This window comes from Helicobacter pylori SA221C, assembly GCF_000476855.1.
Lineage (GTDB): Bacteria > Campylobacterota > Campylobacteria > Campylobacterales > Helicobacteraceae > Helicobacter > Helicobacter pylori_DK.
In genome coordinates this window covers 1-57,671 of sequence record NZ_CBPT010000007.1, presented here as the reverse complement: position 1 = coordinate 57,671, position 57,671 = coordinate 1, and the positions used below count along the sequence as shown (strand labels likewise).

The window sequence follows — 57,671 nt, the reverse complement described above, 5'->3', positions numbered from 1 at the left end:
ATAACACTCAAGCATCGCACGATAAATTTTAGCCATCGTTGCATCAGGGCAGTTTTTCAGGGCATTTTCTCTCAAACGCACGATTTCAGCGATGCTTTTTTGGTGTTTTTGGCATAATTCTAGCAATTCTTTAGCACTTGAAAAATCATAGGCAATGCTTTCATTCCCGCCCTCTTCAGACAAGTTGTCTAATTCTTTTTCAGTATAAACAAACCCTCCACCGACAGAATAGTAAGTCTCTTCCTTTAAAATCTCATTTTTAGTGTTAAAAGCTTTTAGAATGAGAGCGTTTTGGTGTCTGGCTAAAGGTTTGTTGTCAAAAATCAAATCTTTAGGATAATCAAAAGGAATGCAATGCTGGTTAGCGAGTTTTAAAACTTTGTTTTCAAACACCTCATGCAATAAGGCTTTTTTGGTTGTTACCTCTAATTCGTTAGCATAAATGCCATGCAAGCCAATTAAAACCGCCTCATCGCTCAAATGCCCTTTACCGGTCAAGGCTAATGAGCCATGCAAGGTGATTTGAACGCGTTCAACCTGCTCTAAAATGCCTTTTAACAACCCGCAAAATCTCGCTCCCGCTTCCATAGGCCCTATAGTGTGTGAAGAGCTAGGCCCCACGCCGATTTTAAAAATGGATAAAATAGAAAAACTAGCCATTAAAATAGTCCTAAAAACACGCTCAAAGCCGTCAAGCTCCCAAAGACAAACACAAAAATATCCACTTTGAAGTTTCTAAAACGCTTCAAACTAGAAACGCTATAAAAAGCTATCATGGGCATCACAAACAGAATGAGCGCGATAATGGGGCCGCCTAAATTTTCAATAAAATCCAAGATATTGGGGTTAATATAAGCCACCAGCGTGATAGTCAGCCATAAAAAAATCGTTACGCTAATACTCAAGGTTTTAGAAGCTTTTTCCAATTTTAAACTTTGGATAATAATGCCTTCTAAACCTTCCTTAGCCCCATAATAATGCCCAAAAAAAGATGAAAAAATTGCTAAAAAAGCCACCACAGGCCCCGCATAGTTGATTAAAGGGTTGTTTAAAGTGTTAGCCAAATAGCTTAAAATGGGGATATTTTGTTCCCTTGCTTTCACAAAATCATCAGCATTCAAGCACATGACGCACGAAAACACAAAAAACATCACAAACCCTAAAAGCATCAGCGATGTCCCTAATTCAATTTGATTGAGTTTATACTCTTTGAAAGCGCCGTATTCTTTTCCCACGTTTTGAGTGAAGGTTGAAATAATGGGGCTATGGTCGAATGAAAACACAAGCACCGGTAAGGTTAGCCAAATCGCTAACACAAATTCTTTGAAACTCGGCACCACAAAAAGATTACCACCTTGCCAATAAGGGATAAGATATAAAGAAAAAAGCAATAAAATCAAGCATAAAGGATACACTAAAGCGTTACAAATGCGCGTAACAATCGTAGCGTTAAAAACCATCACCAACATCATTAAAGAGACTAATACCACAGCCAGTAAGCCCCGATGAAAAGGCACTAAATGCAACTGGTTAGTGAAAAAATGATCAAACACATTAGTGATACCCACCCCATAAACCAAACAAATAGGATAAATCGCCAAGAAATAAAGCAAAGTGATAAGAAAACCCCATTGAGTGCCAAAATGAGAGCGAACGACCATGGTAATGTCTTCTTGATCTTTAGATCCTATGAAATAAGCTAAAGCCCTATGCCCTAGATAAGTTAAAGGGAAGATAATCGCGCTCATCACCACAATAGCCCATACCCCATGCCCACCGGCTCTAATAGGCAAAAATAAAATCCCAGCCCCCACCGCCGTGCCAAATAAGGACACCATCCAACGCAAATCAAACAAATTGAGTTTTTTAGGATCTCTTAGAACCGCTTTTTCTTGTGCCATGCTATTAAACCGCCCTTGTATCGTGTTAAAGAGCTCTCATTGTAGCATAAAGCTTTTTATGATTGGGGTTTTTTGAGATTAAGGGGTGGTTTTTAGCGCGCATTTATTTTCTAAAATCCACGATTTAACCCGCACAAGCTATAATAACGCTTAAAAAAAGATTAATAAAGGATTGTATAAATGTCAAACACAACTTGGTCGCCCGCTTCATGGCATTCTTTTAAGATAGAGCAACACCCCACTTACAAAGACAAGCAAGAATTAGAAAGGGTCAAAAAAGAATTGCACTCCTACCCTCCTTTAGTGTTTGCTGGCGAAGCGAGGAACTTGCAAGAGCGTTTAGCCCAAGTCATTGACAATAAGGCGTTTTTGTTGCAAGGGGGCGATTGCGCAGAGTCGTTTTCTCAATTTAGTGCTAACCGGATTAGAGACATGTTTAAAGTGGTGATGCAAATGGCGATTGTCTTAACTTTTGCTGGCTCTATACCGATCGTGAAAGTGGGGCGCATTGCCGGGCAATTTGCCAAGCCTCGCTCTAATGCGACTGAAATACTGGATGATGAAGAAGTGCTAAGCTATAGGGGGGATATTATCAATGGGATTTCCAAAAAAGAAAGAGAGCCAAAGCCTGAAAGAATGCTTAAAGCCTACCATCAAAGCGTAGCGACTTTAAACCTTATCAGAGCTTTTGCCCAAGGCGGGTTAGCCAATTTGGAACAAGTGCATCGTTTCAATTTGGATTTTGTCAAAAACAACGATTTTGGGCAAAAATACCAGCAAATCGCTGACCGGATCACGCAAGCTTTAGGGTTTATGCGAGCGTGCGGGGTGGAGATAGAAAAAACGCCTATTCTTAGGGAAGTGGAATTTTACACCAGCCACGAAGCGTTACTGCTCCATTATGAAGAGCCTTTGGTGCGTAAGGATAGTTTGACTAACCAGTTTTATGATTGCTCCGCACACATGTTGTGGATTGGCGAAAGGACAAGAGATCCTAAGGGCGCGCATGTGGAGTTTTTAAGGGGGGTTTGTAACCCTATTGGCGTGAAAATTGGGCCTAATGCGAGCGTGAGCGAAGTGTTAGAATTGTGCGATGTTTTAAACCCGCGCAACATTAAGGGGCGTTTGAATTTGATCGTGCGCATGGGTTCTAAGATGATTAAAGAGCGTTTGCCTAAACTTTTACAAGGGGTGTTGGAAGAAAAACGCCACATTTTATGGAGCATTGATCCCATGCATGGCAACACGGTTAAAACCAGCTTGGGGGTTAAAACAAGGGCTTTTGATAGCGTGTTAGATGAAGTGAAAAGTTTTTTTGAAATCCATAGGGCTGAAGGGAGTTTGGCTTCAGGGGTTCATTTGGAAATGACAGGTGAGAATGTTACAGAATGTATCGGTGGCTCGCAAGCGATCACCGAAGAGGGTTTGAGCTGCCATTACTACACGCAATGCGATCCAAGACTAAACGCCACCCAAGCCCTAGAACTCGCTTTCTTAATCGCTGACATGCTCAAAAAACAACGATCTTGATTGAAATCAAGATAATAAGAGGCTTTAGTCAAGCGATCGTTTCTTGTAATGCGTTCTATAGGGGGATTTAGTTGGGGGTTGTAGGGGGGGGAGTTATTTCAAAATACCCCAGTTATCCCCTTAAGAGAATGAGTTTTGTGTAAAATAAAGTTTTAAAAATTAAAGGATAATAAGGTTAAATAAGGTTTTGAGTGCCGACATTTGATGAAAACAGAGCCAAATATTAATCTATCTTTAACTCTTTTACTTTATAATTATCATTAGCATTTTAATATTCAAAGGAGCTTGAAATGAGAATTTCTCTTTTAGCTGTAATTTTAGCGTTATTGTTTGTGGCTTGCCACGAAACTAAAAAACAAATCTTACAAAACGAAGCCGATAGCACCCCTTCAGAAAAAACCATTTGGCAACCTGAACAAAAATAAAAAATTGTAAAAATACTCAAAAGCATTTTTTAAAATAAACACAATCAAAAAGCTAACGAGTGGCGGTTTCTTGTGATGCGATCTTAGGGTTGTAGGGGAATGATTTCAAAACACCCCCTATCCCTTATGAGTTTTATTATAAAACTAAAACAAAATTTAAAACAACAAGTTTTTAAAAGTGAGAGAATGGCTAAAAAATCTCAAATTAAAACGGGCGAAAGTTAGAAAGTTAAACTACAAACTCTCTAAAACTTTTTGAGCATGGCCTTTCGCTTTGACATTGTAGAAGCATTTTTCTAAAACGCCTTGCGTGTTGATAATGAAAGTGGAGCGGATAATCCCCAAATGCTCTTTCCCATAAAGCATGCGTTTGCCATAAGCTTTGTAAAGATTGGCGGCTTTTTTATCTTCATCGCAGAGCAAAATCACATTCAAAGAGCATTGGCTGATAAATTTTTGATGCGATTGCGCGTTATCAGGGCTTACGCCTACGACAACAGCGTTTTTCTTTTCAAATTCACTAAACAGAGCACTAAAGTCTTTGGCTTCTAAGGTGCATCCGGGGGTGTTGTCTTTAGGGTAGAAATACAGCACCACTTTTTTATGGAGCAAATCTTTTAAAGAAATCTCTACGCCATCGCTGTTTTTCAACCTGAAATCAGGGGCTAATTGCCCTACTTCTAATTTTTCCATTCTTGTCCTTTAATAGAGAATGATAGCGACTTTTTGAGGCCCATGCACCCCAAAAACGGTTTTTAATTCAATGTCGGCTGTCCGGCTAGGCCCGCCAATAAGGAGCATGTTCGTGGGTAATGCACCGTTTTGGCCTTGATTTTTTAAAGCTTGCACGCCTTCGCTTAAATTGCGCACAATGGATTCTTTTTTCAATAAGATGATGCAATTAAGGGTGATGAGTGAAAGCAATCGCGGGCTTGCATGCGAAGAAACCGCCCCAATCATGCCCAAGCTTGAAATCCCACAAACCCCATGCAATAAAGCCGTATCAATCTCAAACAACTCTTCACGCATCGCTTCAATTTCTTTATCATAGGGCTGTAAAGTGAAATCCTTAAACGCTTCAAAATTCAAATTTAAATCTGTAGAGTGTAAGACTTTTTTGCTTTGAAAATTTTCTAAAGCTTTTAAGATTGCTTGCTCTAAATTTTCTTTAGCACTTTCAATGACTTCAGCTTTATTCAACACCTGGAAATGCTTGTATTCTTCCACCAAGTCTTCAAACTCCACTTTAATGATATTTCTATAAACAGGGTTTGCTCCCTGAATGGCGTGTTTGGCTCTGGCTTCTTTAATGCGCTTTAAAATAAGCTCTTTACTCATAAATCACCCCTTCTAAGTGTTGGACTTTGGCATGCAAGCTCGTGTCCATATTGGGTAAGGTCCTAACACTCGCCCACTCTTTGACTAAAGGCAGTATGGGGGCTAAAAGCTTGCCTAAAGGCGAGAAAAATTGAGCTATTTTCAATTGGAAACGCCACTTAGCCCCATCGCTTGCCATTTTGGCAAACATTTTCATAGAGAATTTTTCCATCCCGCTGTGTTGGGTGCTTTTAGCCCCCTTGACCACGCCTCTGCCCTCGCCCACTTTATCTGATCGTAAATCCCTAATGAGTTCGGCTAAAGGGATTTCTACGGGGCAAACTTCAGTGCAACGCCCGCAAAGACTGCACAAATTAGGGATATGCCCGTAATTATTCAAGCCAAAGAGTTGGGGGGATACCACCACGCCTATAGGGCCAGGATAAGTGGAAAGATAAGCATGCCCACCGATTTTATCATACACAGGGCAGTGGTTCAAACAAGTCCCGCAACGGATGCATGAAAGAGCGCGGTAATACTTTTCATCAGCCAAAATATTAGAGCGGTTGTTGTCTAATAAAATGATGTGGGCTTCTTTAGGGCCGTCTAAATCGCCCTCTTTTCTGGGGCCTGTGATAATGTTTTGATAGCAAGTGATAGGCACACCCACAGCACTTGGGGCGAGCAAATTGTTTAAAATCGCCGCATCATCAAAGCTTTCTACTAATTTTTCAATCCCACAAATTGCGACATGCACATCGCATGCGGTGGTGCTCATTCTCCCATTACCCTCATTTTCCACTAACCAGATCGCTCCTTCGTTAGCGATAGCAAAATTAACCCCACTAATCCCCATTTTAAAGCTTTCAAATTCTTTGCGCATGTGTTTTCTGGCGATCGCATTAAGCTTTTCAGGCTCTTCTTCATAAGCGGCGTTGAGTTTTTCTTCAAAAATCTTACCGATTTGCTTGCGGTTTTTATGGATGGCTGGCACGACAATATGCACAGGGTGTTCATTAATGAGCTGGATAATCAATTCGCCCAAATCCGTTTCTTGCGCTTGAATGCCCTTTTCTTTCAAGTAATGGTTCAAGCCAATTTCTTCGCTCGCCATGGATTTTTGCTTTAAAATGCGCTTGATATTCTTTTCTTTAGTGAGGTTGTAAATGATTTCATTAGCTTCATCGCCGTCTTTAGCGTAATGGATTTTAAAGCCGTTTTGAGTGGCGTTTTTTTCAAACAATTCCAAATATTCATCAAGCCTGGATAGAATTTTAAGCTTGACTTCTTTGCCTAATTCCCTTAAATTTTCCCATTCGCTGTAACGATTTTTAATCAGATTCTTACGATTAGCCCTTAAGGTATCCATTGCAGAACGCAAATTTTCCCTTAATTGCATATCGCCTAATTGGTCGGTGATGATTTCTTCGTATTCTTGGTCGCTATGATATTTTTCCATGATCATTCCTTAAAACAATTCTTTAATGTTAAAGCCCAAGCCTTGAGGCTAAAAAGTCATAAAAATGCATGGGTTTTGTCAAAGAGCCCATTTTTTGCATAGCGGTGCTGATATTCATCAAACACCCCGCATCCGCTGAAACAATCACATCCACATGACGGCTCTCTATGTCTTTAATCTTTTCTTTGACCATAACCGCTGAAATTTCAGGCTCTTTAACCGAAAAAGTCCCCCCAAACCCGCAGCATTCTTCTTCTTTTTCCAATTCAATGAGTTCCACATTTTTAAGCTGTCTGATGAGATTTTTCGCCGAGTCAATCACTTTAGCCACCCTTAAGGCATGGCAATTAGAATGCCATGTGATTTTAAGGGGTTCGCCCTTATCTTCATACTTGACTTGCAATTTCTTATCCAAAAATTCGCTCAATTCATACACCCTAGAGCAAAAATCTTTAACCATGTTGAATTCCGCATGCCCTTCAAACAATTCCAAATAATCATGCCGCATCATTCCTGTGCATGAACCGCTAGGCAAAATAATAGGGTAGTCGTTATTGGAATAAAGTTTGATATTGTATAAAACGACTTTTTTTGTTTCTTCATAATACCCTGAGTTGTAGCTTGGCTGGCCGCAACATGTCTGGTCTTTTTTAAAAACCACTTCCAAATTTTCCTTACGGAGTAATTTGATAGCGTTAAGCGATGCGTTGCTGTATATGGCTGCTCCTAGACAAGTAGCAAAGAAATTGACTTTCAAAGAAGGCTCCTTAAATTCCAAATTAAGAGTTTCAAACACAATATAATACTCAAAATTGGTAAGAAATTGGTAAGATTGTAACCACAAGTTGATAAACCCACTCGCTCAAACATTGTTACTAAAATAAACCACAAACCCATTAAATTTGACTTAATATTAAATGCTACTTAAAATTAGTTTTTTCTTTTAAGTAAGATAAAAAAATACTTTTAATTATTCAAGGAAAATTTATGGAATTTTATCAAGTCTATGACCCATTAGGCCATATTTGGCTGAGCGCTTTAGTCGCACTTTCGCCTATTGCGCTCTTTTTTATTTCTCTTATTGTCTTTAAACTTAAAGGGTATAGCGCTGGGTTTTTAAGCTTAGTGCTTTCAATCATTATTGCGTTATTTGTGTATAAAATGCCTGCTCAAATGGTGAGCGCGAGTTTTTTCTATGGCTTTCTTTATGGCTTGTGGCCAATCGCTTGGATTGTGATCGCTGCGATTTTTCTTTACAACCTTTCAGTGAAATCCGGGTATTTTGAGATTTTAAAAGAAAGCATTTTAACCCTAACGCCGGATCACCGCATTTTAGTGATTTTGATTGGCTTTTGTTTTGGCTCGTTTTTAGAAGGAGCGATCGGCTTTGGAGGCCCGGTAGCGATCACAGCGGCGATTTTAGTCGGCCTTGGGCTAAACCCCTTATACGCTGCTGGATTGTGCCTGATCGCTAACACCGCTCCTGTAGCTTTTGGCGCGGTGGGTATCCCTATTACGGCAATGGCTAGCGTGGTGGGTATCCCTGAATTAGAGATTTCTCAAATGGTGGGCAGGGTGTTACCCATTTTTTCCATTGGTATTCCTTTTTTCATCGTGTTTTTAATGGATGGTTTTAGAGGGATTAGAGAGACTTTTCCTGCAGTGGCTGTTACCGGGTTTAGTTTCGCTATCGCGCAATTTTTAAGCTCTAATTATCTAGGGCCGCAACTCCCGGATATTATTTCAGCTTTGGTGTCATTGATCGCTACCACTTTGTTTTTAAAATTCTGGCAGCCCAAGCGCATTTTTACCAGCAATGGCAAAGAGCCCGCAATCAGCACAGAAAAACACCATATTTGTAAGGTGATTGTAGCGTGGATGCCTTTTGTATTGCTCACTATTACGATTATCATATGGACGCAACCCTGGTTTAAAGCGCTCTTTAAAGAAGGCGGGGCTTTGGCGTTTTCTAGCTTTGCGTTTGAATTTGATTCTATCAGTCAAAAGGTTTTTAAAACCGTTCCCATTGTTACTGAAGCGACCAATTTTCCTGTCGTGTTCAAATTCCCTTTGATTTTAACGACAGGCACTTCCATTTTTGTAGCCGCTCTTTTAAGCGTGTTTTTGTTGCGCGTGAAAATCAGCGATGCGATAGGGGTGTTTGGGGCCACTTTAAAAGAAATGCGTTTACCGATTTTAACCATTGGCGTGGTTTTAGCGTTTGCGTATGTGGCTAATTATAGTGGCATGAGCGCCACGCTCGCTTTAGCGTTAGCGGATACTGGGCATGTTTTCACTTTCTTTTCGCCTGTTGTAGGCTGGCTTGGGGTGTTTTTAACCGGAAGCGATACGAGTTCTAATCTTTTATTTGGCTCTTTGCAAATGCTCATCGCTACACAGCTTGGCTTGCCTGAAGTGCTTTTCTTAGCGGCAAACACTTCAGGGGGTGTTGTGGGTAAAATGATAAGCCCTCAAAGTATCGCTATCGCTTGCGCAGCGGTGGGGTTAGTGGGGAAAGAGAGCGAATTGTTCAGATTTACGGTAAAATACTCCATCGCTTTAGCGATCATTATGGGGATTGTCTTCACTCTTATTGCTTATGTCTTCCCCTTTATTATTCCAATTACTCCTACTTAATGGAGGGGGTTTAGGGGAGTAAGAGAATATTTTTTAAAGGGATTTTTAGTGTCAGAATTTCATCAAGTTTATGACCCTTTGGGTAATATTTGGTTGAGCGCTCTTGTAGCCTTATTGCCGATTTTGTTATTTTTCTTATCCTTAATGGTTTTTAAACTCAAAGGTTATGCAGCGGCCTTTTTGAGCGTGGCCTTATCAGCCATTATTGCGGTTTTAGTGTATAAAATGTCTGTTAGCATGGTGGGTTCAAGCTTTCTTTATGGCTTCCTCTATGGCTTATGGCCGATCGCTTGGATTATTATTGCGGCGATTTTTTTATACAAACTCAGCGTTAAATCCGGCTATTTTGAAATTTTAAAAGAAAGCGTCCAGTCCATCACTTTAGATCACAGGATTTTAGTGATTTTGATTGGCTTTTGTTTTGGATCGTTTTTAGAAGGAGCGATCGGCTTTGGAGGGCCTATTGCTATAACAGCAGCGATTTTAGTGGGCTTAGGGTTAAGCCCTTTATATTCTGCCGGATTGTGCCTAATCGCTAACACCGCTCCTGTAGCTTTTGGTGCGGTGGGTATCCCTATAAGCGCGATGGCGAGCGCAGTAGGGGTGCCAGCGATTCTAATTTCAGCCATGACGGGTAAAATCCTCTTTTTTGTGAGCTTGTTAGTGCCGTTTTTCATTGTGTTTTTAATGGATGGCTTTAAGGGGATTAAAGAAACTTTTCCGGCCGTTTTTATTGCGGCTTTTTCTTTCGCTGGCGCGCAATTTTTAAGCTCTAATTATTTGGGGCCAGAATTGCCGGGTATTATTTCAGCCCTTGTTTCACTGGTTGCAACGGCGCTCTTTTTGAAATTTTGGCAGCCTAAAGTCATTTTTAGAAGCGACGGCAAAGCGGCTTCATTCACTAAGAGTAACCATCATATCTGTAAGATTTATGTCGCTTGGTCTCCTTTTGTGATTTTGGTTTTAGTGATTGTGCTATGGATACAGCCTTTTTTTAAGGCTTTATTTGAAAAAGACGGCTTGTTAGCTTTTTCTAATTTTTATTTTGAATTCAATAACATCAGTAACCACATCTTTAAAAGCCCGCCTTTTGTAGAAGCCAATCAAAGCGTGAGTTTTCCGGTGGTGTTTAAATTTCTCTTAATCAACACGGTTGGCACTTCCATTTTTTTGGCCGCTCTTGTTAGCATGCTCGTTTTAAGGGTGCGAGTGAGCGATGCAGTGAGCGTTTTTGGCGAGACTTTAAAAGAAATGCGTTACCCCATTCTCACCATTGGTTTAGTCTTAAGCTTTGCCTATGTGTCTAATTACAGCGGGATTTCTTCCACTCTAGCCTTAGCGCTCACCCATACGGGTCTGGCTTTCACCTTTTTCTCGCCCTTGATCGGATGGGTAGGCGTGTTTTTAACCGGAAGCGATACGAGTTCCAATCTTTTATTTGGCTCTTTACAGCAACTCACCGCCCAACGATTGCACCTCCCTGAGGTTTTAACCCTAACGGCTAATACCGTGGGTGGCACTTTGGGCAAAATGATAAGCCCTCAAAGCATCGCTATCGCTTGCGCGGCGGTGGGGTTAGCCGGGAAAGAGAGCGATTTGTTCAAATTCACGGTTAAATACTCCCTTATTTTTGTAGCGATCATGGGAGTCGTGATCAGCACGATTGCGTATTTGATCCCTGAAGTGGTGCCTGCGATAAAGTAGGGCCATTTTAGATTTGGCAGGGTTTAACCCCCAAATAAATTTTTTTGTTTTAAAAAATGCAAGATTTTAAGCGTCATAGAGCTTATGGGTAAGGTTTCTAAGTCTTTAAGGCTATAAAAACGAACAGGGTTTTTTAGATCCTTTATTACAGCTGAATAGAGGTTTAAATTGAGTTTGAATTTGGTGTGGCTGTGTTTGATCGCCCCTAAAAAAGGGAGCTTGTATTCTAAATTTTCTTTGAGACTAGGGAAATGGTGCATCCCAAAATAGAGTTTTTGCTCTATTTTTTCTAAAGCGATTTGGTTATTTTGGATCACAACGCCCAAGTAACGCTCTTCTTGAATGATCTCTTGTTTTTTCTTAAGCGTGTGTTTTTCTGGGTTATTTTTACCTAAACAATAAGGGTTTAAAGGGCAAATCGCGCATTTGGGTTTAGGGGAGCAGATTAAAGCCCCTAGATCAATTAGGGCTTGGTTATGATTAAAGCTTTCATTAAGATTGAGAAAGCCATTCGCTTTAATTTGTAAGTCTTTAGCCGTGATATTAGGATCCAAACCAAAAAGCCTTAAAAGCACTCGTTTAATATTCGCATCCACGCATGCGCTCTTTTCTCTAAAGCCAAAACATAAAATCGCATTAGCCGTGTATGCACCAATCCCAGGGAGTTTCAATAGGCTTTGATAGTCATTGGGTAGCTGTGAGTTATGTTCTTTCACGCAAATTTCAGCGCTTTTTTTTAAATTTTTAGCCCTTGAATAATAGCCAAGCCCTCGCCAGAGCAATAAAACCTCCTCTAATTGAGCGTCCGCTAAGTCTTTTAAAGTGGGGAAAGCTTCTAAAAAGGGAGAATAAAAACGCTCAACCACCGTGTTGATTTGGGTTTGTTGGCTCATCACTTCGCTGATATAGACTTCATAAGGAGCGTTAATGCCCTTTAAATTCCTAAAAGGTAAATCCTTTCGCCCACATTCTTCATACCATTTTAAAAGGGCGTTGTGTAAATTTTCCAGCTACAACCACCTAAAAGCGATGAATTTGACCCAAGGCACACACACGCTTAAAAACACGATCAAATACACTATACCAAAAATAAACCCCCATTTCCAAAAATCCTTGCTTGGAATATACCCGCTCCCGTAATAAATGGTGGATGGGCCTGTGCCATAGGGCGTTAAAATCCCCATAATCCCTAAAGAAAGTATTAAAAACAAGCTCAATTCTTGCAAATTGACCCCTTGAAGGTGCGAACCAATCCCTACAAAAAGCGCGAATAACGCGCTCACATGAGCGGTGATGCTTGCAAAAAAATAATGCGACAGATAAAAGAGGGCTACAATAAACAATACCGCTATTAACGGATCCAAGTGAGCATGCTCTAAAAAATTTTTAGCCGCATTGCCTATAAAATTTAAAAACCCTACATTTTTAAGCCCGCCAGCCATCGTGAGCAGCGATCCAAGTAGTAAAAAAATATTGAACGCGCTCTTGTTTTTAATGATGTCTTCATAGCTTACAATCTTGCAAAAAGCCATTAAAACCATGACAATCAAAGCCGTCGCGCTCGCATGCAAGCCTAAAGGTTTGCCAAAAATCCAACCCAATAAAGCCAATAAAGTGAGGCTGAGCATTAAAATTTCTTTTAAAGAAAACCTCCCCATGCCCTCTAATTCCTTTTTGGCCCACAAACTCACTTCCTTTGAGCCTTTTAAGGTGGGTTTGCAGGTTTTATACGCTAATAAAGGCGCAAGCAAGATCAAAACCACCCCACAGGGCAAGAACGCTAAAAACCACGAAAACCATGAGATTTCATTCACCCCCATTTTGGTAGCGATCTCCATTGCTAGGGGGTTAGGAGCGAGCGCGGTTAAAAACATGGACGAAGTGATGCAAGTTGAAGCCAAAGCGACCCACATCAAATACGCACCGATTTTGTCAGGGTTATTATTGGGAGTAGATCCCATTAAAGGCGGGATAGAAGAAACGATGGGATAGAGTATACCCCCACTTCTAGCGGAATTGCTAGGGATAAAGGGGGCTAGACATAATTCGCTCAAACCAATCGCATAGCCTAAACCTAAAGGGGTTTGCCCTAAAAACCTAATCAATAAAAGAGCGATCCGTTTCCCTAACAAGCTTTTTTCATACCCTAAACCCAAAATAAAAGCGACAAACACAAGCCACACCGTTTTATTCGCATACCCGCTCAAACCCCACGAAATAGCTTTATTAGCGCTCGCTACTTCATCGCTCGCTCCAATTTTTAACGCCACGCACAACACTAACGCGCTCAGCGCTATCAAACCTGATGGCACCGGCTCTAAAACTAGCCCTATAATCATGCCCATGAAAATACAAAAATAAAGCCATGCGTTAGGGCTTAACCCATCCGGTGCGCCTAAAAAATACAATAGCGTTGCGATAAAAAAAGGGGCAAGAATGGTGAGGATTTGTTTAGTCATGTTTAACCTTTAGCCAAAGATAGTAGCAATTTGGCTTAAAAATGCCATTCAAATGGGATTAAGTTATTACAATATTACAGAAAAAGATTAAAAATTAAGCTTTTTGAAAAAGATAAAATTTTATAATTATGTTTATCTTTGTTGAATTTACTACAAATAGGAGTATTGCATGCAAGAAAATGTGCCTTTGAGTTATGATTATTCTATTAGCAAATTGTTTCTTTATGCGATGGTTGGCTTTGGGATAATAGGCATGTTGATAGGGATCGTGTTAGCCTTTGAATTGTCTTTCCCTAACTTGAATTACATCGCAGGGGAGTATGGTATTTTTGGCCGCTTGCGCCCCTTACACACGAATGCGGTGATCTATGGTTTCACTCTTGGGGGGATTTGGGCGAGTTGGTATTATATCGGTCAAAGGGTGCTTAAAATCACTTATTACCAACACCCCTTTTTGAAAATTGTAGGGTTATTGCATTTTTGGCTCTGGATTATTCTTTTAATTCTAGGGGTTATTAGCTTGTTTGCTGGTCTTACTCAATCTAAAGAATACGCTGAATTGATGTGGCCTTTAGATATTATTGTGGTTGTGGCATGGGTGCTATGGGGGGTTAATATGTTTGGGAGCATGAGCGTTAGGAGGGAAAATACCATTTATGTGTCTTTATGGTATTACATCGCTACTTATGTGGGTATAGCGGTGATGTATATCTTCAATAACCTTTCTATCCCCACCTATTTTGTCGCTGATATGGGGAGTGTTTGGCATTCTATTTCTATGTATTCAGGCAGTAATGATGCGCTCATTCAATGGTGGTGGGGGCATAATGCGGTCGCTTTTGTCTTTACGAGTGGGGTGATTGGCACGATTTATTATTTCTTGCCTAAAGAGAGCGGCCAGCCTATTTTTTCTTACAAACTCACTTTGTTTTCTTTTTGGAGCTTGATGTTTGTTTATATTTGGGCGGGCGGACACCACTTGATTTATTCCACCGTGCCTGATTGGGTGCAAACCCTTTCTAGCGTGTTTTCCGTGGTGTTGATCTTGCCTTCGTGGGGGACAGCTATTAACATGCTTTTAACGATGAGGGGCCAATGGCACCAGCTCAAAGAAAGCCCTTTGATTAAATTCTTAGTTTTAGCTTCAACTTTCTACATGCTTTCCACTTTAGAAGGCTCTATTCAAGCCATTAAGAGCGTGAACGCATTAGCACACTTCACCGATTGGATTATAGGGCATGTGCATGACGGCGTGCTTGGTTGGGTAGGCTTCACTTTGATTGCGAGCATGTATCACATGACCCCTAGGCTTTTCAAAAGAGAGATTTATTCAGGCAGGCTTGTGGATTTCCAATTTTGGATCATGACTTTAGGGATTGTGCTTTACTTTTCGTCCATGTGGATTGCAGGGATCACGCAAGGGATGATGTGGAGGGATGTGGATCAGTATGGGAATCTCACTTACCAGTTCATTGACACGGTTAAGGTGCTAATCCCTTATTACAATATTAGAGGCGTTGGGGGTCTTATGTATTTTATTGGATTTATTATTTTTGCTTACAATATTTTTATGACCATCACAGCAGGCAAAAAATTAGAGCGTGAGCCCAATTACGCCACGCCTATGTCTAGATAGGGGAGGTTGGAAATGTTTAGTTTTTTAGAGAAGAATCCGTTCTTTTTCACTCTTGCGTTTATTTTTGTGTTTGCGATCGCAGGCTTGGTGGAGATTTTGCCCAACTTTTTTAAATCCGCTCGCCCGATTGAAGGCTTACGGCCTTATACGGTTTTAGAGACAGCAGGGAGGCAAATTTATATCCAAGAAGGTTGCTATCATTGCCATTCCCAGCTTATTCGCCCTTTCCAAGCTGAGGTGGATCGATATGGCGCGTATAGTTTGAGTGGGGAATACGCGTATGACAGGCCATTTTTATGGGGATCTAAAAGGATTGGTCCTGATTTGCACAGGGTGGGGGATTATCGCACAACCGATTGGCATGAAAAGCACATGTTTGATCCTAAAAGCGTTGTGCCGCACAGCATCATGCCCGCCTATAAGCATTTATTCATAAAAAAGAGCGATTTTGACACCGCTTATGCAGAAGCTTTGACGCAAAAAAAGGTTTTTGGCGTGCCTTATGACACAGAAAACGGCGTGAAATTAGGGAGCGTAGAAGAAGCGAAAAAAGCCTATTTAGAAGAAGCTAAAAAAATCACAGCTGATATGAAAGACAAGAGGGTGCTAGACGCCATTCAAAGAGGTGAAGTGTTAGAAATTGTGGCTTTGATCGCTTATTTGAATAGCTTGGGTAATTCCAGGATCAACGCTAATCAAAACGCTAAATAAGGGGTGAATGATGGATTTAGAAAGTTTGAGAGGTTTTGCGTATGCGTTTTTCACTATTCTTTTTACGCTCTTTTTGTACGCTTATATTTTTAGCATGTATAGAAAGCAAAAAAAGGGTGTCGTGGATTATGAGCGATACGGGTATTTAGCGTTAAATGATGCTTTAGAAGATGAGTTGATTGAACCACGCCATAAAGAAGTTCATGATAAGGGCATAAAGGAAAATTGAAATGGATTTTTTAAACGACCATATAAATGTTTTTGGCTTGATTGCAGCGCTTGTGATTTTAGTTTTAACCATCTATGAATCCAGTTCGCTCATTAAAGAAATGCGCGACAGCAAATCTCAAGGTGAGCTTGTAGAAAATGGGCATTTGATTGATGGGATAGGGGAGTTTGCCAATAATGTGCCAGTAGGCTGGATCGCAAGCTTTATGTGCACGATTGTGTGGGCTTTTTGGTATTTTTTCTTTGGGTATCCGCTGAATAGCTTTTCTCAAATCGGGCAATACAACGAAGAGGTTAAAGCGCACAACCAAAAATTTGAAGCCAAATGGAAGCATTTGGGTCAAAAGGAATTGGTGGATATGGGTCAAGGCATCTTTTTAGTCCATTGTTCGCAATGCCATGGCATCACCGCTGAGGGCTTGCATGGGAGCGCTCAAAATCTGGTGCGTTGGGGTAAAGAAGAGGGCATTATGGACACCATTAAGCATGGCTCTAAAGGCATGGATTATCTCGCTGGGGAAATGCCCGCTATGGAATTGGACGAAAAAGACGCTAAAGCGATTGCGAGCTATGTGATGGCAGAAATTTCTAGCGTTAAAAAAACGAAAAACCCTCAACTCATTGATAAGGGCAAGGAGCTGTTTGAAAGCATGGGCTGCACAGGCTGTCATGGCAATGATGGTAAGGGCTTGCAAGAAAATCAAGTGTTTGCGGCCGATTTGACCGCTTACGGCACAGAGAATTTTTTGAGAAATATCTTAACGCATGGCAAAAAGGGCAATATAGGGCATATGCCATCATTCAAGTATAAAAACTTTAGCGATTTGCAAGTTAAAGCGTTAGCCGAATTTATCCAATCGCTAAAACCCTTAGAAGATTAAAGGAAAAGAGATGAAATTTTTAAACGGATTAGCAGGGAATTTACTGATTGTGGTTATTTTATTGTGTGTGGCCGTTTTTTTTACGCTCAAAGCGATCCATATCCAAAAAGAGCAAGCCACCAATTATTACCGCTATAAGGATATTAACGCTTTAGAGACAAAAAACACCCAAAACCGGGCTAACTATGAATTAGTCAATCAAGGGAGTAAAAAATGAAATTCACGACTTTAGAAAAAATCTTAGCCTTAATGGTAGTAGCGACCATTTTAATGACGATTGTTATTTCTTTTGTGCCTAACTTGTTTTTGTTTAGCACATGAGGATCTTATGGCTTGTAATAGTCTTTGTTTGTTGTTTGGGGGCTGATGATTATGTTTTTAATAATTCTAAAGGGCGTTTGGTAGAAAAAAGCGTTGCGTTTGTAGAGGGCGTTTCTAAAGAGCTTTATCTTAAAACAGGCGTGCGTTTTGCGATTGATATGACGGATTTTGAAAAAAATCCTATCGCTTTGGCACTCAAAAAGGAACGCCAAAAGTATCAAGAGGGCTTTTTAAAACAGCTCAAACCCCCTTTTGTGGTATTCTTTTTTTACCATGACGCTCAAAAAATAGAATTAGTGGCTAACCCTAAAGATTTGTTAGACACTGATAAAATCTTTTTTGAAAAAATCGCTCCCTTACTCCCTACAAACCCTAAAGAATACACGCCCCAAAGGATTTCAGCCATGCTCATTAATGGCTATTCGGTCGCAGTAGATGCTTTAGCGGAAAAATATCATGTGAATATCACGCAAAATTTTAACGCTCCTAAGGGGGTAACTTTTGTAAAGGTGGTCATTTATATTTTGTTATTGACGCTTTTGGGCGCGTTTTTGGGGCTTTATTTTTTTAAAAAATCTTAAGAGAGAAAATCAATGAAAGAAAAAAATTTTTGGCCTTTAGGGATCATGAGCGTACTCATTCTTGGGCTTGGGATCGTGGTGTTTTTGGTGGTGTTTGCCCTAAAAAATTCGCCTAAAAACGATTTAGTGTATTTTAAGGGTCATAACGAAGTGGATTTAAACTTTAACGCTATGTTTAAAACTTATGAAAACTTTAAATCCAATTATCGTTTTTTAGTGGGTTTAAAACCCCTTACTAAAAGCCCTAAAACCCCCATTTTGCCCTATTTTTCTAAAGGCACGCATGGGGATAAAAAACTCCAAGAAAATCTTTTAAACAACGCTTTGATTTTAGAAAAATCCAACACGCTTTATGTGCAATTGCAACCGCTCAAACCCGCTTTAGATTTGCCAAATATTCAAGTGTATTTAGCGTTTTATCCCAGCAAATCACAGCCCAGATGGCTAGGAACGCTTGATTGTAGAAACGCATGCGAACCTTTAAAATTTGATTTGTCAGAGAGCGACAAAATAGGGCGTTATAAGATCCTTTTTAAATTTGTTTTTAAAAATCAAGAAGAATTGATTTTAGAGCAACTGGCTTTTTTCAAGTAGCGCGTTTAAAAAATGCCTTTAGCGTTTTTTATTGACACTCAATCATTAAAAAGCCTGAATTTTCTATCCAAACGGGTATAATAAGGCTATGGGTTTTTTAAAAGTTTTTAAGCATGATGCCTTGGGGCAATTAGGGAATGTTGTTGTGGGGAATTTTTTAATCACGCTCACTGTTTTAGCGGTTTGTTTTTCCTCTCAAAGCGCTGAAGAAACGACCATGCTCACCCTAAGCTACACGCTCTTTTTTGTCTTGGGGGCGTTTTTACTGATTGCAATCAGTGTGGGAGCGATCAAAAATCTCAACGCGCTTTTTTCTAAAAGGGGGGTTTTAAGCTTTTCTTTACCCGTTAGTTTAGAGTCTTTATTGCTCCCTAAAATCTTGCTCCCCATGGTGTTTTTTATTTTCAGTTTGTTCTGGTTTGTGGCGAGCGTGCGTTTGGGCTATTCTCTTTTTAACGCGCAATCCAGCGTGCTGTTTATCTTGCACACCGCTTTAAAAACCTTTGTGTTAAAACCCACTAAAACCCTAGGTATCGCACTGTTTTTAGGGCTTGTTTTAATGAAATTTTTATTTGTTTTGAGCGTTTTAAACGCTGCTAGGATCAAAAAGGCGCGTTTTTTACTAGGGGGGCTGTTATTCATTTTGGTGGGGGTTGTTTTGGAATTAGCGTTTAATTCGCTACTACCCTTAATGAGCTCTAGTTTAAGCATCAATGAGGGGTTTTATTATTTCTTGCAACAACAAGAATTACAAGAAAATAAATACTATCTTTTATGGGGAGTGGATTTTTTAAAAATCCTTTTATTGTATGGGGTGATCCGTTACTTGCTGATGCATAAACTAGAATTGGATTAAGAAAAGCGGTATTTTAAATATGCATCAGTGAGCAAGCAATCTTTAGTCTTTAACAAGTTAGCGTAAAACCCATGCTGATAGCCCAATTCAAAAAGCTTGTCTATGGCGAGAATTTGAATCTCACTTAAGCGCGTTGAAGTTTCGTTCGCATACAAGCTTAAATAAGTTCGTAAGCGCTCTTTATTGACACGAATGAGCGAGCGTTCTAACAGCATGTCAGAGAGCAAATTTTGGTGTTTTAAAGCGGCTTCAACCGCTTTAATCAAAGCCTTTTTAATCAAAATCGCGCGATACAAAGGGATGGATCGCCTAATCGCCATGCCCCCTAAAGGCAGGGGTAAATCCATTTCAATGAGTTCTTTCCAAACATCCCACAATTCTTTTTCCACTTCTAATTCATTATGAAAATCCAAGATATTTTCATGGATGAGCACGCCCGCATGCACTTTTTCTTCCAAAACCGCTTTTTCAATGTCTAAAAAATTCATGTAAGCGATGCGCGCATGTTTGTAATAGATCTTAAACAAGAGGGCGTTGGTGGTGTGCTCCCCACTTAATGCGACTCTAAAATCTTTTTTCAATTTCACGCCCTTTTTTTTCACTAATTTAGGCCCATAGCCATTCCCAAAGCTTGTCGCTGTGGGGAGCAAAGCGTAATCGTTCGCAATTTTAGGGTATAGCCCAAAGCTGATTGCGCTCACATCATAAGTGTTTTTTAGGGCTTCTTGGTTTAGGGTTTCAATATCAAGGGCAATGTTGTGGAACGTTTTGTTTTTAATGGGGCAATCTATCCAACCAAACTTAATCGCATAATACATGAAAATATCATCAGCATCAGGGCTATGAGCGACACTAATCAAAGTAAAATCCTTTTGTGATAAGGTAAGTCCTTTTATTATAATAGATTTTAGGCTAGGATTTGATAGAATAAACAAATCAAATTCAATAAGGTAATTTAATGGCAATAGATGAAGACAAACAAAAAGCGATTTCTTTAGCGATCAAACAAATTGATAAGGTTTTTGGTAAGGGGGCGTTGGTGCGCCTTGGGGATAAGCAAGTAGAAAAGATTGACGCTATTTCTACAGGCTCGTTAGGGTTGGATCTGGCTTTAGGGATTGGGGGCGTTCCAAAAGGTAGGATCATTGAAATTTATGGGCCAGAGTCAAGCGGGAAGACCACTCTAAGCTTGCACATTATTGCAGAATGCCAAAAAAATGGCGGCGTGTGCGCGTTCATTGACGCTGAACATGCCTTAGACGTGCATTACGCTAAGAGATTGGGCGTGGATACGGAAAATCTACTCGTTTCCCAACCTGATACAGGCGAGCAAGCTTTAGAGATTTTAGAAACGATCACCAGAAGCGGAGGGATTGATTTGGTGGTGGTGGATTCGGTGGCGGCTCTTACGCCTAAAGCGGAGATTGATGGGGATATGGGCGATCAGCATGTGGGCTTGCAAGCAAGGCTTATGAGCCATGCGCTAAGAAAAATCACCGGTGTTTTGCACAAGATGAACACTACTTTAATCTTTATCAATCAAATCAGGATGAAGATTGGCATGATGGGTTATGGGAGTCCAGAGACCACAACCGGAGGTAACGCTTTAAAATTCTATGCGAGCGTTAGGATTGATATTAGAAGAATCGCTTCCCTCAAGCAAAACGAACAGCATATCGGTAACAGGGCTAAAGCCAAAGTGGTTAAAAATAAAGTCGCTCCGCCTTTTAGAGAAGCGGAATTTGACATCATGTTTGGGGAAGGGATTTCTAAAGAGGGCGAAATCATTGACTATGGCGTGAAATTAGACATTGTGGATAAGAGCGGGGCATGGCTTAGCTACCAGGATAAAAAGCTAGGGCAAGGCAGAGAAAACGCTAAAGCCTTACTGAAAGAAGACAAAGCCCTAGCGGATGAAATCACTCTTAAGATTAAAGAGAGCATTGGCTCTAATGAAGAGATCATGCCCTTACCGGATGAGCCTTTAGAAGAAATGGAATAAAAAGGATTTTGATGCTAACCATTAAAGATATTCATGCTTTAGAAGTGATGGATAGTAGGGGCAATCCTACCATTCAAGCCAGCGTGATTTTGAGCGATAACACTAAGGCGAGTGCGATTGTGCCTAGCGGGGCGAGCACTGGTAAAAGAGAAGCGTTAGAGTTAAGGGATAATGACAAAACCCGTTTTTTGGGTAAAGGGGTCTTAAGGGCATGCGAAAATGTCAATAGCGTGATCAAACACCATTTAATAGGGCTTGAAGCGATCAATCAGGCCTTTGTGGATGAGAGGTTAAGGGCTTTAGACGGCACGCCTAATTACGCTAATTTAGGGGCGAACGCTGTTTTGGGCGTTTCTATGGCGTTAGCAAGGGCTAGCGCGAAGGCTTTAAATCTGCCGTTATACCGCTATTTAGGGGGGGCTAACGCTCTGACTTTGCCTGTGCCGATGCTCAATATCATCAACGGCGGATCGCATGCGAATAATTCCATAGACTTCCAAGAATACATGATCATGCCTTTAGGGTTTGAAAGTTTTAAAGAAGCCTTAAGAGCGAGTGCGGAAGTCTATCACACGCTTAAAAAACTTTTAGATGGAAAGAATCAGCTCACAAGCGTGGGCGATGAGGGGGGCTTTGCGCCTAATTTTAACAACAATGTAGAACCCCTTGAAGTCATTTCTCAAGCCATTGAAAAAGCCGGCTATAAATTAGGCGAGGAAATAGCGCTCGCTTTAGATGTGGCGAGCAGTGAGTTAGTGGATGGAAATTTCAATTACCATTTAAAGGGTGAAAATAAGATTTTAGATTCGCATGAATTAGTGGCTTATTACAAAGAATTGGTGGCAAAATACCCGATCGTGTCCATTGAAGATGGTTTGAGCGAAGACGATTGGGAGGGTTGGGCGTTTTTGAGCAAGGAATTAGGGCGTCAAATCCAATTAGTGGGCGATGATTTGTTTGTAACGAACGCAAGCATCTTGCAAAAAGGCATTGAAAAAAACATTGCGAACGCCATTTTGATCAAACCCAATCAAATCGGCACCATTAGTGAGACTTTAGAGACCATAAGATTAGCCAAACACCATGCCTATCAATGCGTGATGAGCCATAGAAGCGGGGAGAGTGAGGACAGCTTTATCGCTGATTTTGCGGTCGCATTGAATACGGGAGAAATCAAAACCGGATCCACCGCAAGGAGTGAAAGGATCGCCAAATACAACCGCCTTTTAGAAATTGAGCATGAATTAAAAGGGGGGATTTATATCGGCAAAGAGTTGTTTAAGCATGGCTAGTGGCCTTTTTGAAAACGATGAAATCAAAGACAACAAAGTGCGAGATTTTTTCTATAGCCATAGCTCCCTTATTGTCTTTTTCCTTTTACTGCTTGGGTTTGGGTATTATTTAGGGAAGTTGCTTTTTGGAGGTTCTTCTTTAGAAGTTTATTTGGATTTAAGAGACAAGCATGAACGATTGCAACAAGAAATCACCGAATTGCAAAGCAAGAATGTGCGCTTGCAAAAGCGTTTGTTTGAATTGAGGGAATTACGGCCTAGAGATTAGATTTAAGGAAATGGTAGTGTTAAAAAAGATGATAGGTTTGGTGGTGGTTTTAAGCGTCTTATTAGCCAGAGATAACCCTTTTGAGCCTGAAATCAATTCCAAGAATTTGCAAGGGGGCTTTAGCGGGATCTATGATGACTACCTCAAAGAAATCCATGTGGATTTGCCCACGAGCGCTAGAATCTTAAAAAAAATCACGCTCACTTACCAGGATATTGATGGCTCTATCCATTCTAAAGTCGTGGGTATTGATAAAAGCATTGATTGGCACTACCCCTTAAAACTTTCCCAACAGACCCTTAATCAAACCCCCTTTGAAAAACGCTACCAGATCCAAGATTTTGATTTTTTAATGGCAAACAACACGATGATTTTGCGTTCCCCTTATAAAATTTTGCGTTCTTTTGTGCTAGTCAATCCTTATAGAATCGTGTTAGACACGCAAAAAGGCCCTTTGGATATTTATCAAAACATGGATTTAAACCAGAAGTTTTTTTCTCACATTAAAGTCGGCACGCACAAAGATTATTACCGCATCACGCTCATTTTAGACGGGAAATACCGCTATCTTTTGGAAGAAAAAAACGGGGCGTATGAATTACAATTGAAATAAAAGCATGCAGCATTTAGTCTTAATCGGTTTTATGGGGAGCGGTAAAAGCTCTCTAGCGCAAGAATTGGGGCTGGCTTTGAAATTAGAAGTGCTGGATACGGATATGATCATTAGCGAAAGGGTGGGCTTGAGCGTGAGGGAGATTTTTGAAGAGCTTGGCGAAGACAATTTCAGGATGTTTGAAAAAAATTTGATTGATGAATTAAAAACGCTCAAAACCCCCCATGTTATTTCTACCGGTGGGGGCATTGTGATGCATGAAAATCTTAAGGGTTTAGGCACAACTTTTTATCTCAAAATGGATTTTGAGACCTTGATTAAGCGTTTGAATCAAAAAGAAAGGGAAAAACGCCCCCTTTTGAATGATCTCACTCAAGCCAAAGAGCTTTTTGAAAAACGCCAAGCCCTCTATGAAAAAAACGCCTCCTTCATCATTGATGCAAGGGGTGGTTTAAATAATTCTTTAAAACAAGTGCTACAATTCATCGCATAAATTTTTTTTAAAGGCCTTTTGATGTTAAGTAGAGACATTGTCCAATATTCCAAGATCCGCACTGAGTTATACGCTTATCTTACCTATTTGTTTTCGCACAATATCCGCAACCACCTTCCTGAAATCACTTTGGATTATTTAAACAAACAGATCAGAAAAATGCATGCTGAAATCAAAATGGCAAAAAGTTTTTTTGTGTTAGACGCTAAGGGCATGCTCATTCTTAAGCCAAGCCAACTTAAAGAGGAAGGGCATAAGGAAGGGATATTAGAGCATGATTTAACAGAAGGGATTGAACTAGAATCGCATGCCAGTTTTAGCGATAAGTATTATTTTTATCAAGCCGTGAGTGAAAAGCGTTGCATTTTAACGGACCCCTATCCTTCTAAAAAAGGAAACCATTTAGTAGTGAGCGCGTCTTACCCGGTGTATGATCAAAATAACGATTTGGCGTTTGTGGTGTGCTTGCAAATCCCTTTGAGGGTGGCGATTGAAATCAGCTCGCCTTCAAAGTATTTCAGGACCTTTAGCGAAGGGAGCATGGTCATGTATTTTATGATTTCTATCATGCTCACTTTAGTGTCGTTGCTTTTATTTGTGAAATGCATTTCTAGCTTTTGGACAGCGATTGTCAATTTTAGCAGCTTTGACATTAAAGAAGTGTTCCACCCCATTGTGCTTTTAACCCTAGCCTTAGCCACCTTTGATCTGGTCAAGGCGATTTTTGAAGAGGAAGTGTTGGGTAAAAATAGCGGGGACAACCACCATGCGATCCACCGCACGATGATCAGGTTTTTAGGATCTATCATTATCGCATTAGCCATTGAAGCGTTAATGTTGGTGTTTAAATTCAGCGTGAGCGAACCGGATAAAATCACTTATGCGGTGTATTTGGCTGTTGGCGTGGCGGTGCTTTTGATCAGTTTAGCGATTTATGTTAAATTCGCCTATAGCGTGTTGCCCAAACGAGAACGCTAAGAGTTAAAAAATTTTTCTTTTAAGCGTTTGAAAATCCTATTCAATCTAAAAAAGACATATTCTAAAAGGGTTTTTGGGTTGAGTAAGGGGGCAAGAAATTCAAAGGTTTTTTGTTTGTCTTTAAGGCTTAAACATTCTGTCATTTGTTTGAGGAATTTCACGGAATATTCAGCATAAAAAGGGGTTTTTAAAAGAATCTCATGCCATTCTTTAGAATATAAAGAAGTAGGTAAAACCCAAGGTTTTCCTACAAAATAAAAATGCAGCATGACGATTTCTTTTTTGTTAGGGATGAAGCGTTTTTGATTGGCCATGAAAGGGTGGGTGTTATAAATATAAGGCAAGATTAAAACTTTTTGATAGCATGCGAGCGTTAAAAGATCCTGTTCAGGGTAAAACACGCACTGGCCTTTTTGATGGGCTAAATTGAGTAAGCGTTCTTCTAAATGATCAGCACGCCACAGCTTTAAATTCACGACTAAAAACCCGGCGTTATAATTGCTTTCATAGATGATTTGCATATCGCTTTCATTAAGGTAATGCTCATAAAGGGAAAAGGCTTGACGAGGGTCTTTTTCTCGCGCTATTTGAAAATGTTTAGGGCTTTTATCGGAAGCAAAATCTTTAGCCGCTCCAAAATAATAACCATCTAGCGGGATAAAAAAACTTCCGCTCACATCGTTTAAAAACAAAGTGTCTGCATCAAACATGATAATTTTGTCGTATTGCAAGAATAAAGAAGCCAAAAACAAACGGCACATGACCATTTTAGAAAAGCGAGTCTTAGCGTAAATATTGAGTTGCAAAAAAGCTTCATGGATTTTATCAATTACAGAGGGTTCTATTGAAGTGGTGTGAAGATTGGGGGTTGAAATGTCTAAAAAATCCACGCTCATAAAAGCGCTAAAGGGGGCTAGAGTCTCTTTGAGTTTGCGCTGGTTTTCAAGGCTTAAGTTATCCACCAGGCAGTGGATTTTATAAAAAAGTTTTTTATCATGGCGTTCTGTTTTAGCGCAAGCTAGCATGGAATACAGGCTCACGCCAGCCGGAATGGCATAATGATTGTCAAAAGCGATGGCAATAGGAATAATAATACTCATTTTAAGTGGTTTTCCTAAAATAGGTTTTTAATTAAATTTAATCCAAAGTTGAATTTATTTTTTGACAATATTATACTATAATAACCAATTAATAACCAATTAGATTGGGGTTTTACTGATTTTTCTTTGTGTGAGCTTTGGCTTAGTTTTGTAAGGAATGAGATGATAAAGAGTTGGACTAAAAAGTGGTTTTTTATTTTGTTTTTAATGGCAGGCTGTCTTAGTCATTTGGTGGCTCAAACCGGTGAGAAATATTTTAAGATGGCCAATCAAGCCCTTAAGAAAGGGAATTACCATAAAGCGGTGGCGTTTTATAAGAGGAGCTGCAACTTGAGAGTGGGGGTGAGTTGCACGAGCTTGGGTTCTATGTATGAAGATGGCGATGGCGTGGATCAAAATACCACAAAAGCTGTTTTTTATTACAGAAGAGGGTGTAATTTAAGGGATCATCTCGCTTGCGCGAGTCTAGGCTCTATGTATGAAGATGGTGATGGCGTTCAAAAAAATCTTCCAAAGGCTATCTATTATTACAGGAGAGGGTGCCACTTAAAGGGTGGGGTGAGCTGCGGGAGTTTAGGTTTTATGTATTTTAATGGCACGGGCGTTAAGCAAAATTATGCCAAAGCCCTTTCTCTTTCTAAATACGCTTGCAGTTTGAATTACGGCATTAGTTGTAACTTTGTAGGGTATATGTATAGGAACGCCAAAGGCGTACAGAAGGATTTGAAAAAAGCCCTTACGAATTTTAAAAGAGGGTGCCATTTAAAAGACGGAGCGAGTTGCGTGAGCTTGGGATACATGTATGAAGTCGGTATGGATGTCAAACAAAATGGAGAGCAAGCCTTGAATCTTTATAAAAAGGGTTGTTCTTTAAAAGAGGGGAGCGGTTGTCATAATGTGGCGGTGATGTATTACACCGGTAAGGGCACTCCAAAGGATTTAGATAAAGCCATTTCATATTATAAGAAAGGTTGCACTCTAGGCTTTAGTGGTAGCTGTAAAGTGTTAGAAGAAGTGATTGGCAAGAAGTCTGATGATTTGCAAGATGACGCACAAAACGACACGCAAGATAATACGCAATAAGCTAAAGTTTAGGGCTAATCATTAAAACTCATCTTATAGAAATCTTTCTATTCTCTTGTTATCAAATAGGGATTAATCTTCTCTATTGATGAAAATTGAGAATGCAATAAAAATCTACAAATTTAGGGTTTGGATTTATTCTCATATTGATAATGAAAATACTCAAAGGCCTTTTAAAATAAATATAAAAGAGCTCACACAAGACACAAGCGATAATTTTTTAAAGCGCTTCTTTAGGGGATTTAATGGGGTTAAAAAAAGGGGGTGTTGTTTCAAAATCCCCCTATCCGCTTTAAGAACTAACTTCACCACAAAATAAAAATTAACTATAAAAAAAGCTTAAAAACAAGTTTTTTAAAAAAGAATATTGAATAAAGCTTTCATATTTGAACAAAACAAAAACCTTTATTCAATAAAATAAGGTTAAAATCCAATAAAAACGGAGTTTTTATAACTCTTTATAGGATTTTACAAGCTTATAACAACAAAACTTTTTGTTGGTTTTCATTGTTAAAAAATACTTTGAGTCTTTTTGCATTTCACTCAATATTGGTATAAAGCGCGACCACATCATCATCGTCTTCAATCCTGTCCAGTAACTTTTCGGTAAGCTCCATTTGTTCGTCATTCAATTCAATGGGCGTTGTGGCGATGCGTTGCAAACCCGCTTTTAAAATAGGCAATTTCAAGCTTTCAAACCCCTCATTTAAGAGCTTGAAACTGTTATAATCCCCTCTAATAATAATCTTGTCTCCCACTTCTTCTAATTCTTCCAAGCCATAATCAATGAGAGCGAATTCTAAATCTTCTAGGCTGAGTTTTAAATTTTCCACTTCATTTTTCAAGCATTCAAACACGCTTTTTCTATTAAACATAAACTCTAAAGAGCCATTAGGCACGATGCTCGCTCCTTGCGTTTTGTTGAAGTAGCTTTTAAGGTTGGCGATCGTTCTAGTGGGGTTATCAGTCATGCATTCCATGATGATTAGCACGCCAAAATTCGCCTTACCCTCATAAGTGATTTCGCTCAAATTCCCCTCTTTACTGCTCGCTCTTTTAATCGCCGCATCAATATTGTCTTTAGGCATGTTTTGCGCTTTAGCGTTTAAAATCGCTGTTCGCAGTTTGGCGTTCGTGTCCGGCTCGCTCCCGCCATCTTTTGCCGCTAGAGTGATCGCTTTAGCCAGCTTGGGGAAAACCTTGCTCATCTTATCCCATCGTTTTTCTTTAGCCGCTCTTCTGTATTCAAACGCTCGTCCCATTCAATTCCTTTGTAATAAGTTAGCCACTTCTTTAGCATGATAGCTGATAATCATATCCGCTCCCGCTCTTTTAAAACAAGTCATCGTTTCTAATAAAACGCTTTCATAGTTGATGAGGTTGTGTTGTTGCGCGAGTTTGAGCATGGCGTATTCCCCACTCACGTTATAGAGCGCTAAAGGGAGCAAAGTGTGATCTCTAATTTCTTTAACAATATCCAAATACGCCAAAGCCGGTTTCACCATTAAAATATCCGCGCCCTGTTTTTCATCTTCTAAACTTTCTAAAAGCGCTTCTTTTTGATTAGCGTAATCCATTTGGTAGCTTTTGCGATCGCCAAAACTCGGTGCAGAGTTTGCCGCATCTCTAAAAGGCCCATAGTAGCTGCTCGCAAATTTAGTGGAATAGCTCATGATGGGCGTGTGGGTATAGCCGGCGTTATTGAGCACTTTTCTCAAGCTTAAAACATTCCCATCCATCATGTTGCTTGGGGCTAGAATATCCACACCGCTTTCAGCCAAAATAAGCCCTTGAAGATTTAAAATCTCTAGCGTTTTATCGTTAGACACAGAATCGTTTTCTAAAATCCCGCAATGCCCATGGTCGGTGTATTCGCAAAAACACAAATCCGCTATAACAATCAAATCCTTAAATCGTTTTTTAATTTCTCTCGTAGCTTTTGCGACAATGTGATCCTTATTTAACGCATGGCTTCCTGTAGCGTCCTTATGTTTAGGAATGCCAAACAATAAAACGGCTTTGACGCCTAAATCCACTAATTCTTCGCATTCTTTTAAAAGAGACTCCATGCTCATTTGATACACGCCGGGCATGGAGCTGATTTCATTTTTAATATAACTATCGCTTTCTATGACAAATAAGGGAGCGATGAAATCATCAATATTTAGGCGCGTTTCTCTTAACATCGCCCTTAAGTTTTCGCTACTTCGTAATCTTCTCAATCGTTTGAACATGTTCTCTCTTTTTGTTTTTCTTTAACCCCACAATTGGCTTTTTCTATCCCCTTCATTCCGCTCACCTCTCTCAAATTTTCGGGGGGGGGGGGGGTAGCTCTTCATTATCCTCTTCTAAATCGTAAAAACTATTAAAAACGCAATCATGGATAGTGAAACAAATTCTTCCATTGCCATAATGATAGCTCAAATTCAATCCCATAGCCTCTAAAGCGTTTTTAATGATATACATGCCTAACCCAAAACCATGGGCTTGGCTGGGGTTAGAAGATTTAAAGTAGGGTTGCAAATACTTTTCAAAATCTTCTTTTAAAGGTTTGCTTTTATTGGACACCACTAAATTATTCCCTATGAAATCCAAAAACACCTGTTTGTCATCGCTGTATTTGATCGCATTATCTACCATGTTTTTTAACGCTATAGCAAACAATTCAAAATCCGCTTCAATAATGTAATTGGAAGAGGACACATGGATGGGGCTTTCTTTATCCTCATCAATTAAAAGCATTTTTTCAATCTTGTCTATCAAATCGCTCATTAAAAATTTTTCTTTATTGCTCCCGTAATTTTTGGAAGCGAGCTGCTCAATGCGGGCAAATTGCTCAATCAACATGTTCAAGTGATCAAATATAGATGTAAAGCGCTTGTAAGACAGCTCTTCTTTGAGCATAGAGCTTAGTATTTTGCCCTTAGTGATAGGGGTGCGCAATTCATGCATGATAGAGCGCAAAAACAAAATCCGAGATTCATTCATCGCATTGATTTTTTGGACGCAATTGTCAAATTCGTTAGCCAAATCCCCTATTTCATCTTTTTGCTTGCTTTTACAACTCACGCTTTTATCCCCTTGAGCGAAGCGTTTCACTTGAGATCTCAACTCTCTTAAGGGCAATAAACTCTGCAAAACGAATAAAAAGAGGAATAAAATCAATAATAAACCCACCGTAATAGCCAAGAAATAATTCCTATAAGAAACCGAATGCAAATCTTTATAGAGCACAAAATGCTCATCCTTTTTTAAAAGGATAAAAACCATATCGCTGAATTTAAACACTTCAGCATACCCAATATTTCTGTGGTGCAACTGGTGGCGTCTTTTGGCTAAAACCTTTTCTAAATTTTCTATTGTGGTTTCTCTAAAACCAATTTTATAGAGGTAATCTTCTATGGCCCTGTAATCAGAGTAGTTGTTTAAAATTTCATTGATAGTGGTAACAAACTGATAATGGCGCATTTCGTTTTGATAGTTTTCGTGACTGATTTGAGAAGACACGAAATAGTAAGCGAACGCTCCAAAACTAAAGAGCGTTATCATAAACAAAGCGACAACTTTAAAAAAGATAGAGAAACGCAAAACCCCTTAACTCCTTATTAGAATATCAGTATTCTAATTTATAACCAATCCCTCTAACAGAGATGATGTATTGCGGTTGTTTAGGATTTTTTTCAATCTTAGATCGCAAACGGCCAATGATCACATCAATGCTTTTATTAGAGCTTTCAGGGTTGATGCTCTCGCTCTCAATTGCAATGCTTTCACGGCTAAACACATAACCTTTTTTGCTAATGAGAAGCGAAAGGATTTCATATTCAGCCCTAGTTAAGTCTAGCTTTTTTTCATGCATATACACTTCTCGGCTATCCTTATCTACCCTAAAGATATTCGCATCGCCTGGCTCACTCACTTCTTCTTTTTTATGAGAACGCCTAAGTAAGGATTGGATGCGAGCTAATAATTCTTTAGGATCATAGGGTTTAGGGAGGTAATCATCAGCCCCATAATCTAGCGCTTTAATCTTGTCTTCCACATCGCTTCTTGCTGAAGAAATAATAATAGGGATATGTTTTTGTTTGGAGATGCGCCTACACACTTCAAGCCCGTCCAAATTAGGCAAAGTTAAATCCAACAACAACAAATCATAATTTTGTGTGTTAGCCGCACTAAGACCGGTATAGGGCTCATCGTAATTGGTTACATGAATGCCATGTTGGAGCAAAAACTCGCTCAAAAACTCGGCTAATTCTATATCATCTTCTATCATTAAAACTTCTATCATACTTCAATTAACTCCTTCAATGATTTCTGCAACTTTAAAAACGATTAACTTTGTTAATGTTTTAAGGGACTAATTCTAGCATTTTATTACTAAAGATACCTTAAAGATGTCTTAAAAATAAAAATTCAAAACATTATCATAGTTATTAATAGAAATTTAAGGCTTTGTTTTCATGGAATATTAAAAATTAAAGCCTTATTTTTTAATGTTTTTAAAAAATTCCTTTGATCGTTTTTCACTCTGTGTTTTCTCGCTCCAAAGATTCCAATCGTTTTTCAAGCACGCTCAATTGGTATTGCAAGAAACGCGCCACTAAATCCAAACGCTTCATGGCGTCTTTTTCTTCTAAAGCTTGCATGCCTTGAAACAACACTAAGGTTCTCTCTAATAAATTTTTTAAAAAAACCCGCTCGTTTGAAATTGGTGCTTGCGTGGGGTTTTCTTGCGTGATTTCTTCTATAATGATTTCTGGCACATCTTCTTCTTTTTCTTCTGCGATTTTTTCTTGCGTTTCTATTTTAGCAGCGTTTTTTGGCTCTAAAGGGGTGTTAGCATTTTTAGGGTTTGGGGTGTTTTGCAAATAGGGGGGTGTTTTGAAAAAAGAGGGCGTTCTTTGCGCCGTATTAAAACCATCATCAATGGTTTGAGCCATTTTTTCAATTTCATTAAGGGTTTCTGAAATAATGTTTTTCAATTCCATTCTACCAGCCATTTTTCTAAATTCTCAACGCTCAAAAAATCCCCTTTGATAAAATTTAAATAGTGCCGCTCTAACAATGCATCGTTTTTGAAAGGAGCGAGATTTTTTTGGATTTTTTCCAAACGCTTCATTTGCTTTAACGCCTCTGCATGGTCAGGGGTTTTGTTTAAAATATTAGTATAAATTTGCAACGCTTCTTCAAAAAACCCTTGTTCTTCGTAAATATGAGCGAGCGTGATAGTTTCTAAGGGCATGCGTTTCTCTTAATCGTTTGTAATACCTAATCTCTAAACGCCATTTTTAGACTCTACTTGGGTGCGCAAAAAACTAAAAGCCGGTAAGGGTGCGGGCAGTCGCACTAAATTCACATTCCCACTATGGATAGTTTCTAACTCGGTGTTATTTTCTAAAAGGATTTTATACAGCACTAAATAAGAGCGTTTTTCAAAGGTATAAATCTTGCCAATTTCATTGACTATGGGCGTGATAGCCGCATTTTTGGGAGCGATGATTTCATAAGCTATGTTAGTGGTGGTGGTGAATTTGCATGCAAAAAAACGCCCGTCTTCGGTTATTTCGCCATTGACTTGAAAATCCCCTTCGCTAATGGCTGTTTGGTGGTTTTGAGTGTCTAGCCTTTCAAAAGGCCTTCGCATCAAATAGCCGTCCGTAAAACCCCTGTTTTTAAGCGTGTTCAATTCGCTAGCATAAAAACTCGGCTTTAAGGTGTTATGGTAAAAATCATCAACCGCTAAACGATAGATGCGCGTGGTTTGCGCGGCGTAGTAACTGGACTTGGTGCGCCCTTCAATCTTAAGCGCGCTAATGGCGTTTGAACTTAAAATTTCAGCGATATGGCCAGAAAGGTTCAAATCTTTAGCGTTAAAAATATGCGTGCCTACGCCCTCTTCTTCAACCAACCTCATCATCACGCCGTTATCAGGGTTTTTCACGTAATATTCATAATCAAACCGGCAATCGTTCGCGCAACTCCCTCTATTAGGCACGCGTCCCTTTTGTAAAGCCGAAATCAAGCAACGCCCTGAGAAGGCAAAACACATGCTCCCATGCACAAAGATTTCTAATTCCAAATCGGGTAAGGCTTTTTTAATTTCAATCGCATCATTCAGGCTCAATTCCCTAGCGCACACAATGCGTTTGACTCCTAAATCATAAAACACTTGCGCATCTAACAAATTTAAGACATTCGCTTGCGTGGATAAATGGACAGGGATATGCGGGGCGATTTTTAAAGCGAGTTTCACCACACCAGGCGCAGCGATAATGAAAGCGTCTGGTTTTAGCTCTGCCATTTTATAAATATGTTCTTCTAAAAGTTTGAGCTGTGAATTGAAAGGGAAACCATTGATGGTCGCATAGACTTTTTTATTCAAGGCATGGGCGTAGTCAATCCCTTCTTTAAAGGTTTCTAAAGTGAATTCTTTACTGGCGCGATTGCGTAAAGAAAAATGGCTCACCCCCCCATAAACCGCATCAGCCCCATAGTTGAGAGCGATTTTAAGTTTTTTTAAATTACCGGCTGGAGAGAGTAATTCAACTTGGTTCAAAACTACTTGGCTCCAAAAGAAGCGATCAAGGCTTCAATATCGTCCGCGCTGGCTAAATCTTTATCGTCATCGCCGGTGATAAAAGTCGCTGAACTCACGCGCTTAGAATCATCAATTTTGCCTTCAAAAAGCGAATTCATGTATTGGCTGAGCGCTCGCATGACATTGACCACTCGTTCAATTTTTTGGCGGTGGATGTCTTGAAACTGCATAATATCCATCGCTTGCATGGAGCTATCAGAGCAATTGGTGGCTTCTTCTTCAATGCTCTTAAGGGCGTTTAGGATTTCTTGTTGCTCATTGAGCGCGGTTTTAAAAGATTCAACATGTGGGAAATGCACATGCAAATTGTCAAAAATTTCTTGGTGTTTTTGCAAAGGTTCTTGGATTTTTTTAACCATTTTAGCGATCTTTTCAGCGCTAGCCCCGATCAAATCCAATTGATCAAAAATTTGCGTGGCTTTCACTTCAGAATCTCTTGTAACATCGTCTAATTGATGCACGACCTTATGCTCTTCAGTGGGGGGAGGGGGAGGCCATTCATTAGGGCTAATCTTGCCGTATTTTTCAGCGTCTTCTTTTTTGACGGTCATTTTTTGGCTAGAGCTTTCTTTGGATTCTTTAAACTCTTCTTTCTCTTTAGCTTCCTCTTTAGCCTCTTCTTTAGTCTCTTCTTTAGCCTCTAAGGCTTCCAAATTTTCTAAATCGCCACCATTCATCAAAGCGTCTAATTCTTCTTGTGTCATTGTTGTTCCTTGCCAATTGGTTTTAAAAAGCGTTTTTAACCATAATTCCTAGCTGTCATTTTAGCGCACTTAAGCTTTAGCAATCAAAACGCCCTCTAAAATCGCATCAATATCGCCGTCTAGTATCGCTTCCACATTGCTATAAGCAATATTGGAGCGCGCGTCTTTGACTTGCTGGTAGGGGGCTAGGACATAGCTTCTTATTTGATGCCCCCAACCGATCTCGCTTTTTTCTTCATTTTTGGTGTTGCTTTGTTGCTTTTCTAATTCCAATTCATAAAGCTTGGATTTAAGCATTTTTAACGCACTCGCTTTGTTTTTATGCTGGCTCCTGTCGTTTTGGCATTGCACCACAATACCGGTAGGGAAATGCGTGATTCTAACCGCGCTTTCTGTTTTATTGACATGCTGACCGCCTGCCCCACTGGCTCTGTAATAATCATAACGGACATCTTTTTCATCAATTTCTATATCAATATCATCGTCTAATTCAGGGCTAATTTGCACGCTCGCAAAACTCGTGTGCCGTTTGGCGTTCGCATCAAAGGGCGAAATCCTTACAAGCCTATGCACCCCATTTTCATTTTTCAAATAGCCATAAGCGTTTTCGCCCTTAATGATAAAGGCGACCCCTTTAATGCCCGTTTCTTCGCCATCTTGATAGTCTAAAATCTCGCTTTTAAAGCCCCTTCTTTCCGCCCATCTCAAATACATGCGATACAAAATACTCGCCCAATCTTGGCTTTCCGTCCCCCCCGCTCCAGGCTGAATGGTGATAATAGCGTTTGAGGCGTCGTTTTCACCGCTTAACATGATTTCAATTTCTACTTTTTGCACACTATGCTCTAAAACAGGGGCCTCTTCATAGAGCAAGGATAAAGTAACCTCATCGTTATCGTTTTGAGCGAGTTCAAACAATTCCACGCTTTCATCTAAAGAATTTTTCGTTTTTTGATAGGTTTCTAGCAAGCGGTTCAGGCGCACTTTTTCTTTATTGGTGTCTCTAGCCTTTAAGACATCTTGCCAAAAATTAGGATCTTCTTGCTCTTTTTCAATGCGTTCTAATTCTTGCTTGATCTTTTCAGGCTTGATGATTAAAGCGATATTATCGCATTTGTTTTGCAAGCTTTTTAACAATTCGCTATAGGTGTAGTTATCCACAAACAGAACCTTTATGAGTGGGGTTTTGAACTTGTCATTATAGCATTGTTAAAAGCCATTTTAATTTTCAAACCTTAAAATTTCAATTTCGCCCTGAACCAACCCCACTCCTTCATCAATCAAAGCGATAGAATCCACTTGCGCGAGGGCTTGAATCGCTCCTGATTCATAGCGGTTGTCGTTGTAAGGAATGAATTGGTGGTTTGAATAGTTGCCTAAAATTAAATGCACGCGTTCGCCTTTAAGCTTTAAAGGGGCATTGATTTGAGCCTTAAAGGGTTTTAATTTAAAATCTTTATTTAAGGATAAGCGCTCCAATAAGGGTAGAATCAAAATCCGTAAAACGACTAAGCAACTTAAAGGATTACCCGGCAAACCTATAATGATACTTTGATTGAGCTTAGCTAAAGTTACCGGTTTTCCAGGTTTGAGATTGACTTTTTCATAATAAAAAAGGGCGTTTTTTTCTTTCAAGGCGTCTTTAAAAAAGTCTTTATCCCCTACGCTCACCCCCGCGCTTGAAAGGATGACATCATAGTCTTGCAATTCAAGTATTTTAAGCTGTAAATTTTTATCGTCTTTTAAAACCCCTAGAAAATGCGTGTTGTAGTTTTTAAGCATGTTAAAAACACCCACTGAATTCACATCATAAACTTGGCATTCTAGGGCGTTCTGCCCTAAAGGCACTAATTCATCGCCGCTGCTAAAGAGAGCGATTTTTAATTTCCTAAACGCTTTGATTTCTTTGAACCCTTGAGAGGCAATGAGCGCGATATGCCCATAATTCAAACGGGTATTTTTAGGGACTAACACGCTGTTTAAAGAAGCGTTTTCGCCCTTTTGACGGATATTGGCGTTTATTTTAAAATCTTTGGGAGCTAGGGCAAAATTTTCATGGCTTTCTAGCATGCATTCTATAGGGATAATCGTTTCTATTCCCTTTGGCACCATCGCTCCAGTCATGATTTTAACGCATTCATTTTCTTTAACTTCTAAAGCGCTCACATCATCTCCGGCAAAGATGCGCTGAATGACTTGAGTTTTTTTGCCTAAATCCTGCATTTTAAACCCATAGCCATCCATTGCGCTTTGATTGAATTTAGGCAAAGCGTGAATGCAAATAATATCTTCTGCCAAAACGCGCCCTGTGCTTTCAAACAAAGAAATAACCTCTATTTCTAAGGGTTTTAGGGGAATGCTAGAATGGATTTTTAGAGCTTCTTTAAAACTAATCATGTTTATCCTTTAAAAGATTTTGCTAATAACGCTAAAGGCCAGGCTGATTTCTTCTTTAAAACGCCCCATGATAGCCGAAGCGATTAAAATAATGCCCACAAACCCGATCGCAATTTTAACCGGAAACCCGATAGCGAGCAGGTTGAATTGAGGGTGGGTTTTCATGATCATGCCAAAAATAATATCGCTCAATAACACCAAGCATAAAATAGGGAACGCCATAGAAAACCCTATGACAAACAAGTGCGAAAAGGCTTTAACGATGTTTTTAGCTAACGCTGGCTCAAAGACAAATTGCCCTAAAGGGACGGCTCTTAAGCTGTGATCCACAAACAAAATGATTTGATGGTGGAACGATAAATCCAATAAAATTAAAATCGCTAACAATAAAAGGGCTTGCCCCACAATGGGTTTTTGCGATCCTGAAATGGGATCATACGCGCTCGCCATCGTAAGCCCCATAGAAAAGCTGATGCTATCGGTTGCAAACACTAAGCTTGCAAAGACGATTTGTAAAAAAATAGACGCGCACACCCCTAAAAACAGCTCGCATAAACAAGCGATGATAAAACCCTCTGGCGTGTAAGCAACATTTGAAAACTCTAAAGTGGGGTAAAAAATCGCGCTCACATACAAGCTCAAAGCCCCACGCACCGATAATGGCACTAAATGGTTTTCAAAAAAAGGGAAAAAAGATAACACGCCGCTAACCCTTAAAAACAACAAGAAAAAATCCCTAACATGGGGGGTGCTAAGCTCTTGGAGAAAATCTAGCATTCTTTTTCTTTAAGGATAAAAAAGTAGTGCGCTAGCATAAGGGTTTGTAATAAAGTAGCAAAAAAATTAAAAAAAGGGATTAAGGAAAAAAGATAGCAAAAAAACGAGAAACGATAATGCTTTAACCGGTGTTGTTTGAGTAGGTTTTGATAGCTTTGATGATTAAAAATCATGCTGGCTATATCCCAACTCATGGTGTTTTTGAAAAAAAGAAAATGCGCGATTATAGAAAAAAAGACCCCAAAGACCCCTATAAAGGGAATGAAATAAAAGGGCGTTAAAACCGCTAAGAATAAAAGCATAAAAGCGAGCGATTTTAAAAAATATTTAATAGAAAAAAAGATAGAGCCAAATTCTTCTAAAACGACATGGGGATAATATTTTTGGTGCAAATAAGAGACCACTAAAGGGGTGTAAAAAATAGACGCAAAAATATTGATGACTAAACTCAAAAGAATCGCAATCCAAAAAATAAGAAAATACACTAACGCTTTAAAAACCCAAACAAACACACCAGCAAAAAAGCCTTGAGAATGAGAGTAATCGCTTAAAGATTGCGGTAATAAAGTTTGGCAATAACCCACAATACTCCCGCCATTGTAGTAAAAAACAGCTCCAAAAAACGCCAAACTCAAAAGAATAGGGCCAAGATTGATTAAAAGCATTCTAACGCTTAAAAAATCATTAAAGCTTTTTTTAAGGATAGATAAAGACAAAACCATAACCTGAAATCCTTCTTAACTCACTTTGTTGGGGTAATTTAAGCGCAAAGTCCCTTAATCTTACATAGTAAGCTTATCAATATGAGATTGACTACAAGAATACAGAAGTTATTTAAGATGGAATAACATGCAATGCTAAAAAACCAAATATATCAATTAATAACATTGGTAACCAAGGAAGGAAAATACATACAACAATAATTACGAATATAATATTCATCATTGCATCGAGGATTTTTGAACCCTTTTTATCTTTCTTTTCCTTTCCAAAAAGAATAAAACTAACACCAAAAAAGATAATCAATATTATTACAACATCTGAGGCGAACATTTTTACCCACTTTGAATGGAATGAATAACTTTAAGCATTTCTTACCCCTCAATGTGAGTTTTCTATAATTATGATAGCTGATTTTGTTTTAAATTTGCTATAATGTAAATTTAATGATGAAAATTAGTTTAGAGTGGAGAACACACAATGAAAAAAAATATCTTAAATTTAGCGTTAGTGGGCGCGTTGAGTGCGTCGTTTTTGATGGCTAAGCCGGCTCATAACGCAAATAACGCTACGCATAACACGAAAAAAACGACTGATTCTTCAGCAGGTGTGTTAGCGACAGTGGATGGCAGACCTATCACTAAAAGCGATTTTGACATGATCAAACAGCGCAACCCTAATTTTGATTTTGACAAGCTTAAAGAGAAAGAAAAAGAAGCCTTGATTGATCAAGCTATTCGCACCGCGCTTGTAGAAAATGAAGCTAAAACCGAGAAATTGGACAGCACTCCAGAATTTAAAGCGATGATGGAAGCGGTTAAAAAACAGGCTTTAGTGGAATTTTGGGCTAAAAAACAGGCTGAAGAAGTGAAAAAAATCCAAATCCCAGAAAAAGAAATGCAAGATTTTTACAACGCTAACAAAGATCAGCTTTTTGTCAAGCAAGAAGCCCATGCTAGGCATATTTTAGTGAAAACCGAAGATGAGGCTAAACGGATTATTTCTGAGATTGACAAACAGCCAAAGGCTAAAAAAGAAGCCAAATTCATTGAGTTAGCCAATCGGGATACGATTGATCCTAATAGTAAGAATGCGCAAAATGGCGGTGATTTGGGGAAATTCCAAAAGAACCAAATGGCTCCGGATTTTTCTAAAGCCGCTTTCGCTTTAACTCCTGGGGATTACACTAAAACCCCTGTTAAAACGGAGTTTGGTTATCATATTATCTATTTGATTTCTAAAGATAGCCCTGTAACTTACACTTATGAGCAAGCTAAACCCACCATTAAGGGGATGTTACAAGAAAAGCTTTTCCAAGAACGCATGAATCAACGGATTGAAGAACTAAGAAAGCACGCTAAAATTGTTATCAACAAGTAGATGAGGTGTTATCATGTTAGTTAAAGGCAATGAAATCTTATTGAAAGCCCATAAAGAAGGTTATGGGGTGGGGGCGTTTAATTTCGTGAATTTTGAAATGCTAAACGCTATTTTTGAAGCAGGAAATGAGGAAAATTCTCCGCTTTTCATTCAAGCGAGTGAAGGAGCGATCAAATACATGGGGATTGATATGGCGGTGGGCATGGTGAAAACCATGTGCGAACGCTATCCGCACATTCCTGTAGCCTTACACCTAGATCATGGCACGACTTTTGAAAGCTGCGAAAAAGCCGTGAAAGCGGGTTTCACTTCTGTGATGATTGATGCGTCTCATCATGCTTTTGAAGAAAATTTGGAATTGACTTCTAAAGTGGTCAAAATGGCGCATAACGCTGGAGTGAGCGTGGAAGCGGAGTTGGGGCGTTTGATGGGGATTGAAGACAATATTTCAGTGGATGAAAAAGATGCGGTGTTAGTGAATCCTAAAGAAGCGGAGCAGTTTGTCAAAGAATCTCAAGTGGATTACTTGGCCCCAGCCATTGGAACAAGCCATGGAGCGTTTAAGTTTAAGGGCGAGCCCAAATTGGATTTTGAACGCTTGCAAGAAGTCAAAAGGCTCACTAATATCCCTTTAGTTTTGCATGGAGCGAGCGCGATACCAGATGATGTGAGGAAATCTTATTTGGACGCTGGAGGCGATTTGAAAGGCTCTAAGGGCGTGCCTTTTGAATTTTTACAAGAATCCGTAAAAGGGGGGATCAATAAGGTCAATACCGACACGGACTTAAGGATCGCTTTCATCGCAGAAGTGCGCAAGGTGGCTAATGAAGATAAGAGCCAATTTGATTTGAGGAAGTTTTTTTCTCCGGCCCAATTAGCGCTTAAAAATGTGGTCAAAGAGCGCATGAAACTTTTGGGTAGCGCTAATAAAATTTAATCAACAAGGAAAGAGTGTAACATGGCAATTGGGATGAGCGAGCTCAAAAAGGGCTTGAAAATTGAATTGGGCGGTGTGCCTTATAGGATCGTAGAATACCAGCATGTCAAGCCCGGCAAGGGTGCGGCTTTTGTGCGCGCGAAAATCAAATCGTTTTTAGATGGCAAGGTGATTGAGAAGACTTTCCATGCGGGGGATAAGTGCGAAGAGCCTAATTTGGTTGAAAAAACGATGCAATACCTTTATCACGATGGCGATACATACCAATTCATGGACATAGAGAGCTATGAGCAAATCGCTTTGAACGACTCTCAAGTGGGTGAGGCTTCTAAATGGATGCTAGACGGCATGCAAGTGCAGGTTTTATTGCATAATGACAAGGCGATTTCAGTGGATGTGCCGCAAGTTGTGGCTTTAAAGATTGTAGAAACAGCCCCTAATTTTAAGGGCGATACTTCAAGCGCGAGCAAAAAACCAGCGACTTTAGAAACCGGTGCGGTCGTGCAAGTGCCTTTCCATGTTTTAGAGGGTGAAGTGATTAAAGTCAATACGGAAACAGAAGAGTATCTTGAAAAGGTGAAGTGAGATTATTTTTTATTGATCTAGTGCTTTAGAAACAGCCTTTTTGTCATAAGGGGTATTATCAGCCCCTTTTTTGGGCTTTGTTTAATGAGCTTTATTTAGAGCGTGTGTGGAATCTGTGATTAAAAATTATTTAGAATTTCTTCTCTCTGTTCTCGTTTGGAATTGACTATTATAAAATATAAAAAATGCTTTAGTATTTTTGCAATCTAAAAAGAGATTGATTTCAATCAAGCGGATAATCTCTTAAAAAGCATTCTTACTAGAATGTTAGTTTTTTCTCTAAGTCTCATAGAAAGGGACTTGAAAACTATGGCAAAGACATTAAAACCTAATTTAGATAAAGATGAGTTAAACACACTTTATAAGGCAAATCTTGCTTATGCTAAAAACACGCATGAGCATTATTTCAAATTTAAAAAAGATTTAGACTACAAACTCTTTAATCCTAGCATTATGCATGAGCAAGGTTCTATAAGCTTTGTAGGCGGACAAGGAGCTAAAAGATTATTAGACATACTCTACAAGCTCGCATTTAATGCTAAGTCTAATAAGATTGCCCTAGATAGACATTACGCCAAAATGTTTTTGCAAGTTGTAGCAAGAACTCTAAGAAAGAATGTCAATATATTAGAAGAGCAAGGTTTTATTGAAGTCATTAAAGGAAAACAAAGATACTTGTATGCGTATCTTAAAGATTACAGAGAATTAGAGGGCTATAACTACATAGGAGCTAATCAAAAGAACAATATCCCATCGCCTTTTTTCTTACAGATTATGCGTTTCTTAGAAAAGTTTGCCAAAGAAATTGAGAGAGTAAAAATTAACAACAAAGAATGTGTTATGCATATTCCTAGCCAAGAGCTTATGCAAAGAGTTAATAATGTTGTTTTAAAATTCACGCCTATTTCTAATCCTAATACCACTTACACTTTATCCTACAAGGATTTAACAAACAAAGACATTCCTTCTAATCTTTGTTTCTATCAAACAGCCATTGTGAAGAAAAATCTCTTAAAGGCTTTAAAAGACAAAGAATGTGTAGGCGAACCTATTAACAACTCACCCAAAGCTTCAAACTACTTTCAAGAGAGTGCTTAAGAATGACGCCATATGAAATTTTAGATTTTTATTTTATTGGAAAGACACTTTGCAAATTGACTTTTCGCAAATAGATATGAAAACACAAAACAAAAGGAAAACAATGATTGAACTAATCTTACACAAGAAGTCCATACAAATTGATGAAACATTGCTGAATGTGAAAGAGCATTTAGAAAAGTTTTATTCAAACAAAGAACAAGAGACAATCGCAAAAACCTTAGAGAGCCAAACAGAGCTTACTTGCAGTTATTTATGGGATAAAGATTTTTCATTGCTAGAAAAGCATTTAGAAAATAGCTTAGGGCATTTTACTTTTGAGAGCGAGTTTGCCCTACTAAAAGATAAAGAGCCTTTGAATTTAGCTCAAATCAAACAAATCGGTGTTTTAAAGGTTATTACCTATGAAATGACACAAGCCTTAAAAAATCAAATCATTCATTTAACGCAAGTTGTCAATGAAGAAAATTTAGAGTTTGATGAAGAACTTGTTATTTATCACTTAGATTTTAAGCTCAATCAAAATACTTACAAAGTGTTAGCGAAATTTTGCGTGATTAAAAAAGAAAAGAACATTGCATGAAAAAATTAAGGCATTTTAGAAAGCTTATCGCCTTTTTAGGTTTTTCACCTCTTTTATTACAAGCGGATATGACTACCTTTTTTAATTCCATTGAACAACAGCTCACTAGCCCTACGGCTAAAGGCATTTTAATGGTTATTTTTTTAGGACTTGCTATTTTTATATGGAAAAACTTAGATAGATGGAAAGAAATTTTAATGACCGTGCTTGCTATTGCCATAGGCGCTGCAATCTTTTTTAAAGCCCCAGCCTTAGCTAATTGGTTTATGAGTATTTTTTAAAAGAAGTCCCCATGCAATTAGTTGGTATTTCAGTTTCTAATCTCAAAGAAATCAGCTCCAAAGAAAAATTTCTTTGGCTCAATGCTAAGAGTTTTTTACTCTCAGGATTTGTGCCTTTTATTATGATACCTTGGCTAGATATATTGAACTCTTTTGTGCTTTATGTGTGCTTTCTCTTAATTTTTAGCATAGCGGAGTTCTTTGATGAAGATATAAGTGACATTTTAATCGCTCATTCCAAAATTAAAACCAAAGATAATTCATTTTACGCTTAAAAGGAAAAAATATGCAAAAAGAAGTCTTAGTAGAAAAACCTAATCCATTAACCATTTCTTACAACTTAGAACAAGCTATCTCTAGCTTAAAATCAAGTGTGAATGCGTTAATGAAAAAAGAAGCTCATTTAGATGCCTATATTCTTGTTACTAATATTAGAAATATTGTAGATGAGTTGCATAAAGAAGTTGTTTTAGCTAATCAAAGCAATAAAAACACCCCTAAAAGAAAAAGAAAGTCTTCTTAATGTTAGAAAGCGCCCTTAAATATTGCAAGGAAAAAGCCATAGACCTTTTAGCAGGGTTTGTGCCAAAAACCTATTCTATGGCACAGGAGTGCAATATTTTAGGTTTGTATGATGATACTTTCATTATTACCAAACAAGAAAATCTAGTAGGCATTATATCCTTACAAGGACTAAGCTATTCTAATTTAATGCAAAAAGACTTAGAGGGCTATTTTGATACTAGACAAAATGTTCTCAACACCATTAGTAAAGACATTCAATTAAGAATTGTGGCTAAAAGGCGTAAGGAATTTATCAACCAAAGCCCAAATATTGATAACCCATACGCAAAAGCTATTATCACGCAATTTGAGAGCAAGGAAATCTACAAAACAGAGTATTTTTTAGTGTTTGAGAGCATTACTTCTAATGTCAAATCTTTCTTTGAGAAAAAGAAATTAGAAATGACTACTTCAATCAATGAAGAATTAGAAGAAAGCTCTAAAGAGAATAAACAAGAGAATGGAAATAGCTCCAATGAGACCCGTTCAAATACAAGCTCTAACAAAGACAAGAAAAACAAGTTCAAAAAAAAGATAACCTTTAGCGCCACAAGTAAAAGAGCCTTACTCATTCAAACCATAGAAAGAGTAAAAAACGCTCTTAAAGAATTTAAACCCACTTTACTAAATTCTAAAGAAGTATTAAATTTCTACGCAGAATACATCAATGGCAAATACATCGCCTTTAATCCTAAATTAAAGCGATTAAGCGATAGCTATATCGCTAGTAATATCCATTTTAAAAAAGATTATTTCATCATTGAATTTCAAAATCAAAGCACTTTTTGTGCGTGTGTGGGGATTAAGGCTTATGAGAGCGAAGAAATTTCTTCGCTCCCTATATCTACTCTTTTACACACCCAAATTGAACTAGATTTAATCTTTCATATCCGCTCTTTAGGGCAATTTGAAAGCCTGAATTTTTTAAAAACTAAGAAAAAGCTCACGCTTTCTAAAATAGTAAAAGCTGATATTGATAATTATATAGAATTAGTGCAAGCCAATCGTTTGAGCATGCAAGAGTGTGCTTTAAACTTAGTTATAAGGGCTGAAAGTAAAGCCAAATTAGACAAGTCTTTAAAAGAGATTTTATCCTTGCTTAATAATGCTGGACTAGGCAGTGTTACAGAAACTATAGGGCTAAAACCCTCTTATTTTTCATTCTTCCCAAATAACGCCAATATCAACCCTAGAATGAGACATCAAACTTCCCAAGTCATAGCATCTTTGATTTTGTTTGAGAAAAATAATACAGGTTTTAGAGCAAATTCTTGGGGGGATATGCCCTTATCTGTGTTTAAGAACCTAGACCATAGCCCTTATTTGTTTAATTTTCATAATCAAGAAGTCAAACATAAGGGCGTGTTAGCCCACAATGTCGCACGAGTAGTGGGACATACCATGATTATAGGAGCAACAGGTGCTGGTAAAACCACACTCATTAGCTATTTGATGATGAGTGCCTTAAAATATTCTAACATTGATATTTTAGCTCTTGATAGACTAAATGGTTTGTATTCCTTTACCAAGTATTTTGATGGGATTTATAATCAAGGCGAAAACTTTCATATTAACCCTTTTTCATTAGAAGATAGCGCAAGTAACAGAGCCTTTTTATTGCATTTTTATGCCCAAATGGCAAAAGTGGATAGTTATGACAAACATAATGATAAGATAGAAGATAGAACAGCCCTTTTAAACGCTATTGATACCATGTATAGAAATTATAATGATGAAGTCAAACAAGCCAAATTTAGCAACCAAGAATTACCCCTTCCTTTTGATTTAAAAGAGTTTGTCAATGCCATTGTTAAAACCAATACAGACATTTTAGATAGTAGTTTTGAATACTATTTAAAATCTTCCTTATTTTCTAGCCGAATGGATAGTCTAGATTTTAAAACTCGTATTAGCACCATAAATACCGATAGCATTTTACATAATGATGATGACGCTGGGCTTTTAGCCTACTATGTCTTTCATAAGATGATTGACAGAGCCTTAAAAATCAATCGTGGGTTTTTATGCTTTATTGATGAGTTTAAGTCTTACGCTCAAAATGAAATGATGAATAAAAAAATCAATGAAATCATTACTCAAGCTAGAAAGGCTAATGGGGTGATTGTTCTAGCCTTACAAGACATTAACCAACTAAGCGAAGTGAGAAACGCTCAAAGCTTTATAAAAAATATGGGGCAATTGATTTTGTATCCCCAAAGAAATATTGATACCAAAGATTTAAACGATAAATTTGGCATTAGACTAAGCGATACAGAAAAACATTTTTTAGAAAACACCGCCGTTAATGAATACAAAGTCTTACTCAAAAACATGAATGATGGCTCATCTAACATTATAGATGTGAGCCTAAGTTCTTTGGGTAATTACCTACAAATCTTTAGCTCTAATTCTAGCATGGTAGAACACATTGATAATCTCATTAAGCATTACCCTAAAACTTGGCGAGAAGTCTTTGTGAGTAACAAACACGAAAATTTTGATGACAAAAAACACTTAGAAAAGGTGCTTAAATGAAAAACATCATGCGTTTAGTTTTTGTGATAGTGGCTATGTTTCTATGTGCATGCTCAGAGAAATTCATAGAAATGAAAAAATCCCCTTGTGCGTTAAAGGACTTAAACAACTCTTTTTTAAGGGGGACACATGTCTAATTTGCAAGAACTTAGAGAGCATTTAAAAGAATTAGAAAATTCCTTTGAAATAGGCTCTTTTTCTAAAGAATATATTAAAGAATACGCTAAATGCTTTTTTATGGGCTTAAGCATGTTTTTAGAACAACAAAAAGAAGAGCAAGATAAAGAAAATAAAGAAAAAGATTGCCATAAAGAACAGCTTTTAAATCAAGATGACAAAGAATATAAAGAAGAGCTAATCAAAAGCATTCAAACAAACATTGCTAAAAACCAAGAGCTAGAAAAAATCTCTTTTGAAACATGGGCGAATAAAATTCAAGAAAGGGTGTTGCCTGAGTTAGAACGCATTGTTACACACAAGCTTAAAGACAATGTCATGCCACAATTAAACTCCCAGCTAGAGAGTTTTAAAAAAGATGAACTAGATTTATCTAGCGTGTTTGAAATACAAAGAAAGAATACTCAAATGGCGTATAGACTAGCCATAGGAGGTTTAATAGGCGTTATTTCTTTAAGCGTGGCTCTAGCTTTTTTAATGCCTTTAAAACAAATTGAACCTTATTTTGTAGATTTTGCTAATAGCGATAAACATTTTGCAGTGGTGCAAAAGGCGGACACTAAAGTAGATTATGGAGAGGCATTTTTACGCAATCTAGTCGGCTCTTATATTATGAGTAGAGAAACTATCAATCATATTGATGACAAAATCCGCTTGAATGAAACCATAAGAGAGCAAAGCTCTGATGAAGTGTGGAAAACTTTAGAACAATTAGTATCAGGAAAGGGCAGTATCTATTCTAATTCCGATATGGATAGAGAAATTAAAATCATCAATATTTCTATCTATAAGCAAGGCAAACAGCAAAATATAGCTGTAGCAGATATTGTGGCTAAAGTCTTTGATCAAGGCTATTTAATCTCTGAAAAACGCTACAGAGTGTCTTTAATCTATCACTTCAAACCCCTTATTCAATTTGATTATAGCTCTATGCCTAAAAACCCTACAGGCTTTATAGTAGATAAGTATTCATTAAGTGAAATCGCAAGCATTAAAGCCCTAGATAAGACTTATAAAAAAGTAGAAAGACCGCATTCTAAAATTGAATACAAAAACAATCAAAATAAAGAAAATACGCAAAGCCCTATGCCAAATAGCATGAATAATAAGGGACAAAAATGATTAGAGCGTTTATATTTTTCTTAACTCCCTTATTAGCAGAAAATAGCATTCAAAATTATAATGAGCCTATGGATTATTCACAAAATCCTACAATACAACCCTTTAATAACGCACCTACAAATAACTATAACCAGCCACAAGAAACACAACCTAGCACTAACTACAACACACAGCCTAATTCTATGCAAACACCTATGCCAAATCAAAACCCTTATTCACAACCCACTACACCTATACAAAATAACCAACCAAATAACACACAAACTCAAACAATGCTAAATAACGCCAAGCAATTCACTAATAACGCTCTTAATAACACCAAACAAACTATCACTAACGCCACTAATTATGTTAATAATAAACTCACCCCAAAACCTAATGATGTGCCTATTAGTGCGTTTAGTGCTAATAGCCCTTATGCAAATAAAGAAAACTCCAAACAAACTCAAAAGAGCGATGAAGTTTTAAGCGATGATAATAGCGATGGAGATAATTCTTTAAAACCTATGACAAACTTCAATGCCATCCAAGCCAATTTTTTTGCTAAAAACCGCTCCATAAAAGATAACGCTCATTTTATCCATTACACCATAGGCGATACTTTTAATATTCGCCTAAGATACGCTATGACAACCACTTTTATTTTTGATGAACCCATTGCTCAAGTAGTTTTAGGCGATGATATAGGTTTTTCTACTAAAATGCTAGGCGAAGATAAAGAGCATTTGATTTCTAATATCTTACTCGTTAAGCCCTTGCAAATTGGCGTAGATAGCAATTTAACTATCATTGGAAAAAGCGGTAAGGTCTATAGCTTTTATATGTTTTCAACCACATATACTAGCTCTAAAAACCCAGCCTTAATGGTGTATATTTCTTCTAAAGAGTATTTTAAAAATTTCACTACCACTAAGAAAGAAATCAACAAAGAAAATAAACCCACTCATAGCACCCAAAACAAAGACATTAAAACAAGCCATAATGTCCCTAAAAAGATAACTAAAAAATCACCAAATATTAAAGAGCAAAACCCACTTACAAAATCTAAAAACCCTACTACCACTAAAATAGCGTTAGCAAATGCTCCCATTTCTTTAAATCGTTTCAAATCCCCTAGCTATCCACCTAGTAACGCTTTAGCTAATTCTAGAAAGGCTTCAGAAAATTTTAAAGTGATTAGCAATCAAACTAAAACTTTCAAAGAGCATAGACACAGCCAAGATGAAATGAAATATGTGGATTACTCCGCCAAAATCAAAGATGATGGAAAGTTCATTAAAATTGGGGACAATGTCAATCACATCTATATCAACAAGAAAAAAATGGAATATGGCTATGTCATTATAGACAAGAAAAAACGCAAATGGTATTGCTTATGGATGTGTAAAAAGGTTGTCAAATCCAAATACAAAGATGATTTACCCACTCAAATCTTTAATGATGAGCAATTTACCTATTTTAAATTTAACCGCTCTAATGCTAGAAGTAAATTCCCTGTAGTTTATAAAGTTATAGATGGCTATGATAATCCTGTTAATAGCAGAGTAGTAGGCGATTATCTAATCGCTGAAGATGTCTCAAATCAATGGAATTTAAAGCTTGGTAAAGCCTATCTTTGTATAGAAAAGATAGCAAAGAGGGCAAGATGAAACAATCCTTACTTAAAAAAATCGGCTTAGTTATAGGGGGCTTTGGTGCTTTAATGGCATTAGGATTGCTTGCTAATAAAGGTTCAAACAATAACAATAAAGAAGAAATTTACAGCATAGAAGAAAGTAAATTTCCCTTAAGCGATTATTTCTTTGAAGAAGTCAAAGAAGAACCAAAAAAAGAAGAAAACCCCAAAACAATAACTACGCCACAACCTACAGCTCCAACTACTGCCAATGTTTCAACTAATCCTAACATTAAAGATTATAGTCATCTTAACAGCAATCTCAACAAACAAAATGACACCATCACGCATTTGCAACAAGTTTTACAAAGCCACCCTAAAATGAAACCTAAATTAAAGCATACTAAAGAGCAATTAGAGTTTTTAAACACACGCCTTAAACCTTTAGAACCAACTAAACAAGCCATTAAGCCTGAGACGGAATATGGCGTGGATAGTTTTAGCAATTTAAGATATAAAGACATCGGCACTAATGAGCATAAGCTATTAAGAACTATAACCGCTGATAGAATGATACCAGCCTTTTTAATCACGCCTATTAGTTCTCAAATCGCTGGAAAAGTAACCGCTCAAGTAGAGAGCGATATTTTTGCTTCTATGGGTAGAGCGGTGCTAATTCCTAAAGGCTCTAAAGTTATAGGCTATTACAATAACAATAATCAAATCGGGCAATACCGCTTAAACATTGCTTGGACTAGAATTATCACCCCTCAAGGCATAAATATCATGCTCACTAATGCAAGGGGGGCTGATGTGAAAGGCTATAACGGCTTAGTGGGCAAATACATTAGCCGAAACTTTCAACGCTATGGTATCCCCTTACTCACTAACACGCTCTCTAATGGTCTTTTAATAGGAATTACTTCAGCCTTAGCTAATAGGCAAAATAGAAAGGGTGATGGCAACCCTTTTTTTGGGGATTACTTGCTTATGCAACTCACTAGAAATACAGGCATGGGCATCAATCAAGTTATCAATCAAATGCTAAGGCAATATGGAGCGCAAAACCCCATTATCATCATTAGAGAGGGGAGCAGAGTGTTTATTAGCCCTAATTTAGACATCTTTATCCCTAAACCAAAAGATGGGGAGGTTTTAGCGGAGTTTTTTAAAGAGAAAAAACCACTAATCAAAAAATCAAACGAGGAAGTTAATAATGAAGAAGAAATCTAATGTTTTTAAAATTTTGATGAGTTTATGTTTAGTTACTTCAATAAGCCATGCTCTTGTGATACAGACCATGCAAGATTGGAATTTAAGAAAAAATAGCGAATTTAAAGCTTTTGTGGTTGTGGGTAATAAGGTTCAAGAAAATACACTTGCCATGGGTCATTACAAGGTCTCTAAGAATAGAGCTAATCTTTCTATTAGTGTAACTCATATTAAAAAGGGCAATGATTATAAGACCTTACAAAGCCCCCCAAACGCCATTAAAGAGATTAAAGGCAAGTTAGTGCTTAAAAAAGGCACAAGGATTGTCTTAGGCGGTGAAAATGATAGCGAGATGTCTAATGCCATAGGGGTGAGTAAAAGCACCTACACATCTAGTAAAAATGGCAAAGGTTTTAGTGGGAGTGGGGCAAGTGGCATGGGATATGCAAGTGGTTATGGAGACACAAGCAATAACGCTGGCTCTAATGGCACAAGTGCAAATGGAGTAAATGGCACTTCTGGTAATAATGGGGCTAAAGGGGAAAATGGAAGTAGTGGAGCAAATGGAGCTAATGGCACAAGTGGCTATCAGGGTGTAGGTTCTAACCCATTCCCACCCATTGCTGGAAGTGGTAGTGGTTCTAGTGGGAGTTCTAATAGTGGCTATACCCCCTTTATGAGTGGAGACGGAGGTATAGGGGGCATGGGAGGAGGCTTTATCCCTTTCCCTTATTCGCCCGGACTTCAAAATGGTAGTGGTGCTAATGGAATTGATGGCACAAATGGAGTTAATGGAGCTAATGGCACAAGTGGGGCTAATGGGAATAATAGTGCCAATGGAGGTGCTGCAAGTGCAGATAGCCATTATACCAATGAATTTTGCACCGCTCCTATTAGAAATGGCAATACGATGAATATAGACATTGTGGATAGAAATGGCTCTTGCTTTAAAATGCAAGCTTTTAGAAATGACAATGTCTGTCAATACAGCTATGACTTTGAAAACATGAAAGCCATTAAGCAAACGCAGTTTTATTTCATTAACAGAGAAAATAAAAGTGTGAATATTGGCGGTTGTGTGGATTTGTATGGAAAACAATTTGAATTTACTATGTATGAAGACGCTAATAAATGCAAACTAGATACCACCACTAATAAAGGCTATGGAAGTGGGAGTGCGAGTTTTTTTCAAACAGAAATTTTATTTCGTGGGCTTGATAACTTAATCCATGTAGCTAAACCTTGCACTGATTTTGCAAATGTGCAAGAACAATTAGTTAAATACGATAATGACCCTGCCACTAGAACGGTTCAAAGAGTGGTCAATCAATACTATATTGACCCTATCACTAAACAAAAGGTTTTTATCAGTCATAATGTGGTTAGTCCTTTGAAATTTAGTTATCAAACTTATGCATGTGGTAAATGGCAGTTTGATAATGCTAAATTAGAGGCTTATCGCCCCACTCAAATTCGTATCTTTGATACGGTAGCTAATCAATACTACAATGTAACAGGCTGTGATTACACTTCTGATATGAGTAAAGTGCCTCAAATTGTCCAACCTTATACCAAAATCAATGTTGCAAGTTCAGTTAAAGGCAAAGAAGTAGGCGATTTAGACACTACAGATGGTTCTAATGATAATTTGCCACAATACACTACCTTTGAAATTCAAGAAATGTCTTTAAATAGTAGTCAATGGACTGCCACTTCTTATTGTAAGGATTTCTGGGGTTCTTGGACTAAAACCTATGGTTACACAGGCTATTCTCAAGGCAATCTAAGAACCCTAGCTAAATGGGTTACACAATATAAAACCATCAATCAAGGCACAACCATTGAATATATCCGCCCCAGAAATGAGGGCGATAGTGATGCAGTGTATGATACCTATAAATACTATTATGTCTCACAAGCTCAAAAAACGCTCCAACGCATTCCTTTGACTATCTATATTAATAGTCTTAATTTGAGCGATGAATATCGTAAAAATTTTGAACTCACCACTTTAAGCCAAAAGCTTAATCTCAATAATGGTGTTAAGCAACTTATTAACACGCAAGATTTTACCAATTGGCAAGCCACTTATTACCGCCCTAATGGGAATGGTAATTTGTGTATGTCTTATAGTTTTAGCTCTGGTAGTCCTTGGAAATCTAGCGATAAAGGCAAGTATTGCTCATGGGCGCAAACACCTAATGCTAATTATTCTTGTGCCTCACACAATAATTGGATTGTCCCTAACCAATAAGAAAGGAAAGTAATGGATTTACATTTAAAAAAAGCTTTGTTTTTAGCTAGTATTAGTTGCTTGAATGCGAATGAAAGCTTTGTGGATAATAGCGATTTTTTAGCCATTATGCCTAGTGATAAAGAAGAAGAAAATACTCCACAAGTTAAATTAGAACACAAGCTAGAACAAAAAGTTGCTCCACAAAATACCCTTAAAGAGCAAGAAGTAACTCCCTTAAAGAGCGCTGAGTTGTTACAAAGTCAAGTTAAAAGAGAATTTAAAGAAAAAAAGAAAGCTCAAAAACATTTCAAAGCTATGCAAACCAAAAACGGCTTTTTCTTGGGCTCAGAAATTGCTATTACAGGAACAAAATTAACTCAAAGTCTAAGCCTTATCTCTAATGCTACAGATGATTTAATCACTTATAGCCACACTTCTAGTAACGCTAATTTTAATATGGGCGGATTAATGGGTTACCAGCATTACTTTGGAGCTACAAAAAAACATGGGATTAAATTTTCAATGCATTTGTATGGAGGCACACCTAGTTCTATAACCACAAATATAGACATTTACAAATCTAAGGTTAGTTCTAATTACACGCCCTTAAACTTTGGACTAGATATAAAGTATTTGTTTGACTTTTTAAATGTCATTAAAAAGAACCGCCACACACTAGGATTAAGCGTAGGCTTTGGCTGGCACATGCAATATTATTTTGCAAAAATAGACCCCATAAAAACTATGATTGGTGCGTTTATCACTAATAAGCCTAAGGATATTTTTAATCATGGTTTTTATCCTACCATTGGACTTCATTATTATTTAAACCATCATCAATTTGAAGTGAATTATCGCTTTGGAGGGGCAATCAATTATCAATCCCTAACACCTAGCAAGATTGTCGCTCAAAACGGGAATTTTAAAGGCGAAGTTTTATTTTCTAATTTTCTTACCAAAGCGACTAATTCTAGCTACATAGCGTTCAACTACGCTTATTTATTTTAATTTTTAAGGAGCCAATAATGTTAGATGAAATCACACAAGAAAATGGGTTAGAACCTATCTCAAATAATGAAAACAAAAAACTAAAGGAAGCAGAAATGCCATTGAGTAATATTCAAAAAGCTAAGGAATTAAAAAACAACGCCAATTTAATTGTTCGACGCACTGATGAATTAAACAAGGCTATCAATAAGCGTGAAAGCTTACAAAGAGAGTTTGACAGACGCATTAAGAACTTGGACAACAAGATTGAAACGCTTAGTAAAAAGATTGAAGAGTTAAAAAGAAAGTAATTTTATGGACTTAGACAAACTCAAAAATTATAGGGCTTTAAGAAACGCTATTTTAAGGCTCTTGCCTTATTTAGATAGCGGTATTACAGAGCTGATTATGAATAAAGAAAAAGAAATTTGGCTCTATAAGCTTGATGGAACTAGAGAAAAAGTCTTTGATGAAAATTTAGACAAAGCTTTTCTGCTTGGTTTTGGGGAACAATTAGCGAGTTTTAGAGATTTGTTTTTTAATGCTAATTACCCCACCCTTAATACTTCCATTCCTACTTCTAGATACAGAGTGAGCATGAACCACTTTGCTATTAGTGTGGATAATGAATTGAGTTTGAATATTAGAGTGCCAAGTGAGAAAAAGTTTGATTTAAAAGCTTTCAAGCTCTCTAGTGTGTGTCAATACGACTATGAGTATTTACAAAAGCTGATGATTGAGGGAAAGAACTTGCTTATTAGTGGAGGCACAGGCAGTGGTAAAACAAGCTTTTTAAACGCTTTGATTGAATTTATCCCTAAACACACACGAATAGTGAGTGTAGAAGATAGCGAAGAATTAGATTTAAGAGCGTTTGAAAATCATAAATCCTTTGTTAGTAGATAAGACCGAAAGCTCTAAATTTACCTATGAAAACGCCTTGAATATGGCAATGAGAATGAGTCCTGATAGGCTTATGGTAGGTGAGATTGACACACGAAATGCTATGCTTTTTTTAAGATTTGGCAATACAGGGCATAAAGGCATGGTTTCTACTTTACATGCAGATAGCGTGCATGGGGTCATAGAGGCGATTGCTTTAAATCTACAGATGAATAAAAGTGGTTTAGATGTAAAAGTAGCTAGAAAATTCTTTGAAAGTAGTGTGGATATAGTCGTTCAAATTGTGCTTGATAAAGCCACTAACACCAGATACATTCAAGAAATCTTACCCACCAAAGAATTAAGAAGTAGCCTATGAAAAAGTATCAAAACAAACGCAAGCTAGGCAAACACATCAATTGCTTTATCTCTCAAAATGCTAAAGAAGTTTTAGAGCGCTATTTAAAATCTCAAAAACTAAACATTACAGAGTGTATAGAAAATCTTATTTTAGAATTAGACCCTAGCAAAGAAACGCTAAAAACAAAAGAATTTTATGAAAGCTTGTTTAAAGTCATTAGTATCAATCAGCATGTCTATAGAGAACTTATGGCTAATAGTAATAATCTCAATCAATTAACCAAAAACACTAACATTGCCATTAAGTATAACAAACCCTTTTATTTGCAGAATTTAGCATTCTTAGAAGAGATTTTTAAGGTTATGGATACACTTAATAAAAATGTAGAAGAGTGTAAAAAAATCTCTTTGGAATTATTACTTCAAATTTACAAAGAACAAAAAAACCAAACAGAGTTTAACGCCATCTCAAAAGTCCTTAATGCTCTTAATGAAAAACAATCTATTACTGAGTCAAAAAAGGATAACGCATGAAAATGCAATTTGTGAAAGCCTTTTGTGTGCTTTTTAGTATTTTACTTATCCCCTTATTTTTTATCTTGGCAAATTATTACACTTTTGATGCCTTAAAGTCGTTGAGACAGGCTTATTTCTTTTCTCAAAGTGTGTTTGTAGGGCTTTATAAGGGAGCGAGTATCTTAGATTTAAAATTTGAAGTCTATATCACTATGCTTATTTCTTTAATGCCTTTAATGGCTACAATTTACATTAGTTTTCCAAAGACTAAAGAAACTTCACATGGCTATGCGAGATGGGCTAATAGCAAAGATATAGAATGTTTTAAAATTTTTAGTAAAGAGGGCTTTTGTAAGGTAGTCCATAGATTAGGGGTGCAATTTGATAATGGCTTTATTCTAGGTAAATTTGGTTTTCCAAAACTTAGAGATGTGTGTTATGACAAGCCTTTAGGAGCAATGATTGTTGCACCACCCGGAGCTGGTAAAACCGCATGCGTGGCTTTACCAAATCTATTGACTTTGCCTAATAGCTGTATTATCACCGATATTAAAGGCGAATTAAGAGATAAGACCGCAGGGTATAGGCAAAAATTCTTAAACAATAGGATTTTAATCTTTAATCCTTATGGTGATGATAACACTTGCTATTTTAATCCTTTTGATAAAAGGATTGTAAAACCCATGAACTTTGACCAACGCCTAAGGCTTGTTCAAGAAAATGCTAATAATGTCTTTATTAGCGAAGAAAAAGGCGAAGACCATTGGGTATCTAAAGCTAAAGATTTGTTTAGTTTTTACGCCTTGTATGATGTTTGTTCCAAAGATGAAACAAACTTTTTTGATGTCGCTATGGGTCCAAATAGAGATTATGTTAATTTGATTGACAAAAGAAGCCGTTATTACAAACAACTCTATCAACACGATAAAAAAACAGGCGAAATTATCCTAGACCCACAAACTAATGAGCCTATTTTAATCCCTAATGTGAATGCGAGAAAATTGTGGTATTTGCAAGTTTCAGAGCAAAAATACGCCGACCCCAAAGACCCTAGAAATTTTGACCCAAATGAACCTGAACCAACTCCTAGAAGTGAAGAGACATTAGATGAAATTGTAAGAAATGATGCAAGAGCTTGGGCTAATAGTGCTGAAGAAGAATTTGCAAGTATCATTTCTACCTTTAATCGCTTTGTGTCTGTTTTTAAGAGCAATCAAGTAAGAGTAGCTACTTCTAAAATGAGCTTTGATTATGAAGAATTAAGAACGGACAATATTAGTCTTTATATTGTTATTGCTCAAAAAGATATTAACACGCTTGCTCCCTTAGTTAGAGTGATTTTAGAAAGCATTGCTAAAAACTTATTAACTAATGAAAGCTCTAAAAAAGAAGAACGCATTTATATGATTTTAGATGAATTTGTTAGATTTGGTAAGTTGCCTTTCTTATTAGAAATGCCAGCATTGTGTCGTTCTTATAATGTTGTTCCCTTATTCATCACACAAGATTATGCGATGATTAGAAAATATTATAGCGATGATGATTTGAAAATCTTAAAAGGCGTGGTGCATTATAACATTGTCTTTAAGATGAATAGCGCTGAAGATGCTGAGATTGTCTCTAAGGAAGTGGGCGAATTTACTAGACAATCTAAAAACTATTCTACTGAAAAAAATCAATTAGTTTTTGGAGGTAGTTCTTCTTATAGCCATGAGGGTAGAAACTTACTCACAGCCCAAGACATTATGAATATAGAATCAGATGAAGTTATTGTAATTGTTACAGGGGCTAAAGCGACCCCTTTAAAACTTAAGGCTAATTATTGGTTCAAAGATAAAGAGCTTTTAAAAAGAGCTAATTTGCCTATTGATTTAGAAGTAGAAAGAAAAAGAGTTGAAGAACCTACGCAACCCACTACAGAAATTACAACGCCCCCTAATCAAAACAAAGCTGACTTAGAACCAAGTAATAAGGGGGAATATACAGAAAATGAAAGTAGTGAAAGTAACAATGAGAATAATCCCACTACACCACAAAAAGAGAGTGAAAATTCAAACCCAATAGAAAGCGAGAAAGACCATGAAAACCCCACTACTTCACAAGAAAAAAGCAAGAATGAAAACACGGAGCAAGAAAATGATGAGACTGATGAGATTTTAAAAAAGCCACTCAATGAAATGAACACAGAAGAAAAAAGAGCCTTGTTTAAGAAAATGCAACAAGGCGATGAAGAAAGCGAACAAGAAGCTCTACAAGACACCCAAAGTTAAATTTTAAAAGGAGCAAAAAATGGCTTACAAACCTAACAAAAAGAAGTTAAAAGAATTAAGAGA

At 37.9% G+C, this 57,671-nt stretch carries 59 protein-coding genes and 2 pseudogenes (1 of these 61 running past the window's edge); 38 read left to right on the top strand and 23 right to left on the bottom strand.

From position 1 onward, the window contains the following. Window positions 1-660, bottom strand: partial view of an L-serine ammonia-lyase gene (locus QU01_RS04830; RefSeq protein WP_033762603.1) — the start only. 708 nt of this gene lie to the left of the window's left edge; the window shows 660 of its 1,368 coding nt (coding positions 1-660); the start codon lies at window positions 658-660; its stop codon lies off the left edge, out of view. Beyond that, window positions 660-1,901, bottom strand: coding sequence for a serine/threonine transporter (locus tag QU01_RS04825; protein ID WP_033762601.1), 1,242 nt, complete (start codon window positions 1,899-1,901; stop codon window positions 660-662). The genes QU01_RS04830 and QU01_RS04825 overlap by 1 nt, the downstream gene beginning before the upstream one ends. A 180-nt stretch (window positions 1,902-2,081) precedes the next feature. Here QU01_RS04825 and QU01_RS04820 point away from each other — a divergent pair, with 180 nt between their 5' ends. Both QU01_RS04820 and QU01_RS08440 read left to right on the top strand, forming a co-directional pair. Then, window positions 2,082-3,431 (top strand): class II 3-deoxy-7-phosphoheptulonate synthase, encoded by a 1,350-nt coding sequence (locus QU01_RS04820; RefSeq protein ID WP_033762598.1) that lies wholly within the window; start codon window positions 2,082-2,084, stop codon window positions 3,429-3,431. A 290-nt stretch (window positions 3,432-3,721) separates the two neighbouring features. Continuing rightward, the gene (locus QU01_RS08440) at window positions 3,722-3,856 is read left to right on the top strand and encodes a hypothetical protein (protein ID WP_001222899.1); all 135 of its coding nucleotides are present in this window, start codon (window positions 3,722-3,724) and stop codon (window positions 3,854-3,856) included. A gap of 234 nt (window positions 3,857-4,090) precedes the next feature. Here the strand turns inward: QU01_RS08440 and QU01_RS04810 are convergent, their stop codons facing one another. The 4 genes from QU01_RS04810 to QU01_RS04795 are packed head-to-tail and all read right to left on the bottom strand — an operon-like array spanning window position 4,091 to window position 7,389. Continuing rightward, complete coding sequence (locus QU01_RS04810) at window positions 4,091-4,549, bottom strand: peroxiredoxin (RefSeq protein WP_000412952.1); 459 nt, start codon at window positions 4,547-4,549, stop codon at window positions 4,091-4,093. Between the two features lie 9 nt (window positions 4,550-4,558). Next, window positions 4,559-5,194, bottom strand: coding sequence for a LutC/YkgG family protein (locus QU01_RS04805; protein WP_000032067.1), 636 nt, complete (start codon window positions 5,192-5,194; stop codon window positions 4,559-4,561). Next, a complete protein-coding gene (locus QU01_RS04800) occupies window positions 5,187-6,632 on the bottom strand; it encodes a LutB/LldF family L-lactate oxidation iron-sulfur protein (RefSeq protein WP_033762591.1) in 1,446 nt (481 codons plus the stop codon). The genes QU01_RS04805 and QU01_RS04800 overlap by 8 nt, the downstream gene beginning before the upstream one ends. 28 nt (window positions 6,633-6,660) lie before the next feature. Continuing rightward, window positions 6,661-7,389 carry a (Fe-S)-binding protein gene (locus QU01_RS04795; RefSeq protein WP_000867254.1) on the bottom strand — a complete coding sequence of 243 codons (729 nt, stop codon included), beginning with the start codon at window positions 7,387-7,389 and terminating at the stop codon, window positions 6,661-6,663. A gap of 230 nt (window positions 7,390-7,619) precedes the next feature. Between QU01_RS04795 and QU01_RS04790 the strand changes: the two genes are divergently transcribed. Continuing rightward, complete coding sequence (locus QU01_RS04790; RefSeq protein ID WP_033762589.1) at window positions 7,620-9,269, top strand: L-lactate permease; 1,650 nt, start codon at window positions 7,620-7,622, stop codon at window positions 9,267-9,269. A gap of 48 nt (window positions 9,270-9,317) precedes the next feature. Then, on the top strand, window positions 9,318-10,973 hold the full coding sequence (locus tag QU01_RS04785) for an L-lactate permease (protein ID WP_033762586.1): 1,656 nt from the start codon (window positions 9,318-9,320) through the stop codon (window positions 10,971-10,973). A gap of 23 nt (window positions 10,974-10,996) precedes the next feature. On the opposite strand, the gene QU01_RS04780 is transcribed toward QU01_RS04785, so the two are convergent. Together QU01_RS04780 and QU01_RS04775 are read right to left on the bottom strand one after the other, a co-directional pair. Further along, window positions 10,997-11,983, bottom strand: coding sequence for an adenine-specific DNA glycosylase (locus tag QU01_RS04780; RefSeq protein WP_080248367.1), 987 nt, complete (start codon window positions 11,981-11,983; stop codon window positions 10,997-10,999). Continuing rightward, entirely contained in the window at window positions 11,984-13,432 is a 1,449-nt protein-coding gene (locus tag QU01_RS04775; RefSeq protein WP_033762584.1) for a DASS family sodium-coupled anion symporter, read from the bottom strand. 169 nt (window positions 13,433-13,601) lie between these two features. Between QU01_RS04775 and ccoN the strand changes: the two genes are divergently transcribed. From ccoN to QU01_RS04735, 8 genes are all read left to right on the top strand, one after another. After that, entirely contained in the window at window positions 13,602-15,068 is a 1,467-nt protein-coding gene (gene ccoN / locus QU01_RS04770; RefSeq protein WP_033762582.1) for a cytochrome-c oxidase, cbb3-type subunit I, read from the top strand. A gap of 12 nt (window positions 15,069-15,080) precedes the next feature. Further along, the gene (ccoO, locus tag QU01_RS04765) at window positions 15,081-15,779 is read left to right on the top strand and encodes a cytochrome-c oxidase, cbb3-type subunit II (RefSeq protein WP_000490777.1); all 699 of its coding nucleotides are present in this window, start codon (window positions 15,081-15,083) and stop codon (window positions 15,777-15,779) included. 10 nt (window positions 15,780-15,789) lie between these two features. After that, window positions 15,790-16,008, top strand: coding sequence for a cytochrome c oxidase, cbb3-type, CcoQ subunit (locus QU01_RS04760; protein WP_033762580.1), 219 nt, complete (start codon window positions 15,790-15,792; stop codon window positions 16,006-16,008). Between the two features lies 1 nt (window position 16,009). Next, window positions 16,010-16,888: a cytochrome-c oxidase, cbb3-type subunit III gene (gene ccoP, locus QU01_RS04755; protein WP_000346887.1), complete on the top strand. Its 879-nt coding sequence runs from the start codon at window positions 16,010-16,012 to the stop codon at window positions 16,886-16,888. A gap of 10 nt (window positions 16,889-16,898) precedes the next feature. Continuing rightward, a complete protein-coding gene (locus QU01_RS04750; RefSeq protein WP_000670506.1) occupies window positions 16,899-17,105 on the top strand; it encodes a DUF4006 family protein in 207 nt (68 codons plus the stop codon). A 100-nt stretch (window positions 17,106-17,205) separates the two neighbouring features. Beyond that, on the top strand, window positions 17,206-17,790 hold the full coding sequence (locus tag QU01_RS04745; protein WP_033762577.1) for a hypothetical protein: 585 nt from the start codon (window positions 17,206-17,208) through the stop codon (window positions 17,788-17,790). A gap of 12 nt (window positions 17,791-17,802) precedes the next feature. Then, window positions 17,803-18,384, top strand: a complete 582-nt coding sequence (locus QU01_RS04740) for a hypothetical protein (RefSeq protein ID WP_033762574.1) — start codon at window positions 17,803-17,805, stop codon at window positions 18,382-18,384. An 88-nt stretch (window positions 18,385-18,472) separates the two neighbouring features. Further along, window positions 18,473-19,240: a hypothetical protein gene (locus QU01_RS04735; RefSeq protein ID WP_033762572.1), complete on the top strand. Its 768-nt coding sequence runs from the start codon at window positions 18,473-18,475 to the stop codon at window positions 19,238-19,240. Here the strand turns inward: QU01_RS04735 and QU01_RS04730 are convergent. After that, entirely contained in the window at window positions 19,237-20,100 is an 864-nt protein-coding gene (locus tag QU01_RS04730; RefSeq protein ID WP_033762570.1) for a menaquinone biosynthesis family protein, read from the bottom strand. The genes QU01_RS04735 and QU01_RS04730 overlap by 4 nt on opposite strands. A gap of 98 nt (window positions 20,101-20,198) precedes the next feature. Between QU01_RS04730 and recA the strand changes: the two genes are divergently transcribed. The 6 genes from recA to QU01_RS04700 are packed head-to-tail and all read left to right on the top strand — an operon-like array spanning window position 20,199 to window position 24,886. Beyond that, a complete protein-coding gene (recA, locus tag QU01_RS04725) occupies window positions 20,199-21,242 on the top strand; it encodes a recombinase RecA (RefSeq protein WP_000952100.1) in 1,044 nt (347 codons plus the stop codon). A gap of 11 nt (window positions 21,243-21,253) precedes the next feature. After that, a complete protein-coding gene (gene eno, locus QU01_RS04720; RefSeq protein WP_033762567.1) occupies window positions 21,254-22,534 on the top strand; it encodes a phosphopyruvate hydratase in 1,281 nt (426 codons plus the stop codon). After that, window positions 22,527-22,802 (top strand): hypothetical protein, encoded by a 276-nt coding sequence (locus tag QU01_RS04715; RefSeq protein WP_000146217.1) that lies wholly within the window; start codon window positions 22,527-22,529, stop codon window positions 22,800-22,802. The genes eno and QU01_RS04715 overlap by 8 nt, the downstream gene beginning before the upstream one ends. 10 nt (window positions 22,803-22,812) lie before the next feature. Then, window positions 22,813-23,415, top strand: coding sequence for an AMIN domain-containing protein (locus QU01_RS04710; protein ID WP_050579759.1), 603 nt, complete (start codon window positions 22,813-22,815; stop codon window positions 23,413-23,415). Between the two features lie 4 nt (window positions 23,416-23,419). Then, window positions 23,420-23,908, top strand: coding sequence for a shikimate kinase (locus QU01_RS04705; RefSeq protein ID WP_001164289.1), 489 nt, complete (start codon window positions 23,420-23,422; stop codon window positions 23,906-23,908). A 21-nt stretch (window positions 23,909-23,929) separates the two neighbouring features. Then, a complete protein-coding gene (locus QU01_RS04700; protein WP_000952271.1) occupies window positions 23,930-24,886 on the top strand; it encodes a PDC sensor domain-containing protein in 957 nt (318 codons plus the stop codon). Here QU01_RS04700 and rfaJ read toward each other — a convergent pair. Continuing rightward, window positions 24,883-25,986, bottom strand: a complete 1,104-nt coding sequence (gene rfaJ, locus QU01_RS04695; RefSeq protein WP_033762561.1) for an HP0159 family lipopolysaccharide 1,6-glucosyltransferase — start codon at window positions 25,984-25,986, stop codon at window positions 24,883-24,885. The two genes, QU01_RS04700 and rfaJ, sit on opposite strands and share 4 nt — an antisense overlap. A gap of 162 nt (window positions 25,987-26,148) precedes the next feature. Between rfaJ and QU01_RS04690 the strand changes: the two genes are divergently transcribed. Beyond that, window positions 26,149-27,069 carry a tetratricopeptide repeat protein gene (locus QU01_RS04690; protein ID WP_033762559.1) on the top strand — a complete coding sequence of 307 codons (921 nt, stop codon included), beginning with the start codon at window positions 26,149-26,151 and terminating at the stop codon, window positions 27,067-27,069. Between the two features lie 539 nt (window positions 27,070-27,608). Here QU01_RS04690 and QU01_RS04680 read toward each other — a convergent pair. The 13 genes and pseudogenes from QU01_RS04680 to QU01_RS04620 form a co-directional block, all read right to left on the bottom strand. Next, window positions 27,609-28,331, bottom strand: coding sequence for a YebC/PmpR family DNA-binding transcriptional regulator (locus QU01_RS04680; protein WP_000532088.1), 723 nt, complete (start codon window positions 28,329-28,331; stop codon window positions 27,609-27,611). Next, the gene (gene hemB, locus QU01_RS04675) at window positions 28,332-29,303 is read right to left on the bottom strand and encodes a porphobilinogen synthase (protein WP_033762556.1); all 972 of its coding nucleotides are present in this window, start codon (window positions 29,301-29,303) and stop codon (window positions 28,332-28,334) included. Beyond that, window positions 29,288-30,657 (bottom strand): annotated as a pseudogene (gene arsS, locus QU01_RS04670) (acid-sensing histidine kinase ArsS). Before arsS ends, hemB begins: the two are co-directional and overlap by 16 nt. A gap of 25 nt (window positions 30,658-30,682) precedes the next feature. Continuing rightward, a complete protein-coding gene (gene arsR / locus QU01_RS04665) occupies window positions 30,683-31,360 on the bottom strand; it encodes an acid response regulator transcription factor ArsR (RefSeq protein ID WP_000573732.1) in 678 nt (225 codons plus the stop codon). Window positions 31,361-31,595: 235 nt separating this feature from the next. Next, window positions 31,596-32,060: a CiaD-like domain-containing protein gene (locus QU01_RS04660; RefSeq protein WP_033762552.1), complete on the bottom strand. Its 465-nt coding sequence runs from the start codon at window positions 32,058-32,060 to the stop codon at window positions 31,596-31,598. Continuing rightward, on the bottom strand, window positions 32,051-32,314 hold the full coding sequence (locus tag QU01_RS04655) for a tetratricopeptide repeat protein (RefSeq protein ID WP_033762551.1): 264 nt from the start codon (window positions 32,312-32,314) through the stop codon (window positions 32,051-32,053). The genes QU01_RS04660 and QU01_RS04655 overlap by 10 nt, the downstream gene beginning before the upstream one ends. A gap of 33 nt (window positions 32,315-32,347) precedes the next feature. Beyond that, a complete protein-coding gene (locus QU01_RS04650; protein ID WP_033762550.1) occupies window positions 32,348-33,628 on the bottom strand; it encodes a peptidase U32 family protein in 1,281 nt (426 codons plus the stop codon). 2 nt (window positions 33,629-33,630) lie between these two features. Further along, the gene (gene cheZ, locus QU01_RS04645; RefSeq protein WP_033762549.1) at window positions 33,631-34,374 is read right to left on the bottom strand and encodes a protein phosphatase CheZ; all 744 of its coding nucleotides are present in this window, start codon (window positions 34,372-34,374) and stop codon (window positions 33,631-33,633) included. Between the two features lie 69 nt (window positions 34,375-34,443). Next, the gene (prfB, locus tag QU01_RS04640; RefSeq protein ID WP_033762548.1) at window positions 34,444-35,535 is read right to left on the bottom strand and encodes a peptide chain release factor 2; all 1,092 of its coding nucleotides are present in this window, start codon (window positions 35,533-35,535) and stop codon (window positions 34,444-34,446) included. A gap of 60 nt (window positions 35,536-35,595) precedes the next feature. Beyond that, window positions 35,596-36,771, bottom strand: a complete 1,176-nt coding sequence (locus tag QU01_RS04635) for a molybdopterin molybdotransferase MoeA (protein WP_033762547.1) — start codon at window positions 36,769-36,771, stop codon at window positions 35,596-35,598. 9 nt (window positions 36,772-36,780) lie between these two features. Then, window positions 36,781-37,548, bottom strand: coding sequence for a flagellar biosynthetic protein FliR (fliR, locus tag QU01_RS04630; protein WP_033762546.1), 768 nt, complete (start codon window positions 37,546-37,548; stop codon window positions 36,781-36,783). Further along, window positions 37,542-38,270, bottom strand: a complete 729-nt coding sequence (locus QU01_RS04625; RefSeq protein ID WP_033762544.1) for an EI24 domain-containing protein — start codon at window positions 38,268-38,270, stop codon at window positions 37,542-37,544. Before QU01_RS04625 ends, fliR begins: the two co-directional genes overlap by 7 nt. Window positions 38,271-38,382: 112 nt before the next feature. Then, window positions 38,383-38,601 carry a hypothetical protein gene (locus tag QU01_RS04620; RefSeq protein WP_033762543.1) on the bottom strand — a complete coding sequence of 73 codons (219 nt, stop codon included), beginning with the start codon at window positions 38,599-38,601 and terminating at the stop codon, window positions 38,383-38,385. 147 nt (window positions 38,602-38,748) lie between these two features. Here QU01_RS04620 and cbf2 point away from each other — a divergent pair, with 147 nt between their 5' ends. From cbf2 to QU01_RS04525, 19 genes and pseudogenes are all read left to right on the top strand, one after another. Further along, window positions 38,749-39,648 (top strand): peptidylprolyl isomerase CBF2, encoded by a 900-nt coding sequence (gene cbf2 / locus QU01_RS04615; protein WP_033590134.1) that lies wholly within the window; start codon window positions 38,749-38,751, stop codon window positions 39,646-39,648. A 13-nt stretch (window positions 39,649-39,661) separates the two neighbouring features. Next, a complete protein-coding gene (locus QU01_RS04610) occupies window positions 39,662-40,585 on the top strand; it encodes a class II fructose-bisphosphate aldolase (RefSeq protein ID WP_000960467.1) in 924 nt (307 codons plus the stop codon). Window positions 40,586-40,606: 21 nt separating this feature from the next. Then, on the top strand, window positions 40,607-41,170 hold the full coding sequence (gene efp / locus QU01_RS04605; RefSeq protein WP_000974267.1) for an elongation factor P: 564 nt from the start codon (window positions 40,607-40,609) through the stop codon (window positions 41,168-41,170). A 309-nt stretch (window positions 41,171-41,479) separates the two neighbouring features. Next, the gene (locus QU01_RS04600; protein ID WP_050579758.1) at window positions 41,480-42,268 is read left to right on the top strand and encodes a hypothetical protein; all 789 of its coding nucleotides are present in this window, start codon (window positions 41,480-41,482) and stop codon (window positions 42,266-42,268) included. A gap of 103 nt (window positions 42,269-42,371) precedes the next feature. Continuing rightward, complete coding sequence (locus QU01_RS04595; RefSeq protein WP_033762538.1) at window positions 42,372-42,851, top strand: hypothetical protein; 480 nt, start codon at window positions 42,372-42,374, stop codon at window positions 42,849-42,851. Beyond that, window positions 42,848-43,132: a TrbC/VirB2 family protein gene (locus QU01_RS04590; protein ID WP_000736106.1), complete on the top strand. Its 285-nt coding sequence runs from the start codon at window positions 42,848-42,850 to the stop codon at window positions 43,130-43,132. Before QU01_RS04595 ends, QU01_RS04590 begins: the two co-directional genes overlap by 4 nt. Before the next feature lie 11 nt (window positions 43,133-43,143). Beyond that, a complete protein-coding gene (locus tag QU01_RS04585; RefSeq protein ID WP_033762615.1) occupies window positions 43,144-43,407 on the top strand; it encodes a hypothetical protein in 264 nt (87 codons plus the stop codon). Window positions 43,408-43,418: 11 nt separating this feature from the next. Then, window positions 43,419-43,655 (top strand): hypothetical protein, encoded by a 237-nt coding sequence (locus tag QU01_RS04580; protein WP_001168532.1) that lies wholly within the window; start codon window positions 43,419-43,421, stop codon window positions 43,653-43,655. Then, the gene (locus QU01_RS04575) at window positions 43,655-46,231 is read left to right on the top strand and encodes a VirB4 family type IV secretion/conjugal transfer ATPase (RefSeq protein WP_033762536.1); all 2,577 of its coding nucleotides are present in this window, start codon (window positions 43,655-43,657) and stop codon (window positions 46,229-46,231) included. Before QU01_RS04580 ends, QU01_RS04575 begins: the two co-directional genes overlap by 1 nt. Then, on the top strand, window positions 46,228-46,368 hold the full coding sequence (locus QU01_RS08375; RefSeq protein ID WP_000789926.1) for a hypothetical protein: 141 nt from the start codon (window positions 46,228-46,230) through the stop codon (window positions 46,366-46,368). The genes QU01_RS04575 and QU01_RS08375 overlap by 4 nt, the downstream gene beginning before the upstream one ends. Further along, complete coding sequence (locus QU01_RS04565; RefSeq protein ID WP_033762535.1) at window positions 46,361-47,530, top strand: VirB8/TrbF family protein; 1,170 nt, start codon at window positions 46,361-46,363, stop codon at window positions 47,528-47,530. The genes QU01_RS08375 and QU01_RS04565 overlap by 8 nt, the downstream gene beginning before the upstream one ends. Further along, window positions 47,527-49,179: a TrbG/VirB9 family P-type conjugative transfer protein gene (locus QU01_RS04560; protein WP_033762533.1), complete on the top strand. Its 1,653-nt coding sequence runs from the start codon at window positions 47,527-47,529 to the stop codon at window positions 49,177-49,179. The genes QU01_RS04565 and QU01_RS04560 overlap by 4 nt, the downstream gene beginning before the upstream one ends. Then, entirely contained in the window at window positions 49,176-50,378 is a 1,203-nt protein-coding gene (locus tag QU01_RS04555; protein ID WP_033762530.1) for a DNA type IV secretion system protein ComB10, read from the top strand. Before QU01_RS04560 ends, QU01_RS04555 begins: the two co-directional genes overlap by 4 nt. After that, entirely contained in the window at window positions 50,362-52,611 is a 2,250-nt protein-coding gene (locus tag QU01_RS04550) for an RGS domain-containing GTPase-activating protein (RefSeq protein WP_033762528.1), read from the top strand. The genes QU01_RS04555 and QU01_RS04550 overlap by 17 nt, the downstream gene beginning before the upstream one ends. Before the next feature lie 12 nt (window positions 52,612-52,623). Next, window positions 52,624-53,601 (top strand): hypothetical protein, encoded by a 978-nt coding sequence (locus QU01_RS04545; RefSeq protein WP_033762525.1) that lies wholly within the window; start codon window positions 52,624-52,626, stop codon window positions 53,599-53,601. A gap of 17 nt (window positions 53,602-53,618) precedes the next feature. Next, window positions 53,619-53,891, top strand: a complete 273-nt coding sequence (locus QU01_RS04540; RefSeq protein WP_195742655.1) for a hypothetical protein — start codon at window positions 53,619-53,621, stop codon at window positions 53,889-53,891. Window positions 53,892-53,895: 4 nt separating this feature from the next. Further along, window positions 53,896-54,841, top strand: a pseudogene (locus tag QU01_RS04535) (ATPase, T2SS/T4P/T4SS family). After that, on the top strand, window positions 54,838-55,356 hold the full coding sequence (locus QU01_RS04530; RefSeq protein ID WP_033762519.1) for a hypothetical protein: 519 nt from the start codon (window positions 54,838-54,840) through the stop codon (window positions 55,354-55,356). Before QU01_RS04535 ends, QU01_RS04530 begins: the two are co-directional and overlap by 4 nt. After that, window positions 55,353-57,608, top strand: coding sequence for a type IV secretory system conjugative DNA transfer family protein (locus QU01_RS04525; RefSeq protein ID WP_033762516.1), 2,256 nt, complete (start codon window positions 55,353-55,355; stop codon window positions 57,606-57,608). Before QU01_RS04530 ends, QU01_RS04525 begins: the two co-directional genes overlap by 4 nt. Window positions 57,609-57,671: the final 63 nt, after the last annotated feature.

Coding starts and splice junctions, on each gene's coding strand:
- QU01_RS04680 (WP_000532088.1), bottom strand. CDS start 28,331: ATGGGACGAGCGTTTGAATACAGAAGAGCGGCTAAAGAAAAACGATGG.
- QU01_RS04580 (WP_001168532.1), top strand. CDS start 43,419: ATGCAAAAAGAAGTCTTAGTAGAAAAACCTAATCCATTAACCATTTCT.
- QU01_RS04760 (WP_033762580.1), top strand. CDS start 15,790: ATGGATTTAGAAAGTTTGAGAGGTTTTGCGTATGCGTTTTTCACTATT.
- fliR (WP_033762546.1), bottom strand. CDS start 37,548: ATGCTAGATTTTCTCCAAGAGCTTAGCACCCCCCATGTTAGGGATTTT.
- QU01_RS04565 (WP_033762535.1), top strand. CDS start 46,361: ATGTCTAATTTGCAAGAACTTAGAGAGCATTTAAAAGAATTAGAAAAT.
- QU01_RS04610 (WP_000960467.1), top strand. CDS start 39,662: ATGTTAGTTAAAGGCAATGAAATCTTATTGAAAGCCCATAAAGAAGGT.
- QU01_RS04555 (WP_033762530.1), top strand. CDS start 49,176: ATGAAACAATCCTTACTTAAAAAAATCGGCTTAGTTATAGGGGGCTTT.
- hemB (WP_033762556.1), bottom strand. CDS start 29,303: ATGTTCAAACGATTGAGAAGATTACGAAGTAGCGAAAACTTAAGGGCG.
- QU01_RS04700 (WP_000952271.1), top strand. CDS start 23,930: ATGTTAAGTAGAGACATTGTCCAATATTCCAAGATCCGCACTGAGTTA.
- QU01_RS04600 (WP_050579758.1), top strand. CDS start 41,480: ATGGCAAAGACATTAAAACCTAATTTAGATAAAGATGAGTTAAACACA.
- QU01_RS04540 (WP_195742655.1), top strand. CDS start 53,619: ATGTTAGATGAAATCACACAAGAAAATGGGTTAGAACCTATCTCAAAT.
- QU01_RS04740 (WP_033762574.1), top strand. CDS start 17,803: ATGAAAGAAAAAAATTTTTGGCCTTTAGGGATCATGAGCGTACTCATT.
- QU01_RS04550 (WP_033762528.1), top strand. CDS start 50,362: ATGAAGAAGAAATCTAATGTTTTTAAAATTTTGATGAGTTTATGTTTA.
- eno (WP_033762567.1), top strand. CDS start 21,254: ATGCTAACCATTAAAGATATTCATGCTTTAGAAGTGATGGATAGTAGG.
- rfaJ (WP_033762561.1), bottom strand. CDS start 25,986: ATGAGTATTATTATTCCTATTGCCATCGCTTTTGACAATCATTATGCC.
- ccoN (WP_033762582.1), top strand. CDS start 13,602: ATGCAAGAAAATGTGCCTTTGAGTTATGATTATTCTATTAGCAAATTG.
- arsR (WP_000573732.1), bottom strand. CDS start 31,360: ATGATAGAAGTTTTAATGATAGAAGATGATATAGAATTAGCCGAGTTT.
- QU01_RS08375 (WP_000789926.1), top strand. CDS start 46,228: ATGAAAAACATCATGCGTTTAGTTTTTGTGATAGTGGCTATGTTTCTA.
- QU01_RS08440 (WP_001222899.1), top strand. CDS start 3,722: ATGAGAATTTCTCTTTTAGCTGTAATTTTAGCGTTATTGTTTGTGGCT.
- ccoP (WP_000346887.1), top strand. CDS start 16,010: ATGGATTTTTTAAACGACCATATAAATGTTTTTGGCTTGATTGCAGCG.
- QU01_RS04790 (WP_033762589.1), top strand. CDS start 7,620: ATGGAATTTTATCAAGTCTATGACCCATTAGGCCATATTTGGCTGAGC.
- QU01_RS04805 (WP_000032067.1), bottom strand. CDS start 5,194: ATGAGTAAAGAGCTTATTTTAAAGCGCATTAAAGAAGCCAGAGCCAAA.
- QU01_RS04825 (WP_033762601.1), bottom strand. CDS start 1,901: ATGGCACAAGAAAAAGCGGTTCTAAGAGATCCTAAAAAACTCAATTTG.
- QU01_RS04710 (WP_050579759.1), top strand. CDS start 22,813: ATGGTAGTGTTAAAAAAGATGATAGGTTTGGTGGTGGTTTTAAGCGTC.
- QU01_RS04810 (WP_000412952.1), bottom strand. CDS start 4,549: ATGGAAAAATTAGAAGTAGGGCAATTAGCCCCTGATTTCAGGTTGAAA.
- QU01_RS04560 (WP_033762533.1), top strand. CDS start 47,527: ATGATTAGAGCGTTTATATTTTTCTTAACTCCCTTATTAGCAGAAAAT.
- QU01_RS04585 (WP_033762615.1), top strand. CDS start 43,144: ATGCAATTAGTTGGTATTTCAGTTTCTAATCTCAAAGAAATCAGCTCC.
- QU01_RS04625 (WP_033762544.1), bottom strand. CDS start 38,270: ATGGTTTTGTCTTTATCTATCCTTAAAAAAAGCTTTAATGATTTTTTA.
- QU01_RS04525 (WP_033762516.1), top strand. CDS start 55,353: ATGAAAATGCAATTTGTGAAAGCCTTTTGTGTGCTTTTTAGTATTTTA.
- QU01_RS04745 (WP_033762577.1), top strand. CDS start 17,206: ATGAGGATCTTATGGCTTGTAATAGTCTTTGTTTGTTGTTTGGGGGCT.
- QU01_RS04590 (WP_000736106.1), top strand. CDS start 42,848: ATGAAAAAATTAAGGCATTTTAGAAAGCTTATCGCCTTTTTAGGTTTT.
- QU01_RS04660 (WP_033762552.1), bottom strand. CDS start 32,060: ATGGAATTGAAAAACATTATTTCAGAAACCCTTAATGAAATTGAAAAA.
- QU01_RS04820 (WP_033762598.1), top strand. CDS start 2,082: ATGTCAAACACAACTTGGTCGCCCGCTTCATGGCATTCTTTTAAGATA.
- cheZ (WP_033762549.1), bottom strand. CDS start 34,374: ATGACACAAGAAGAATTAGACGCTTTGATGAATGGTGGCGATTTAGAA.
- QU01_RS04595 (WP_033762538.1), top strand. CDS start 42,372: ATGATTGAACTAATCTTACACAAGAAGTCCATACAAATTGATGAAACA.
- QU01_RS04635 (WP_033762547.1), bottom strand. CDS start 36,771: ATGATTAGTTTTAAAGAAGCTCTAAAAATCCATTCTAGCATTCCCCTA.
- QU01_RS04620 (WP_033762543.1), bottom strand. CDS start 38,601: ATGTTCGCCTCAGATGTTGTAATAATATTGATTATCTTTTTTGGTGTT.
- recA (WP_000952100.1), top strand. CDS start 20,199: ATGGCAATAGATGAAGACAAACAAAAAGCGATTTCTTTAGCGATCAAA.
- QU01_RS04750 (WP_000670506.1), top strand. CDS start 16,899: ATGAAATTTTTAAACGGATTAGCAGGGAATTTACTGATTGTGGTTATT.
- QU01_RS04545 (WP_033762525.1), top strand. CDS start 52,624: ATGGATTTACATTTAAAAAAAGCTTTGTTTTTAGCTAGTATTAGTTGC.
- QU01_RS04800 (WP_033762591.1), bottom strand. CDS start 6,632: ATGGAAAAATATCATAGCGACCAAGAATACGAAGAAATCATCACCGAC.
- QU01_RS04575 (WP_033762536.1), top strand. CDS start 43,655: ATGTTAGAAAGCGCCCTTAAATATTGCAAGGAAAAAGCCATAGACCTT.
- efp (WP_000974267.1), top strand. CDS start 40,607: ATGGCAATTGGGATGAGCGAGCTCAAAAAGGGCTTGAAAATTGAATTG.
- QU01_RS04530 (WP_033762519.1), top strand. CDS start 54,838: ATGAAAAAGTATCAAAACAAACGCAAGCTAGGCAAACACATCAATTGC.
- QU01_RS04715 (WP_000146217.1), top strand. CDS start 22,527: ATGGCTAGTGGCCTTTTTGAAAACGATGAAATCAAAGACAACAAAGTG.
- QU01_RS04735 (WP_033762572.1), top strand. CDS start 18,473: ATGGGTTTTTTAAAAGTTTTTAAGCATGATGCCTTGGGGCAATTAGGG.
- QU01_RS04655 (WP_033762551.1), bottom strand. CDS start 32,314: ATGCCCTTAGAAACTATCACGCTCGCTCATATTTACGAAGAACAAGGG.
- QU01_RS04705 (WP_001164289.1), top strand. CDS start 23,420: ATGCAGCATTTAGTCTTAATCGGTTTTATGGGGAGCGGTAAAAGCTCT.
- QU01_RS04775 (WP_033762584.1), bottom strand. CDS start 13,432: ATGACTAAACAAATCCTCACCATTCTTGCCCCTTTTTTTATCGCAACG.
- QU01_RS04690 (WP_033762559.1), top strand. CDS start 26,149: ATGATAAAGAGTTGGACTAAAAAGTGGTTTTTTATTTTGTTTTTAATG.
- ccoO (WP_000490777.1), top strand. CDS start 15,081: ATGTTTAGTTTTTTAGAGAAGAATCCGTTCTTTTTCACTCTTGCGTTT.
- cbf2 (WP_033590134.1), top strand. CDS start 38,749: ATGAAAAAAAATATCTTAAATTTAGCGTTAGTGGGCGCGTTGAGTGCG.